This is a genomic window from Paenochrobactrum gallinarii, from assembly GCF_014205685.1.
Lineage (GTDB): Bacteria > Pseudomonadota > Alphaproteobacteria > Rhizobiales > Rhizobiaceae > Paenochrobactrum > Paenochrobactrum gallinarii.
The window spans coordinates 1-57,530 of sequence record NZ_JACIIU010000008.1 but is presented as its reverse complement, the minus strand read 5'-3'; the positions used below and the strand labels follow the sequence as shown (position 1 = coordinate 57,530).

Genomic DNA, 57,530 nt, shown 5'->3' with positions numbered 1-57,530 from the left:
CTTTTGCGTTTGATGAATTTGGAAGACACACCGGACAGCGGCGATTATCAGCTGGCAATTGAAGGGGCAAGCGACAATCTATTTGCACTTTCCAGCTATGAGCGCCGGATGTTGCGTGCGCAGCGTATCGGTATTGTATATCAAAATCCTCATCTCGGGCTTTTGATGCATAATTCGTCTTCCGGTAATGTGGCCGAGCGCTTGCTGATCGCTGGTGAACGCCGTTTTGCGACACTGCGTGAGAAAGCCAAAACCGCATTGGAAGCTTCGGAATTTCCGATCGTGCGTATGGATGCACCGCCGATTGAATTGTCGGGCGGTATGCAGCAGCGTGTGCAGCTTGCCAAGGCCATCGCGCTGGAGCCAACTTTGCTACTGTTAGATGAGCCGACGACCGGCCTTGATGTTTCAGTACAGGCTTTGGTGCTTGATACGCTCAAACGTCTGCAACGGGAGCGTAATATCACGATGGTGATTGTCAGCCATGATCTGGGTGTCATCCGCACTATGGCCGACCGTGTGGTGGTCATGCGCCGTGGCCGTGTGGTTGAGCAGGGTTTGGCCGATCAGATTTTCCAAGATCCGCAGCATTCTTATACGCAAGCGCTTGTGCATGCGAAACTGTGAGGAAACAGACATGCCCAATAAGCCAGTTTTAGAAATTGAAAATTTCTGTAAGCATTTTGATATGCACCATTTGGGACAGCGCCTTGGTGCCTTTCAAAATATCAGTTTTAAATTACATGCGGGGCAATTTTTGCTGCTGCGGGGGCATAATGGTGCTGGTAAATCCACTTTGCTACGCACGATTTACCGCAGCTATCGCCCGACCGGTGGCCATGCCTGGCTGAACATGGAAGACGGGCGCATTGATATGGCGCGTGCGGCTGATGTTGATATTTTGCAGCTGCGTCGCAAAGAAATCGGCTTTGTTACTCAGTTTTTGCTGGCGCGTCCGCGTGTGCCTGCCGAGGAAATTGTCGCCGAACCATTGCGTCTGGCCGGCTTTTCATCGGCAGAGTCTTTGGATGAAGCCAGAAAGCTGTTGGCTGAATTTGGTGTAAAACCTGAACTATGGGCGGCCTATCCTTCTACATTTTCCGGTGGTGAACAGCAAAAGGTCAATCTGGCACGCGCCCTTATCATGCCGCAGCGTTTGTTGATGCTGGATGAGCCGACCGCTTCGCTGGATGCAGGTGCGCGCAGTGCATTGGTGCGACGCCTAGCGGATTTGAAAACGAAAGGTGTCGCTATGATCGGGGTTTTCCATCACCCTGATGATGTTGCTGAATTGATTGATGGTGAAATTGACCTGTCGCAAAAGGAAATGGCCAATGTGGCTTAGTAATCTGCAAATTGTTCTTCCTGATCAAGTCCTTACAAATGGTGCCGTGAAAGTGGAAAACGGCGTCATCAGTGAAATCAGTGATAGTGTGAATGAAAGTGCCTGCCTTGACGGGCAGGGCAATATTTTGATGCCGGGCTTTATCGATATGCACGGCGATATGATTGAGCGTGAAGTGGAGCCGCGCCCGAATGTGCGCATGCCGATAGAGCTGGGCTTACGTGATCTCGATCGCAAGCTGGCCACATCAGGTATTACTACAGCTTATGCAGCTTTGTCTTTCAGCCCGAGTTCTACTTACGGCCATTTGCGTAGTTATGAACACACAAGTACGGTGATCCGCGCTTTGAAAGCTATGAAAAATGATCTGTTGGTGGATCATAAAGTGCATACACGTATGGAAATTACCTTTCCGGCGGCTCTGGCGGTTATTGAAGCTTTGGTGAAAGAAAATAATGTGGATCTGGTCTCATTGATGGATCATACACCAGGCCAAGGGCAATATCGCGATATTGAGCGCATGATTAAAGGTATGCAGCAGGATAAAGGCATTTCTTATGAAGAAGCGGCCGAAACAATTGCCCATCGCATCAAAGACCGTACACTGCCTGCCAGCGAAATGACCGCCACATTGGATGCCATTTCGAAGCTTTGTAAAGAGCATCAGGTGGCGCTTGCCAGCCATGATGATGATACGGTGGAAAAAGTTGAGCTTATGTACGCCCTTGGTGCCGATATCAGCGAATTTCCGGTAACATTGGCAGCTGCCCGCAAAGCGCGTGAAAAAGGCTTGGCCAATGCGATGGGCGCGCCTAATGCCTTACGCGGGGAAAGCTATTCGGGCAATTTATCTGCGCGCGAAGCGCATCGTGAAGGTCTTTTGGATATTTTGGCAGCCGATTATCACCCGTCCGCTATGGCGCCTGCGGTTTTGGAACTTGCAAAAGCTGATAAAAACGGGCTTGCAGGGGCTGCAAAACTAAGCTCAACCAATGCTGCAAAGGCAATGGGGCTTCATGATCGCGGCACTATTGACGCCGGTAAACTGGCCGATTTTGTCATTGTTAACACGCAAGGTCTGGGGCGTCCGGTCATGACAATTCGTCAGGGTCGGGTGATCTATTCCGACGGCAGTTTGCGTCATTGATGGTGCAAAAAGAAATGTCATTGAAAATTCATCCGAATGACTCTCTCTTGTCGTAAGCGTCTGCGATAGTATTCTCATGGAAACACAGACACTCTCACTCAATCAGCTTTCCCGTATTTATGGCCAGACCCGTGCCGTTGATCAGGTTAGCCTTGATATCCCGCAGGGCCAGTTTGTTAGTATAATTGGCCCCTCGGGAGCGGGAAAATCAACCCTTTTGCGGTTGATTAACCGTCTGGCAGAACCAAGCCACGGCGAAATTCGCCTTGGGAATACCAATATCACTCAATTGCGCAATAGCGATCTGCGCTATTGGCGACGTGATTGTGCAATGATTTTCCAGCAGTTTAATCTGGTGGAGCGCTTGGATGTCTTGACCAATGTTTTGGTCGGTCGCCTTGCGGATCACGGCTTTTTATCGTCGATGACGATGCGTTTTTCTGATGAAGAACGCGCCGAGGCGATCAGGGCGCTGGATCGTTTGGGGCTGGTGCCGCGAGCCCTTCAACTGGCCGGAACCCTGTCTGGTGGCCAGCAGCAGCGTGTGGCGATTGCCCGCGCGCTTGTGCAAAGAGCAAAAATTTTGCTGGCAGACGAGCCAATCGCCAGTCTTGATCCGGGCAATGCGACCCGCGTGATGGATGCGCTGCGCCGCATCAACCGTGAAGATGGTATGACTGTTCTGGTTAATTTGCATACATTGGATACGGCACGCCATTATTCTGACCGTATCATAGCAATGCGTATGGGGCAGGTCATTTTTGACGGAAAGCCGCAAGATCTGACCTCAGATGTTGTCCGTGATCTCTATGGCGAGAGCGGGCTGAATGAAATCAATGAAGCTGTTACTTCAACTGCCGCACACGCCAGTGTCCCGGCCTGATTTTTAGGAAATTCAACAATGCGTATTCTTTTGACCGCTGCACTGCTTGCAGCGACCAGCCTTCCTGTGTCTGCACAAAACTGGAAAGATGATTACCGCATCGTGCGGATTGGCATCACATCGTCTGAAAATGAAGCCGATCGCATGAAGCGTTATGAGCCGTGGAAAGCTTATATGGAGAAAACACTCGGCGTTGAGGTCGAGCTTTTCACCGCTGGCAGCTATGATGGTATCATTCAGGCTTTGGCCGCAGATCAGATTGAAGTCGCTTCTGTTGGTTCGTCTGCTTATGCAGCCGCTTACACCGAAACCAATGGCGGTGTGGTGCCGTTGCTGGCATCTCAGGAAATGAGCGGTGCAACCGGTTATTATTCGGTCATCATAACGCGCTGCGACGGCCCTTATAAAAAGATTGAAGACCTGAAAGGCAAGGCCGTTGCTTTTGCAGATCCGGACAGCACATCCGGTTACGCCGTGCCATTTTACAACTTGGTACAGCAGGGTTTTAATCCGAATGAATATTTCGGCAGTGTGACCTTCTCCGGTAGCCATGAAGCTGGCGTACAAGGTGTTGTCGCGGGTTCTTTTGACGCCGCCGCCACTTATATCTCCGATATTGACGGCAAAGATGGTGTGCCTGTTCGCATGGTTAACAAAGGCATGATCAAAGACGGTGAGGTTTGCAAAATCTGGACGTCACCTGAAATCACCAATGGCCCGATTACTGTTCGTGCCAATCTGCCACAGGATTTGGTTGCAGCCATTAAAGATGCTTACATGAAAGCACCGGAAGCTGATCCGGTTGCATTCCAGTCTATTTCTGGCGGCGATACGTCGAACAAAAAGGCTATGTCGAAGTCAATCACGAGCGCTATCAATGGATCATTGAAATGCGTGATTGGTTGAAGAAACAGCGCCGCAGCTAATATCAAAATCACTTAGGCCCGTCTTTGTTGTCTGCAAAACAGCAAGGGCGGGCTCAGTCTAATCACAGGAGTGGGCAGATATGAGCGCATATGCAGGTACTATCGGAGTTGCAGGCTTGGGTGCACCAGCCAATAATGCACCGACCCAAGCAGAACATATTGCAGAATTTACCCGCAAATATACGCAGCATCGCCGCCGCAGCCGGATGATTTTCTGGGGCTCGACATTGTTTTTCGGGCTTTTGATTATTCTGACTGCCAATTATGCCAATTTCTTTCATGTCACACAGGTGACCCAGACAGACGGCACCAGAGCCGAACGCTGGATTTTGCTGGCAGGCCTGCCGCGCCTTGGCGATTATATCTGGAAAACCATTCCTGAATTAAGTTTATCAACACTCTGGGCTGATTTGCAGCATTGGTTCTGGCGCGGGCATATTTGGGCAAAACTATTGCTCGAAACCGTGATGATCGCTTTTATGGCAACGATTTTGGGCGTTGCAGGTGGTTTTTTATTATCCTTCACTGCATCGCGAAATCTTGCTCCTAGCCGCTGGATTATGTGGCTGACACGCCGTTATCTTGAAATTGCGCGCACAGTGCCGGAACTGGTTTTTGCGTTGATTTTTGTTTTCTGTTTTGGTGTCGGGCCTTTGGCCGGTGTGTTGGCCATTGCGCTGCACAGCACAGGCTCATTGGGCAAGTTATACGCCGAAGCCAATGAAAACATTGATATGCGTCCGGTTGAAGGTATCAAGGCTTCCGGTGGCAGCTGGTTTGACCAGATGCGCTATGGTGTTGTGCCGCAGGTGCTGCCAAACACGCTGAGCTACACATTGCTGCGCTTTGAGATCAATGTTCGCTCTTCTTCAGTGATCGGTTTTGTCGGCGCCGGCGGTTTGGGTCAAGAACTGCGTACAGCCGTAAGCCTGCAGGAATATACCGATCTTTCAGCACTATTTATCATCATTTTCCTGACAGTATTCGTCATCGATTGGGCATCTGAAAAGCTCCGCCATCATATTATCGGACTGGAGAAACACGCATGACCATGTTGACGCCAAATCTTTCAGATAATGAACTGAAGGAGAAAATGCCGGAGCTGTTCGTCAAACCGTTTTCCGTCCGTTTAAAACGAGCAGTGATTTTTGGTGTTGTTTCGGCGCTTTTTGCCTGGTGCTTGTGGGAGTTCAACATCACGCCGCAACGCATTTGGAGCGGGCTTGGCAAATTAGGCAGCGTGTTATCTTTCATGCTGCCGCCTTATACCGGCTTTGATGCCCGCGAAATTGCCGAGATCAGCAAAGGCTTGCAGGAAACCTTGGCAATTGCTGTGTTAGGCACGACGCTAGGCGCGATTTTTGCACTCCCGCTTTCGTTTCTGGGTGCCAAAAATCTAAATCGTTTTATCTTGTTTCGCTTTGGTGTCAGACGCGGTTTTGACATTATCCGCGCCTTTGAAACGCTTATTCTGGCATTGATTTTCATCCGTGCTTTTGGCCTGGGGCCTTTAGCGGGTGTGCTGGCAATTGCAGTGGGTGAAATTGGTGTGCTGGCCAAACTTTATGCCGAAGCAATTGAAAATATTTCTAAAAAGCCGGTGGAAGGTGTGGTGGCTTCCGGCGGTTCCCGCCAGCAGGCGGTGCGCTTTGGCGTGATGCCGCAGGTGATGCCGGTATTGCTGTCGATCACGCTTTACAATTTTGAATCGAATGTCCGCTCAGGTACAATTTTAGGTATTGTCGGTGCTGGTGGTATCGGCTTTATCCTGTCGGATCGTATTTCTGCTTATCGCTGGGATGAGGTGTGGTCGATCATTATTCTCATCATCGTGATGGTCTATATTATCGACGCAATTTCGAATTTCCTGCGTATGCGCCTGATTGGTGCGCCTGCAAAATCATAAAGAAAACGTGACATTTGAATACATATGCCGCCGATATTATTATCGGCGGCATATGTGCTTTTACGCATAAATAAGGGCAATATTCAGCTCTTTCACTGTGCGCTTTGATTCTGCGAAATTTTGGTTCTTTGCAATTTTTTTTACCCTTAATCGTGCTTTTTTAAGAAAATCATTTACGGCATGAGGCAAAATTAGGCGGGTTTGCCCCAATTTTTTGCTCCGCATAAGCTAGGTTGAATAGACGTTGCACTGAATTGGCATGAGCTTGCCAAGGCAGCATTTCCCCGGCTGTTCCTACGCTTTGAGGAATTATAAAATTATTCTGTTGGCTTGTAAAAACGGTTGACAGTCGTAATCGACGATGACAGGTTATTTAAAAAATGAATAAACAGTGTTGCATTATCCATAAAACAACTAATACCATACAGCGGGAAGCAGTGTTGGGGATTGGTTCGCAAATGGGAACGACAGCACTGTCAGGGGAATGAAATGAACAAATCTGCTTTGGAGACCGTAAGCCTGTGGCTTGCGGGCGATGTTGAAGATACTCCGCCATTTGATGCTTTAAGGGCGCGTCAGGATGTGTTTACTATGACACGTCAGGCGCAGGCTGCTGTGTTGGCGCCTGCTGATGGTGGTTCATGGCCGCATGATTTTCGTGCAGCTCTTGCAACACGTATCGCAACTGCAAACAACAATCCTTATCTGGCCAATATTTACGGCAAAGCTGCTGCCGGATCACCTTATGCCGCACTTGCGGCTGTGGATTATGTGCCGTCCGATCTGGTTCAGCAAAAGGTTGTCACTTTTATGGATAAAGTGGCCAATAACGCCAAAGCCATTGCAGCCGAAGATATTTCGGCGTTGCAGCAGGCTGGTGTGGCCGATGCCGATATTGTTCGTTTGTGTGAATTGAATGCTTTCCTTGCCTATCAGATCCGAGTGGCTGCAGGTCTTGCATCATTGATCGAAGGGGAGCAGGCGTAATGAGCGAAGTTATTCATAAATTCACCAAGACCGTGCCAGAATGGCGCCCGCGCGTAAAGCCGGTTGTGCTTGCTGAGGCATCGCCCGAACAGCTGGATGCGTTGAAAGTAACGCCGTCTAACACCAAAGTGTCAGATTATGTGCTGGTTTTGGCGCATGATCCGGAAAGCCTCAATGTTCGCTCGCCGCTTTTCAATGCAGTGATGTATGGCAAAGGCGGGTTGGGTCGTGCAGAACGTGAATTGGGCGCACTTGGTGCTTCAGTTGTCAATCAGTGCATTTATTGTGCTGCCGTTCATGCACAGCGCCATGCGCAGCTGAGCCGCGATGAAAGCGTGACCGATAAGCTTTTCCTTGAAGGCGAAAAAGCACAGCTCGATCCGAAAAATCAGGCGATTTTTGACTTTGCGCTGAAGCTTTCGCAGTTTCCGCCAAAGACAGATGGCGCAGACGCGAAGCGCTTGGCAGAAGTTGGCCTGAACAAAGAAGAAGCCGTTGATCTGGTGCTTTCCACAGCCATGTTTGGCTGGGCAAACCGCTTGATGCATGTGCTGGGCGATCCGGTCAAATAAACATCTGACTTTGTTTTATCCGAGCATTTTCGCTGCCCCTAAACCGGCAGACAGGGAGAGATTATGCGCAATTTAAAGGCTTTGGAAGCCTATCTGGAAGTGGCAACTCTGGGCAGCGTAACGGCTGCTGCCAAAAGATTGCAACTTTCGCAGCCTTCCGTCAGCCGTATTATTCAGGATCTGGAGCGTGACCTCGGGCAAAAGCTGTTTGTCCGGGTGGGGCAGCGTCTGGCTCTGACCCAGCAGGGTATGTTGCTGCGCGATGATGTCGAGCGCGCTTTGGCAGGGGTTGCCGAAGTGTGGGAGCGGGCGCAGGAGGTTGCCAATTTAAAGTCGCGTCCGGTGCGCATTTCTTGCATATCGGCTTTGGCTTTTGGTTTGGTACCTCATGCCTGGGCGTCCCTGAATCAAAAAACAGGCATGGATGGTGCAAAACGCATTACTATTCAAACCGATACACCTGAACGGGTGCGAAGTTCTGTTTTATCTCATGATGCTGATATTGGCGCTACATCTTTGCCATTACAACATCGTGACCAGACCACCCATTGGTTTGGTTGCGCGCCTTGTCTTTTGGCGGTGCGCTCGGATGATCCGTTGGCGAAAGAAACAGGCGGCATACCGCTATCGGTGATTAAAAGCCGTACCTTGGTGGAAATGTCGAATGTGCGCGGGCTTCCGGCTCGTATCCGCCAGACTTTGAAAAGTAACAAGATTGAAACGGGCGGGTTGATCCGCACTAATTCAACCATGAACGCATTGGCGCTGATCCGCGCCGGTGCCGGCGGCCCTTCAGGAACCGTGGGCATTGTTGAGCCGGTAACTTCAGCCGGAACGCCTTTGGACGGTATTACTTTGCTGCCGCTGGAACTTGATATTCCATATTGCTTTGGTGTCATCAGCCATAATGGCGTGCAGCTTGGCGAAACAGCATTGGAACTGGTTTCCGCTCTTGAAGATGCCGCCCATAAACTCGTACCGGGTTTTAAAATCCATTCGCCCGAAGAACATCAATCATTGATTGCCCAGCTTGCATTGCTGGAGGACTGATTATGAAAAATTTTCCATCATCTCTTGAAGATTTGAACCAGCTGGTTGCCCGCGATCTGGAATATCTGACTATTCCTGCCAATGAGTGGGTGCCGGTCAAACAGGCACAGGGCCAGACACTGCTGGATGTGGCGGTGATCGGCGGCGGCATGGCAGGTTTGTCTGCGGCGGCATCGCTCAAGCATCTGGGTATCCGTACGGTTATTTTTGATGCGCGTCCAAAAGGTTTTGAAGGCCCGTGGGCAACAACAGCGCGCATGGAAACTCTGCGTTCGCCTAAAAGCCTGACAGGTCCGGCCCTTGGTATTCCGTCTTTGACCTTCCGCGCATGGTTTACCGCACAGTTTGGCGAGGAAAAATGGGAAGAGCTGGATAAAATTCCGCGCCTGCAATGGATGGATTATCTGCGCTGGTTCCGTGATGTGCTTAATGTGGAAGTACGCAATGGCCATCGTATCACGCTGATTAAACCGCAAGCAGATTACACTGTTTTGGAAATGGAAACAGCGGAAGGCAGCCGCACCATACGCGCGCGCCATGTGGTGCTTGCCACCGGACGTGATGGTTTGGGCGGCCCTTATGTGCCGGAAATCATCAGCAGTTTGCCGCGCCATTTCTGGGCACATTCTTCGGATGAGTATGATTATAACAGCCTGAAGGGCAAGAATATTGCCGTGATCGGTGCTGGTGCATCGGCGATGGATAGTGCCGGTACAGCACTGGAAGCAGGCGCTGCACGCGTTGATCTGCTCATTCGCCGTAAGGATATTCCGCGTATCAACCGTGGCAAAGGCATGGGCAATCCGGGCGCTGTCTATGGTATGCAAAATCTTGATGGCCGCACAAAACTTGCCATTTACAGCTATGTCGGTGCCGAACAAGTGCCGCCTCCGCGCGCCAGTGTGCTGCGTGTCAGCCGTCATAAAAACGCTTTTTTCCAACTCGGCGCGTCGCTTGAGAAAATTACCGTCGAAGGGGACAAGATTGAAATTACCACGCCGCAAGGTCGTCGTCAGTTTGATTTTGTTATCGCCTCAACCGGTTTTCAGATTGATTGGCGCCAAAAAGCCTTTCTGGCGGAAATCGCCTGCAAAGCCCGCACATGGGAAGAGCGCTTGGCACCACTGAGCGGCAATGAAGACCGCTCTTTGACGGAAGCGCCGGACCTGGGCCCTGCATTTGAATTTCTGCCAAAAGCGGGTGTGGAAGCGGAAGGTTTGTCCCGCATTCATTGCTTCTGTTATCCGGCGATGATGTCGCATGGCGGTGTGTCGGGTGATATTCCGTCAATCAGCGAAGGCGCGCAGCGCTTATCGCAAGGCATTGCTGCCACGCTTTATCAAGAAGATATCGAGCAGCATTTTGCTAATGCCAAGAGCTATGATGAGCCGGAAGTCTTCGGTGATGAATGGACGGCAGCTGATAATTACAACCAGAGCGATCTTGAGGAACTGGCATGAATTTTACTGTCTGGCTCATCAAACGATTAGCTCAGGCCGCTGTTGTGCTGCTGATTATGTCGGTGATCGTATTCTTAGGGCTGCATATGATCGGTAATCCGGCAGATATTCTGCTGTCGCCGGATGCAACCCAAGCCGACCGTGCAGAGCTGATTGAACGTCTCGGTCTCGACCTGCCGGTCTGGCAGCAATATTGGCTGTTTTTGAAAAGCGCTTTGCAGGGCGATCTGGGCAATAGCTTTGTCTATAATACACCTGCGGTGACACTGATTTTGCAACGTCTGCCAGCTACGCTGGAACTGGCGGTGCTGGCGATGATTTTTGCTGTCTTCATCGGTATTCCGCTTGGTCTTTTTGCCGGATTAAAGCCTGATAATCCCTTTGCCAAGCTGATCACAACCGGCAGCATTCTGGGCTTTTCGCTGCCGACTTTCTGGGTTGGTTTGCTGTTAATTATGACATTCAGTGTCTCGCTCGGGCTGCTACCTGCCAGTGGGCGCGGCACAACTGTGCGGCTTTTCGGGGTGGAATGGTCATTCCTTACCCTTGATGGTCTTCGCCATATGCTGTTGCCCGCGATCAATCTGGCAATGTTTAAAGTGTCACTGGTCATCCGCCTCACCAATGCCGGTGTTCGCGAGGTGAAATCGCTTGATTATGTGCGTTTTGCCCGTGCCAAAGGTTTGTCGCCTTTGCGTGTCGTGCGCCGTCATATCTTGCGCAATGTGATGATCCCGCTGGTGACCGTCCTTGGTATTGAGTTTGGTTCAACCGTTGCCTTTGCCGTGGTGACGGAGAATATTTTCTCGTGGCCGGGTGCCGGTAAACTCATTCTTGATAGTATCAATGCGCTCGATCGCCCTGTGGTTGTTGCCTATCTGATGGTAGTGGTGACACTGTTTGTGACGATTAATCTTGTCGTTGATATTCTTTATCGCGTCCTTGATCCGCGCGTCAGAACGGAGGCTGCGGCATGACCCTGGCTCTCACAAAACCCCCACGCTCGCCGGTTGCGGAAAATATCCGGATGTTCCTGCGCTCGCCTTTGGCTGTCTTTGGCCTTGTGCTTTGTGTGTTGATTGCATTTGCTGCAATTTTTGCACCTTTCATCGCGCCGCAAGACCCTTATGACATGATGGCCATTGACGTGATGGATGCGCGTCTTGCCCCCGGCGAAACCAATATGAACGATGGTTACACCTATCTGCTTGGCACTGACGGGCAGGGACGTGATCTGTTTTCGGCCATCCTTTATGGTTTGCGCACCAGTCTGGTGGTGGGCATTGGTTCGGCAACCATTGCCGGTGTGATCGGCATTGTGCTGGGTCTGGTAGCGGCCTATGTCGGCGGTAAAACCGACGCTTTGCTGATGCGATTTGTAGATCTCGTGATGTCGCTGCCATCTATTCTTGTGGCGCTTTTGATGCTGGCCGCTTTTGGTCGCGGTGTCGGTAATGTGGTGATCACATTGGTGCTGCTGGAATGGGCTTATTACGCTCGTACAGCGCGTGGTCAGGCCATGGTTGAAAGCCAGCGTGACTATGTGGAATCTGCCCGTGGTCTTGGTCTTTCACCGCTTCGCATTTTGCTGGGTCACATTTTGCCGAACTGCATGCCGCCATTACTGGTCATAGGTACATTGCAAATCGCGCGCGCCATCACGCTGGAAGCAACACTAAGCTTTCTGGGGCTTGGTGTGCCGGTGACAGAGCCGTCACTTGGTTTGCTCGTTTCCAATGGTTTTCAATATATGTTGTCGGGTGATTACTGGATCAGTTTTTTCCCTGGTCTGGCATTGCTGATTTCTATTGTGGCGATCAATCTCGTGGCCGACCGCCTGCGTGATGTGTTTAATCCGAGGGCTTTATCATGAGTGATTTATTGCTGGATGTGCGCAATCTGTGCACGCGATTTTACACACAAGCAGGCGTTTTGCATGCGGTGGAAGATGTTTCTTTCAGTTTGCGCGCTGGCCAAACAATGGGATTGGTGGGTGAATCGGGCTCAGGTAAATCCGTCACCGGTTTCTCGGTGCTGGGTCTGATTGATCGTCCGGGTCGTATTGTTTCTGGTGAAGTCCGCTTCAAAGGCGAGGACATCACCAAATATAGCGCGAAACAGCTTCGGCATTTGCAGGGCAACCGCATCGCGATGGTCTTTCAGGATCCGATGATGACGCTTAATCCGGTGCTGCGTATCTCTGAACAGATGATCGAAGCCTTGCAAGCACATGAGAAAATTTCTTATGCCGATGCCCGCCAGCGGGCACGCGATGTGCTGGGTGCAACCGGTGTTCCAAGCCCTGAAAGCCGTCTGGATGCTTATCCGCATCAGTTGTCAGGCGGTATGCGTCAGCGTGTGGCACTGGCTATCGCCATGCTTAACAAGCCTGATCTGATCATTGCCGATGAGCCGACTACCGCGCTTGATGTGTCTATCCAGTCGCAAATTCTGGCGGAAGTGCAGGGGCTTGTTAAAGCTACCAATATGGCACTGATCTGGATCACTCATGATCTGTCAGTGGTGGCTGGCATCGCCGATACTTTGTCGGTGATGTATGCCGGACGGATTGTCGAAACCGGTAATGTCGGTGATGTGTTAGATGCGCCGCGTCATCCTTATACAACAGGTCTGATCGGCAGTTTGCCTGGTAATGCAGAGCCGGGTACGCGGTTGCAGCAAATTCCGGGAATAGCGCCAAACATGTTTAATCCGCCAAAGGGCTGCGCATTTGCGGCGCGCTGCGGTTATGCCACTGAGGCCTGTCAGGAGCAGCCGGAATTTACCGGCTCTGATCACCATCGCTATCGTTGTTTTCATCCGGTTGCGATGACGGATACTATGCAGGAGCTGCGGCCATGACGAATAAAATACATGATATTCCGGCAGAGCAGCGGGCAATTGTTCTGCAAATGCAAAATATCGAAAAGCGCTTTGGCGGCGGCGGTTCAGCTTTAAGTGAAAAAATGGGTCTTTCACGCCCGCGCCCTGTCGTGCACGCGCTGGACGGGGTGAATGTCACTATTCGTGCCGGTGAGTTTGTCGGGCTGGTGGGTGAATCCGGTTCCGGTAAATCCACACTTGGCCGCATCGCTGCCGGTTTGATGAGCCCGAGCAGCGGTGAGGTAAAGGTCTATGGCAAAGGACCATCACGCGACAACAAAACCCATCTTGATGTGCAGATGATTTTTCAGGATCCGCAGGCAAGCCTCAATCCGCGCAAGCGCATTGATAAAGCCATCGGTGAAGCACCATTGGTGCATGGCCTGACAGATCGCGCCGGTTTTGACGATTATGTGAGCCGGCAATTGCAGCGCGTGGGTCTTGATCCGGCTATTCGCACCCGCTTTCCGCACCAGTTTTCCGGTGGTCAGCGTCAGCGTATCAGCATTGCGCGTGCGCTTTCGCTTAATCCGCGTTTTCTGGTCTGTGATGAATCCATTGCGGCACTGGATGTGTCGATTCAGGCGCAAATTCTCAATCTTTTTATGGATTTGCGCGAAGAGCTGGATTTGACCTATCTGTTTATCAGTCATGATTTGCGTGCGGTGCGCCATGTGTGCGACCGTGTGCTGATTATGTATTTAGGTCGTGTGGTGGAAGACGCTCCGGCAAAGGAATTCTTTGCGCGTCCGAACCATCCTTACACGAAAATGCTGCTCTCGGAAGTGCCTGATCTTGCGCAGCGCAGTAAATCTTATTCGGCGATTAAGGGTGAAATTCCAAGCCCGATCAATCCGCCGAAAGGCTGCCATTTCCATCCGCGCTGTCCGCTTGCCTTTGACCGGTGCCGCGTTGAACGACCGGCATTGAAAAAAGTGGGCGAGAAACACATCAGCGCCTGCCATCTCAACGATATCCCCCAATCACAAAATCCTATGGCTCAACAGGAGTTAAACGCATGAAAAATCTCTTCAGTGCCCTCGCAATGACAACCTTTCTATTTTCTGCCAATGCGATGGCGGAAGATCTGCGCATCGGTTTTGCCGATCCGGTTTCTTCGATTGATCCGCAATTGAATAACCATGCGGGTGATCACTCTGTTGCTAAGCATTTTTGGAATGGGTTAACTGGAAAAGATCCTATTAAGATGGAGCCTGGTGTTGCCAAGTCATGGCGCAATATCGATCCGCTGACATGGGAATTCACATTGCATGAAAATGCTGTCTGGTCGGATGGCAAGCCGATTGTCGCTGAGGACGTGGCGTTTTCCTATGAGCGCGCCCTTGATGTTCCGGGCAGTGTTGCCACCGTTAAAGGCTTTATCCGTACCGTTGATAAAGTGGAAATCATTGATGACCATCATCTGATCATCAAAACTACTGTGCCTGATCCTTTGCTGCCTGTGTCATTGTATAATCTCTATATTGTCAGCAAGCATGTCGGTGAAAAATCAACCACCGAAGACTATAATAGCGGCAAGGCGATGGTCAGTAACGGGCCTTACAATTATGCAGGTTATACCCCTGGCGACCGTGTTTTGATGAAGCGCAATGATGCCTATTGGGGCGATAAGCCTGAATGGGAAAATGTCACTTATCGCTATATCAATAATGGTCCTGCCCGTACGGCTGCTCTTCTGGCCAAAGACGTGGATGTGATCGACAAAGTTTCGGTTGCAGACATTGCCAAGCTGGAAAAATCCGAAGGCGTTAAGGTCTATGCTTATCCGGGTTTGCGCGCACTTATCATGCAGCCGAGCTTTAATCCTGAACCATCCAAATATATTACTGACAAAGCTGGTAATCCTTTGAAGGAAAATCCGCTTTTGAACCAGAAAGTGCGTGAAGCACTGAATCTGGCGATTAATCGTGAAGGCATTGTCAGCCGCATCATGCAAAATGGTGCAACTTCTGCCAATCAGTGGATGCCTGAAGGCACCTTCGGCTATGATCCGGACACGAAAGATATTCCGTTTGATGCAGCAAAAGCCAAAGAGCTTTTGGCTGAGGCCGGATATCCGGATGGTTTTAAAATGACCATCCACGTTCCAAGTGATCGTTACCCGCAAGGCCCTGAAACCGCACAGGCTCTGGCACAGTTCTGGTCACGTGTTGGTGTGGAAACACAAGTGGAAGTGGTACCATTCTCGGTTTATTCCGGCAATGCGAATAAGGGCGAATATGCCATGACCATGATTGGCTGGGGCAATGGTACCGGTGAAGGCACCTATGCCATGACCTCAATTCTGGCGACACCAAACAAAGAAAAAGGCTTGGGCGCTTCCAACTGGGGCAATTATAGCAGTGCTGAATTTGACAAGGCGCTGGCGGATGTAACGTCTGAGTTTGACAATGCCAAGCGTGAAGAAATCATTCGCGATGCCGTTAAGATCGTTGCGAAAGATGTCGGCATCATTCCGCTGTTCCATTATAAAAATATCTGGGCTGCGCGTGATGATCTGAAAGTTGTGCCTTGGAACAGTGACCGCACCGTTGCGATGCAGGTCAGCAAAATCAAAGCCGACTAAGGACAAACATAATGTTAAAAATATCAGTTGAACCAGAGGTTGCGCTGATTGATGTGGAGCGCCGGATTACTATTTCCGGCGCAACGCCTCATAGCAAAATCACGGTTCAGAGCCTGACCAATCGTGCAGGCTTTGAGTGGACGAGTGAAGCTGTATTTGAAGCGGACGCGCAAGGTGTCGTTGACCTCACCCGTGACGCACCTCTTTCAGGTGATTATCAGGGCGTGTCCGCAATGGGGCTGATCTGGGCGCAGCATCATGGCCGTGAAGGCATGCTGCCGCAGTTTAATAAAGATTTGTCGCAGCCGCTTGAAACAGTGCTGACTGTTCGTGAGGGTGAGAAAAATGCGGACGCACACCTCATCCAGACATTGATGGCAGATGGTGTCACGCGTGAAGAGGTGCGGGTTAACGGTCTTGTCGGTACGCTTTACCGTGCAGCCGGTGATCAGCCTGCACCTGCTGTGATGATCATGAACGGTTCGGGTGGCGGCATCAATGAGCCACGCGCGGCTCTTTATGCGTCTCGCGGCTACCATGCTTTGGCACTTGGCTATTTTGGCGCAGAAGGCCTGCCGAAATATATCTCCAACACTCCATTGGAATATTTCGAAAAAGGTCTTGATTGGCTGCGTGAAACAGTCAAGCCGAAGGATGATTTTGTTGCCATTAGCGGCCAGTCGCGCGGCGGTGAACTTGTCTTGCTGCTGGGCTCCACGTTCCCTGAAAAAGTCTCGGCAGTGATTGGCTATGTTCCAAGTGCTTTTGTGCATGGCGGACAGGCAGCAGCTGATCCGCAATTTGGGCGCGATGGCCCATGCTGGCTCTATCAGGGCAAACCGCTGACCCATATCTGGGATAATAACCGCTTTGCCAGTTGGAAACCTTATGATGACGGCGAGCAGCCGCGCCGCAATAGTCTTGCCATGCACACTGCATTGGCCGATCCTGAGGCTATGCGTATTGCGCGTATTCCGGTTGAGAAAATTGCTGGTCCGGTGATGCTGATTTCCGGTGGTGATGATGGTGCATGGCCGTCAGATTATTATTCGCTGCTGGTGCAGTCGAGTTTGCTGGCGGCTAAACATGCCTTTCCGGTGGAGTGGTATAATCTGCCGGAAGCAGGTCATTCGATCCTGTTTCCATATGTGCCGGCCACACAGATTGTCCATGCTCATCCGGTCAACGGCAATCTGACGACAATGGGCGGCGATGCCAAGCATAATGCGCAAGCTAATGAAGCTTCATGGCAGGCGGTGTTAAAGTTCTTGCAACAGGCAACCGCTGATAAAAATTAAAATGATTGAGACATGCATGTCTCTATGCAGGGTTGTTTTTAAACCCCGAATGAGGTCAGATCGGAACGGTTCGGATGATAATAATCCGAACCGTTTTTTTACTATTTCCAGACATTGAGTTGCATGGAAATAATTGGAGAATTGCTATGTCCGGCGCGATCAATTTAGCCGCAGCCCGCGTTAAGGGTTTGCAAGACGATGTCACGATTAATGTGGATCAATGGGGCGTTGCGCATATCAATGCGCAAAATCTGCATGATCTGTTTTTTGCGCAAGGCTGGAATGCGGCGCGTGATCGTCTTTGGCAAATTGATCTGGCACGTAAACGCGGCCTTGGATTGTTGGCGCGTGATTTTGGTCCCGGCTATCTGGAGCAGGATAAAGCCGCAAGATTGTTTCTTTATCGCGGGGACATGCAGCCTGAATGGCAGGCTTATGGCGAAGATTCTGAAGAAATTTGCACAAGTTTTGCGCAAGGGATCAATGCTTATGTCGATGGTTGTCTGAGCGGTGAAAACGAATTGCCGCCGGAATTTACGCTGCTTGGCACCAAGCCCGATCATTGGGCGGCAGAAGATGTGGTGCGCGTGCGCAGCCACTCGCTGGTAATGAATGCAACCTCGGAACTAACCCGTGCAAAAGTGATGGCGGCAGCGGGCACAGAACTTGGTGCGAAACTCGATTTATTGCGTAAACAACTGGTGCTTGGCAACGTGCCACAACCGGTTGAGGGCTTGGATCCGGCCGTTGTGACCGACAGGGTTTTGCGTGATTTCCGTCTGGCGGTTAGTCCGGTTAATTTCTCAAAAGAGCGCCTTGCGGCAACGTTGGATGAGGCACGTTTTTGGACGGCTGTGACACCGGCGGGTGAAATTGATCGTGCGCCTTTTGAGGAAGGCTCCAACAATTGGGCAATTTCGGCAGATAAAACAGCAACTGGTCGCCCGATTTTGGCGCTTGATCCGCATCGTACCCATGTTTTACCATCCATCCGCTATGTGGTTCATTTGACGATGCCGGGGCTTGATGTGATAGGTGCCGGTGAACCAATGGTGCCGGGCATTTCCATGGGGCATAATGGTACTGCTGCTTTTGGCCTGACAATTTTTGGTGCTGATCAGGAAGACATTTATGTCTATGACACCAAAGAGGGTGAGAGCGATCAATATGTCTATGGCGATAGTTTTGAAACTGTAACAACAATTGCAGACACTATTCCGGTTAAAGGTCACCCTGATCAGACGGTGGAATATAAATTCACCCGTCACGGCCCTGTGCTTTATGAAGATAAAGCCAATAATCGCATCTTTGCATTGCGCACAGTGTGGATGGATGCAGGCATGGCGCCTTATATGGCCAGCCTTTCGGTTATGCGTGCTAAAACCTATGCCCATTATGTCAAAGCACTGAAAGGCTGGGGCTGCCCGTCGGTCAATCACATCTATGCTGATACGGCCAATACGATTGCATGGAAACCATCAGGCGCCACGCCAATTCGTGATAATTGGGATGGTCTTTTGCCGGTTTTGGGCAATGGTCAATATGAATGGAACGGCTATTTGGCGCCGGAAGCAGGGCCAGTCGCGGTTAATCCGTCATGCGGTTTTGTAGCAACTGCCAATGCTTTGAATATTCCGGCAGAATGGACGGCCAGTAATCCGGCTATCGGTTATGAATGGGCAGATAGCAGCCGTCAGGATACATTATATCGCGAATTGGGTCGTGATGAGCCAATCACACTGGCTGATTGCGTGGATTTGCAGGTTTCGACTTTCTCGCCAATCGCTGCCCGTGCGCTGAAACGTCTTCATGCCTTCTTCAAAGCGGATGATGCCCATGAAGCATGGCAGATTTTGCGTGATTTTGACGGCAATCTGGTTGCCAGTTCGCCTGCTTCCGCCTTATTTGAAGTTTGGTTCAGTAAGCATTTAGGCAAACTGGTTGCCAAGCGCGAAGGTGCAACGCTTGAAGTCATGGCTTTGCTGATGCCGTTTGACTCTCAAAATGTCGTTGGCTGGCTGGAAAAGACCGATGTAACTGCTGAATTGACCGCTGATATTCGCGAAAGCCTGAGTAATGCGATGGCTGAGTGCCGCAGTTTCATGGGTGATGATGCGAGCCAGTGGAGCTGGGGCACTATCCATAAGCTTGAATTGCGCCATCCGCTTCAGTCATTGACAGACAGTAATTGGTCGATGGATTCCGTACCTGTGGGCGGCAGCAGTTCGGCGCTCAATTTAGCCAATTATCGCTTGAGTGATTTTTCGGTGACATCAGGCCCATCTGTCCGCATGGTCATTGATGTGGGCACTTGGGACAACAGCTTGTTTGTCAATAATCCGGGACAGTCGGGTGTGCCGCACTCAGAGCATTATGGCGACTTGTTGAAAAACTGGCATCAGGCCAAACATGTGCCACTGGTTTATTCCCGCGAAGCGGTTGAGAAAGCAACGACGATGCAGATTAGGCTGACAGCGCAATAAAACAGATTGCTGGTCTGGGGCAGGCACAACTAGCGTTGTAATTGCCCCAGATCGCGTAAATATTGCGCTTCAATCTCGCTTAAAATGGCATATTCTTTGGCCATAAAATCCAAAAGTTTACGAACAGATGGCAAGAGACCGCGCCGTGAAGGAAAGACCGCATGGACAATACCCGCACGCGGTGTCCATTGTGGCAGAATATCAATAAGCCTGCCCGCCTTGAGGTCATCATGCACCATGATTGTCGGTAACTGGCACACGCCGACACCGGCAAGGGCGGCATGTTTGAGCGTCACCATATCTTCCGTAACCAGACGTGGCGAATAAGGGATTTTGATGCTGGCGCCATCGGGGCCGTCAAGGCACCATGTATGTTCGCCCTGCGTTGGTCCCCATGCAAAACTTGGCATAACGGAGAGGTCAGCAGGCACCATCGGACGTGCCATGCAATGCGCCAAAAGATCGGGGCTGGCCACAAGCCTTTGGGTGCTGCTGCCAAGATTGCTGATGATGAGATCGCTGTCTTCCAGCGGTTGAAACCGCACACGAAACACCAGATCATACCCCTCGCGGATCACGTCAACACGCCGGTTGGTGTTATCGAGAATGATGTTCACTTTCGGATATTGCGTCATAAAACGCGCCGTAATTTCGCCGACCTGTAAATAGAGCAGTGAAGGCGGGCAGTTGATTTTAATCGTGCCCTGCGGCTCTGAATGGACACGGTGAATAACATCGCGTGCCGCATCAGCCTCAATCACCATGGCTTTACAGTGATGATAAAATTCCTGCCCGATATCGGTGACGATGAATTGTCGTGTGGAACGCTGGATCAGGCGAACACCGAGGCTTTCTTCCAACAGACCAATACGACGGCTTAACCGTGAACGCGGCAGGCCGAGTTTGCGGGCAGCTGCCGAGAAGCCGTTTTGTTCGACCACATCCACAAATAAACGAAAATCATTGAGGTCTTGCATTTTCAGGCCCTGATCCGGTGATTGTCCTATTTTTAGGATAGTGATGCATGATTTCGCTGACTATTCAATTTTTTGTCGCAGGAATATATCCGTTGCAACAGATGGACAAGCAGTTTGGCTTGCAGGAGAAATGATGTGAGAAAAGTTATTGGAATTTACAACAGTCCGGCACAGCACTGGGTTGGTAATGGTTTTCCGGTACGCACCATGATGTCTTATGGCACAATGGGTGAGCATATCAGCCCTTTTCTGCATTTGGATCATGCCGGGCCAATGGAATTTACGCCGACCTCAGAAACGCGCGGCGTTGATGCTCATCCGCATCGCGGCTTTGAAACCGTAACGATTGTTTATGACGGTGAAGTGGAGCATCGGGACTCGACCGGTGCGGGTGGTGTTATCGGTGCCGGTGACGTGCAGTGGATGACAGCTGCGGCTGGTATCATGCATGAGGAGTTTCACTCACCTGCTTTTGCCAGTCGTGGCGGGTTGTTCAATATGGTGCAGCTTTGGGTGAATTTGCCTGCAAAAGATAAAAATGCCGACCCTGCATATCAAACCCTTTTGAAGGCCGATATTCCGTCAGTTGAATTGCCGCAAAAGGCCGGTCACTTACGGGTGATTGCCGGAGACTATAAGGGCCATAAAGGGCCGGCACAGACATTCTCACCGATCGATCTTTGGGATGTGAGCCTCACGCAAGGCAAATATACCACTTTGGATTTGCCGGTTGGCCATACGGCTGGTTTGGTCATTTTAAAGGGCGAGGTAACCATTAACGGTAATACGCAAGCGCACGCCGGCCAGTTCGTGCTGCTGGATCAGACTGGTTTTGATTTCAACATGGAAGCTATCAGTGATGCTTCGGTATTGGTGCTAAGCGGTGAACCTTTAAACGAACCGGTTGCCATGCGCGGGCCTTTTGTCATGAACACGGCGGTCGAGTTGCAGCAGGCTTTTGCTGATTTCAGAGCGGGCAAGTTCGGCACTATTCCGGCTTAAGCTTTTCAACCCATTTCAATTTCTAACCCCCGATGAGTCCAGCTTTCTGCCGCTGTCGTTTCATCCTTCAAATGTGCAGATTAAACAGAGGTGTAACAATGTCAAAGACCTATAACCGTATCGACAAAGATAATGCTGCTATGCTGCTGGTGGATCATCAGTCCGGCCTGTTGTCGCTGGTGCGTGATATCGACCCTGACAAGTTCCGCAATAATGTGTTTGCAGTTGCCGATATTGCCCAATATTTCAACTTGCCAACCGTGCTGACTACCAGTTTTGAAGATGGCCCGAATGGCCCGTTGCTGCCGGAATTACATGAAAAACTGCCTGATGCAGCCTTTATCCCGCGCCCTGGCCAGATCAATGCCTGGGACAATGAAGATTTCGTCAAAGCGGTCAAAGCAACCGGCAAAAAACAATTGATTATTGCAGGTGTGGTGACGGAAGTTTGTGTGGCATTTCCGGTGCTTTCAGCGCTTGAAGAAGGCTATGAGGTTTTTGTAGTCACGGATGCCTCCGGCACATTTAATGAAATGACCCGCCATGCGGCATGGAGCCGTATGGAACAGGCCGGTGCACAGCTGATGTCATGGTTTGGTCTTGCATGTGAGTTGCACCGTGACTGGCGCAATGATGTGGAAGGTCTGGGCGCTTTGTTTGCCAATCATATTCCTGATTATAAAAACCTGATGGACAGCTATGCCCGCGCTCAGGCAAATGCCAAAGCTTAATCAGCCATAGGGTAAATCTTGTTCTGAGTGATAAATTACGGGCTGTTTCGACAGCCCGTAACCGCCTTTGAACCACAGACTGAATGTTATGAATGGATGTGTGTTATGCCACCAAAGATAGCCGCTGCTGTTGCCACCATTTTATGGGGCTTTACCTATATCATTACCGTTACCATGCTGCCGCAAAATCCGATGTTTATTGCGGCGGTTCGTGCTGCAGGGGCTGCGATTCCGCTTTTGGTGCTCGCGCGCGAATTTCTGCCGCGTGAATGGTGGTTTAAAATCATTGTGCTCGGCACTTTAAACTGCGGTCTGTTTTTTGGTTTGTTGTTCATTGCGGCCATCAGATTGCCCGGTGGCGTGGCGGCAACATTTCAGGCGCTGGGGCCTTTGTTTATGGTGTTGCTTGCATGGCCGATGCTGGGTTTCAAACCATCAAGATTGAAGGTTGCTGCTGTGGCTTTGGGTGCCATTGGTGTGGCGATGATTGTACTCAAAGGTGATGCTTCGATTGATCTTTGGGGCGTTGCAGCAGCGCTTGGTTCGGCTCTTTCCGTCGCAATCGGCGGTTTGCTGGTCAATAAATGGGGACGGCCAAAATCGTTGCTGGCTTTTACCGGCTGGCAATTACTGGTTGCTGCGGTTGAGCTTTCGCTTGTCGCCATCTGGCTTGGTGATATTCCCTCAAGTCTGGATATGACCAATATTGCCGGACTGGCGATTGTCGCCTTAATGTTGACAGCCGTTACCTTTGTCTTGTGGTTCAAAGCCATTCAGGGCGCTGGCGCTGCGGCTATTGCACCATTGTTTTTGCTCACCCCGCTGACGGCTTTTGTGCTTGATGCCATCTTCCGTGGTGTTGTGCCTTCATGGATGCAGGCAGCAGGTGTGTCCATCGTAATCATCAGCCTTCTTTACAGTCAGTTTATTGACCGTAAAGCACTGGCTCCTCGCTGAAATTCACACGGCTTTGTTGACAATCTGTCTTCAATATCAACCCGTTAAATCGCAACCACAAACACTATATAAAGCTTAACAAAAGGCGCTTGCCGCCATTTCATATTTGACTGCGTTCACGCAGCAGAAATAGACAGGTGTTATTATGCAGTTTGGAATTTTTACTGTCGGTGATCTGACAACTGATCCAACCAACAATCATACACCAACCGAGCATCAGCGCCTCAAAGCCATGATGAAATATGCTTTGAAGGCCGAAGAGGTTGGTTTGGATGTGTTTGCCACCGGTGAACACCACAATCCGCCATTTGTGCCTTCATCGCCGACAACGATGCTGGGCTGGATTGCGGCTAAGACCAGCAAGATTCAGCTGACCACCGCGACAACCCTGATCACCACCAATGATCCGGTAAAGATTGCTGAAGATTTTTCTACGCTTCAGCATCTGGCCGATGGTCGTGTGGACTTGATGATGGGACGCGGCAATACGGGGCCGGTTTACCCGTGGTTTGGCAAGGATATCCGTCAGGGTATTCCGATGGCGATTGAAAATTATCATCTGCTGCGCCGTTTGTGGCGTGAAAAGGTGGTGGATTGGGAAGGCCAGTTCCGCACACCGCTTCGTGGTTTCACACTGGCACCGGCACCGCTTGATGATACGCCGCCATTTGTCTGGCACGGTTCTATTCGCAGCACCGAAATTGCCGAACAGGCTGCATTCTATGGAGATGGCTTTTTCGCCAATAATATCTTCTGGAACAAAGAACATACCGAGGAGATGATTAATCTTTATCGCTCGCGTTTTGAGCATTACGGCCATGGCAGTGCCGATCAGGCGATTGTCGGTCTTGGTGGTCATGTGTTCATGCAGAAAAACAGTCAGGACGCGGTTGCGAAATTCCGTCCTTACTTTGATAAAGCGCCGGTTTATGGCCATGGTCCTTCGCTGGAAGAGTTCACGGAAATGACCCCGCTGACCGTTGGTTCACCGGAACAGGTCATTGAGCGCACATTGAGCTTTGCGGATTATGCCGGTCATTATCAGCGTCAGCTCTTCCTTGTTGATCATGCTGGTCTGCCGGAAGAAATGGTGCTGGAGCAAATCGAACTTTTGGGCACGGAAGTTGTTCCGGTTTTGCGTAAAGAGTTTGAGGCGCGCCGTCCGGCACATATTCCAAGTGACCCGCCAAGCCATGCCAGCTTGAAGGCACAAGGCGAAGACGGAAAACACCGCAAGGTTATTCCGCTTGAAACAGGCAAAGAGACAAAGTGATGTCTTTGTCTTTTTAAAAGGCGCAATCAATTATCGTGACGGGGGGCAAGCTTCCCGTCACCTGATTTCAGGAGGCCAGAATGGCACGACAGATTATTGTTATCAGTGCAGGCTTGTCACAACCATCATCTACACGCTTGCTTGCAGATCAGATTGCTGAGGCCGTGCGTGCGCAGGTTGGTGCGCGGGGTGAAGAAGCGCAAATTGAGGTGATTGAGCTGCGCGAGCTTGCCATTGAACTGGCAACAACCATGATAACCGGTGGCATCCCGACTCCGCGTTTGTCCGAGGTGAAGAATAAAATCTCTGCCGCTGATGGATTGATCGCGGTTACGCCGGTTTTCTCTGCAAGCTATAGCGGCTTGTTCAAAATGCTTTTTGATGTGCTGGACACGGATGCCCTTAACGGCATGCCGGTGATTATTGCCGCCACTGCCGGAACAGCCAGACATTCGCTGGTGCTTGACCATGCATTGCGGCCGCTTTTTAGTTATTTGCGTGCCGTTATTATGCCGACAGGTGTGTTTGCTGCCACAGAAGATTTTGGCGGCGGTGCGGCGGGCACAGATTTGGCGCGCCGCATCCAGCGTGCGGCAAGCGAATTTACAGCGCAAGTGGTGGCAGAAAAAACCGGTGTCGGTGGTTTTGTGCCCAATCTTGCCGATCAGCGCACACGCAAATCCGGCGTGGCGCTTGATAATAAAATCACGCCTTTTGCGCAATTGCTGCAAGGACATACAGGCATCAAAGAAAAGATCTGAGATGACCCGATCTGACAGGCTGGCGGTGCATAATCAAGCCGCCAGCCTGATTTAGCGCAACAATAAGCGATCATTGCTAAATGATGTTTTTTCTGCTCCAAAGGAATATGAAAAAATGGAACGCTGGTGCGATCTTGACACTGGCGTGATTAATTTGAACGTGCTGGAATTGTTGTGACTTTTCGTTTTGTACATGCTGCCGATATTCATCTGGATTCACCGCTGCGCTCGCTTGCATTGCGCAATAGCGAATTGGCGGAACTGATCGGCAATGCCACACGTCAGGCGTTTGTGCGCATTATTGATTTATGTATCGCGCAAAATGTCGATGCTTTGCTTATTGCCGGTGATCTTTATGACGGTGACCAGACCTCAATGAAAACCGCGCGCTTTTTGCATGAGCAATTAAAGCGGCTTGATGATGCAAAAATCAGCACATTTATCATTCGCGGCAATCATGATGCTTTATCGCGTATTACCAAAGAATTGGTACTGCCTGATAGTGTTAAACTCTTTGGCGGACGGGCGGAAATGGTCGAAATTGACCATGCAGACACGCCTTTTCCGATTTGCATTCATGGTTTAAGCTTTGCGCAAGCCCATGCGCCGGATAGTCTGCTGCCTAAATATAAGCAGCCGCAGGCCGGTGCATTTAATATCGGTCTTTTACACACAAGTCTGGCCGGAAGCGAAGGTCATGATCTTTATGCGCCATGCAGTATCAAAGATTTGCAGGAAAGCGGTTTTCAATATTGGGCATTGGGGCATATTCACAAACGCAGCATTGTGGAAGGTGCTTGTGCCATCGTGATGCCGGGTATGCCGCAGGGGCGCGATATTAATGAGGCCGGCGCAAAATCGGTAAGCCTTGTCACCGTCAACCATGATCGTTCGGTTGAAATTGTTGAGCATGTCACCAGTATCGCGCAATTTGAACGCTTAACGATCAATGTCAGTGGTCTTGTTGAGTGGCCGGAGCTGGTGCAATTTATCGGATCGGCATTACAGCAAAATGCAGGCACGGTAACGGCTGAACATGGTGTTTTCCGTGTGCTTTTGACCGGACAAACGGCGCTTGCATGGCGTATTCGCCGCGATGCGGATTTGCTTCTGGAAGAGTTGCAGGCCAAGGCTATATCCATCGGGCAGACATGGATTGAAAAGCTTGAAATTGCCTGTGAACCACTGCTTGAAAATCTCAATTCCAAGAGTGATCCGCTGCATGATCTTTATCATCTGGTGCGTGAGGATGTTTTGTCGACGCCAGCTTTTCAGGCGGATGCGCAAAAGATTGCAGAAGAGTTGAAAGCGCAATTGCCACCGGAATGCCGCGATATATTCGGGCAGGATGAGGCAGAGTTTCAAGCCATCATTGATGGACTGGTAAAAGTGGGTGCTGAGAATGTTATCGCACGACTTCAATCTGATGAGAGTGAGGCTTAAAAAATGCGATTACAGCGATTTGACCTCACCCGTTATGGCAAATTTACTGATAAACAGATCGAATTTGGTGAAAAAACAGACAAAAAACCCGATTTTCACATCATTTATGGGCCAAATGAAGCCGGAAAATCGACGCTTTTTTCAGGTCTGTTGGATTTGATCTTCGGAATTGGTGCGCAAAGCTCTTATGATTTTATTCATCCTTATAACACGATGCAGCTTGGCGGGCTGGTTGAAGTTAATGGTGAAAAACAAGAATTTGTCCGCATCAAACGGCCAAATAATAGCCTGCTGGACGGGCAGGGGCGGCCATTGCCGGAAAGTGCTATTCGGGCAGATATCGGCGCGATGGAACGCGACAGCTATCGCACGATGTTTTCATTGAATGATGAAACGCTGGAACAGGGCGGCGAGAATATTCTTGCCAGCAAAGGCGACCTTGGCGAATTGCTGTTTTCGGCCAGTGCCGGCTTGGCGCAACTGAGCAATAGGCTGACGGATCTGCGCAGTGAAGCGGATTTGTTTTACAAGTTTCGTGGCCGTAACAGCCAGCTGCAAGCTCTGAAAACGCAATTGGCTGATCTAAAAGCTGAGCGGGAACAATTTGATGTTTTTGCTGCTGATTTTGCCCTGCTGGTTAAGAACCGCGATCAGGCGACGCAGCAATATGAAGAGATTAATGGTGAGCGTAATATCATGCGCTTGCGCATTGCCGCGCTTGAAAAGCAGCTCAATGCTTTGCCGCGCCTCGCCAGTTTGAAGCGCTTACGTGAACGACTGGCACCATTGCAATATTTGCCGCAGCCGCCATATGACTGGACGGCGGAGGTTAGGGAATTGCAAGCACAAGAGATTGAATTGCGGGTGCAATTGCAATCTTTGTCAGATGAAATGGAACGTCTGCGCCATCAGATTGATGCGATTGAAGTGGATGAAAATGCACTGCCATTGGCTGGCCGGATTGCAGAGCTGGAAGACTTGCGCGCCCGCTTTTTAACGGCTGCCAAAGACCTGCCCGAGCGCCATCTGGAAGCACGCGAAGTGCAGGGCGTTCTGCAAGGTATCTTGCGCCGGTTAGGGCGTGAAAATGAAAAAGACCCGCAAAACCTGGTTTTGTCTGCCCGCTTAACCGGTCAGTTTACTGGTTTGATTGAAGCGCGCTCTGGCCTTGATAGTGAATTAAAAGCGGCAGAAGCAGAATTATTACATGCCGAGCAGCAGGCAAAGCTTTTAAAGGCTCAAAACAAAGAGGCTTTGGGTGATGATCAGGCATTGCAACTGGATGGCGCATTGAGTCATGAGCTGGATGCTTTGACAGCACGTTTGCGGGTCTTAGACTTTCACACTCGCCAGCAGGGTCTGAGAGAAAACCTGACTGATTTACAAGGAGCATTTGAAGCGCGGCTCGGTGATTTGCGCCCCTATAATGAAGGTGCTGAGCGCTTGGCTGGTATGATCGTGCCGGATCAGAGCCATGTGCTGCACTGCAAGGCAGAGATTGCCGCTCAAAAAGATCAGGTCAAACATTGGGCGCATGAGGCGGCGCGCTTAACTAACCGTTTGGCGCAGTTGCAGAGCGAAAAAGATGCGCTCTCCTTAAGTCAGGGGATTGTCGATGAAAGCGCAGCTATTGCTATTCGCCGTGCGCGGGACGAGGCATGGATTGCGCATCGCAAACAATTAGATCAGGGGTCTGCGGATAGTTTTGAGCATGTGTTGCGACAAGACGATCAGGTGCAGGTAAGCCGTATTTCGCAACTGACTGCACTGACCAAGTTGCAGCAATTAACCCATGATCATAAGCTGACAGAAGATGAGCTGCAACGCACAGAAACGGCACTTGAAAATGCTGAAAAAACACTTGCCGTCTTGATGCAGCAGGTCAGCGGCTTTGTTGAGAAAATGTCGCCTTCATTGGTCAGTTTTCTGAATATTGATAATCTTGAAGAGTGGCTGGCGCGCCGCACTCAAGCCTTGGAATTGCGTGAGAAAATGCTGGGTGCGCAACGCAAAATAGATGCGGCGCTGGATGATGAGGCTCAAGCGATCAACTCTTTGCAAGAGCTGTTGGAACGCGGTGGTTTTGTTTTTAAAATTGGCGAAAAACCGTCCTTGCAAAGCCTGATTGCAACAAGTGCTGATTTGATGGAGCGCAAAGCTGAATGGCAAAAACTGCAAGCAGCTGTGGCCAAATCGGCTGAAGAGTTGCAGCGCCGTGAACATGTTTTCAATGCGGTTAAGCAAGATGATCATCAATGGCAACAACAATGGCAGGAACTTTGTGCAACTTGCTGGCTGGGGCAAAGTGGAGAACATGTTGATCTGAGCACCGTGCGCGAGATTTTGCCTTTGATGCGCGAGCTTGAAACTGCGCTGGAAAAACAAAATTCGCTGGCTGAACGCATCGACAAGATGGAGGAAGATCAGCAGCAATTCCGCCTTAAAGTGCAGGATTTAAGCTTACAAGCTGGTTTCGATCATGAGCGGCTGGAACCGCTTGATCTGGCACATCAGTTGCAACAGGCCAATAAGGCGGCAGTCAGTGCTGATGAGCGGCGCCGCAAACTGATGGAAACGCTGTCAGAAGCGGATGAGCGGCGGCTCAAAATCGTTGAAGCGCAGTCGGTTCTGACCGCTAAAAAGCATGAGAAAACCAAGTTCTTTGGCGTTGATACGCTGGATGAATTGCTCGCAAAACTAGCGCAAGTGCAAGAGCGTGCCGAGCTGCAACGATTTAGTGAAGAGGCGGAAGCTGAACTCATTTCAATGCTGGGTGCTGAAAGCACAAAAAATGCCGAAGAGCAGCTTGGCAATTTGGAACGTGAAGCAGTTGAGGCTGAGCTCACCGAATTGCGTGCCCGAAGTGAAGATATTGATGGTCGCTGTCAGGAGCTTTATCTGGCCAAAAATCAGGCCGAAGATAAAATTGCGGCTGTGGGTGGCGATAGCCGTATTGCGGAAATCGAAGAACGCCGGCGCACAACATTGCTGGAAATTGAAGACGGTGCGCGTAATTATCTGCAATTGCGCATCGGTATTGCTGCGGCTGAGGCGGGTTTGATTGCTTATCGCGACAAGCACCGCTCTTCTATGATGGAGCGGGCATCGGATGCTTTCAGAACGATAAGCCGTGGTGATTATTCCGGACTTGCGACGCAACCGGGCAAAGATGGAGAAATTCTTATCGCCAAAGCCTTGGATGGCAGTTCGCGTGAAGCGCAGGAATTATCCAAGGGCACACGTTTTCAGCTTTATCTCGCATTACGCGTTGCCGGTTATTATGAATTTGTGCGTGAACGTCCGGCGCTGCCATTTGTGGCAGATGATATTATGGAAAGCTTTGATGATTTCCGAGCTGAAGAAACATTGCGCCTTTTTGCCCAAATGGCGGAGGCAGGTCAGGTTATTTATCTGACCCACCATCGTCATTTGTGCGATATTGCCAAGGTCGTCTGCCCGTCTGTTACATTGCATAATTTGCAAGGGTAACGCGCCAAAAGCTGGCGGAAGGCAGAATTTTTTATTGTGTTGCAACCGTATGACCGGCGGCTTTCCAAGAAGGGAGTTAGTCTTGCAGATAGCTGGCGCGCAAGCCTTTGGCTCTTAAAGTTGCAACGGCATTTGGTGAAAAAAACTAGTTTTTTATCTCACCGGAAATCATGAGTGCAAGTTTAGCATATGCCGTAAGGCAAATTCAAACATAACAATATTACGCAGTCCGAGCCGATGATTGGCGAAAAGGCAATCGGCTGGTTTGTTCATTATGCTACCGGCGTGCTTTTTACCAGGTAAGTCCTCGGTTCTGTTGGCATAGAGCAGAAAATGCGGCGGCAGCAAGGGAAGGATACTTTATTCTCAAGTGCAAAAAAAGCAAATCAGTAATAAAAGTCCGACTGTAAGCACGTCCCATGCATGAAAATCAGGCCATGGGGCTTCACTGCTATTGATCAGCACAATGGAAGCAGTTGCTAATAAGGCACCGCCAATGCCTTGGAGAAAGCAAATGGAAGCAAGTACCTGATAGTTGGGAGCAAGGACTGCGGCCAGCGATGCCAAGTCAAACAGAACAAGCCCGATTGCGAACATTTTTCTTTTAGGAAAACGATCGGCAAGCTTATGATAAAACGTTTTCATGCATACGGCATGGGCCGCACCATTCTGCTCAAAAGCGAATTTCTTGTACGCCATTGTCTGCCAGAATATCGTTTTTAAAACCATCAACGGTCAGTGTTTGAATTGACATTTTCAAAGCTCCATTTACCAGAATTTTTTGATCGTAGGGGTGGACGGGTGACCAAAAAACACACGTAAAAAGCGCGGGAGCAAGCATTGGTTGCTCTCATGAAGGTGGCCGTCGTCCCGTGTGGAGCGCTGCTGGTGCGCATGTAAATTTTGCTGTACCTATTGTTTTTATTGTGCCGAGTATGACGGTTTGCTGTTGCCAGTCAGCCTTAGATGCAGGGTGTTCGTGGCGGTTTGTCCGCTAATATACCCTCGATGATCACGGTCAAAGCATGAGGTAGTAAACACGACCGCAGTTTATTATCGGTCGTTTATTGGCTGGCAATGATACATGTTTGTGGTGCATGGCTGTCGTGCGAGATTGGTGAAATCAGCAGGTCAAGACGTCTGTGACTATGTGCGAAGAGATATGTCCCGTTGGTCAGAATATAATTGAAGTGGGCGTTTTCCGTGATGTTGGAGGTGGCCTCTCTAAGTTGGTCAAGCAGAGCTTACGGATTTTCGAAGAAGCCATTGCTCGCAATGAGCGGCTTGATTGCATCAAGCAGTAGGAAAAATGAGTCTTACGAAGCTATAATTTCCATGGAATTGACGCCCAGCATCATCGTCATGGCACACCTTCAATATACTATTTAATAATTGGTTGATTGCTATGATTGGAAAATTTATCAAGGTTGAGCTAAACAGAAAAATCATCTGAAATGAATATGAAGGTGTTTAGAGCTTAACTTGGGCGCTTATTTCAGCCATTCAAAAAAGCGTCTTTCACCTTCTGGCGTAAAGCTGATCACGCGTGAAGATGGCAAACGCCGCGCCCATGCTAATGCAATCATTTGATCTAAAACGGCTTTTCCAATGCGGCCTGCCAGATGATGGCGACGCTGGCTCCAATCAAGGCAAACCCGGCAAAGTGGACGGTTGCTTAACGGCAAAGTATTTTGACTAATGCCGATCTGTGCGAGCATGTCCCAGCCTTTTGCTGAAACGCTCAGATCATCATGAAGCCAGTTATGTTCCAACATATGATCATAGAGCTTTACGCCCATTTCACCGGCTAAATGATCATAGCAAATCCGGGCTTTGCGTAAGTTTAAATCTTTCGGGCCGGTGCGGATAGTTTTGGCTGGTTGAAACATTACGCTGTCGTGGCTGAAAACCATCAGAGCTTCAAGCAAGGAAGCAACATGTTCACCGGCAAGTTTGAAATAACGGTGCCGACCTTGTGTTTCGACACTCACCACATAGCCATCAACAAGTTTTGCTAAATGGCTGCTGGCGGTTTGCTTGGTGATACCGCCAAGATTGGCGAGTTCAGTTGCGGTTAAAGCACGGCCATCCATGAGCCCCAGCAGCATGGCGCTGCGGGCAGGGTCAGCCACTAAAGCGGCAATACGGGCAATGTTGGGACCTTCACTCATAGTTCGACGCTAATCGAACCATTAAGAACCGTCAATTGGCTATGATGCGTCAGAATTAAGAAAGGGATGGCCATGATCGCCGTTATTTTTGAAGCGGAAACGACACCGGATACACAAGGCGAATATCTGGATTTGGCGGCGCAGTTGCGCCCGCTTTTGAATGATATTGAGGGCTTTATTTCGATTGAACGGTTTCAGAGCCTGACCGTGCCAAACAAAGTTTTGTCGTTGTCATTCTGGCGCGATGAAGATGCTGTTCAGCGCTGGCGCAACCTGACGATGCACCGCAATGTGCAGGCAGCTGGGCGTGATCATGTTTTCAGCAATTACCGTTTAAGAGTTGCGAGCGTTTTGCGTGATTATGGCATGAGTGAACGCCAGCAAGCCCCTGATGACAGCCGTAAAATACATGAGAGAGTTGAAAATAATGTTTGATATTGAGTTTGATTTAAGCGGTGAAAAGGACGGGCTGGCACAGCTTGGGGAAGTGATGGGGCAAGCCGCTATTCCATTTGAAGGTGGCGGTGTTTTCTCAAATGGTGATCGGGTGATTGCACATTTTTTATTTAAAAACGGTGAGGCAGCTTGGGCTGCGGCTGAAGCTGCTAATATCCGAGTGGTTGCGATGCAGCGTCCGCTTATTCGCAAACTCAAACAAGGGACACCTGGTCAGTTGGGTGCAATTGCGCGCGCTTTAAGTGATGCTGATGTGCGAATTTTAACGCAATATTCTGACCATTATAATCAGCTGATCCTTATTTGTGTTGATTTTGAAAAAGCCGATACTGCCACGTGTGAATGGGCGGTTGAATAATAAAAAAGAAGCCTGCCATTGATGAAATGGCAGGCTTTGCTTAGTTTTTTTACAGCACCATGCGGTGTGAAATATTTTTAACCGTCATATAATGGTGCAGCCCTTCGGCGCCGCCTTCACGGCCATAGCCGCTTTCTTTAACGCCGCCAAAAGGTGTTTCGGCAACGGATGCTTCCAATGTATTGATCGAGACATTTCCGGCCTCAATGCGTTCTGCAAGCATATGCGCATTGTGTGCGGAGTGGGTGAAGCCGTAAGCCGCAAGGCCAAAAGGCAGCGCATTGGCGCGTTCGATCGCTTCTTCCACTGAATCCACCGGATTGATTAATGCAAGCGGGCCGAATGGCTCGACCTCTAAGGCACGGGCACCATCGGGAAGTTCTGCTGCAACGGTCAGCGGATAGAAATAGCCTTTGCCCGTTGGCTTGGTGCCGCCTGCAAGTATCTGCGAACCGCGGTCACGGGCATCTTCAACCAATGTTTCAATGGCTTCGACACGGCGGTGGTTGGCGACTGGCCCCATGTCGGTATTTGCATCAAAACCATCACCGATACGGACAGCTTTTGCCCGTTCGACAAAGGCATCCAAAAAGGAACGGTAGATGTTTTTATGGACAAAGAAGCGGGTTGGCGAGGTGCAAACCTGACCGCTATTGCGTGCTTTTCTGGAAACGGAAAGCTCGGCCGCTCTTATCGGATCAACATCATCGCAAACGATCACCGGTGCGTGTCCGCCCAGTTCCATCAAAACAGGTGTGACGCTGCGTGAGGCAATTTCGGTCAAATGTTTGCCGACGGCGGTTGAACCGGTGAAGGCAACGAGGCGGACTTGTTCTTGCGGGATCAGGTAGGATGAAATATCTGCCGGAACACCAAAAACTAGATTGAGAACGCCTGCTGGCAGGCCAGCATCATGAAATGCGCGGGCAATGTGAAGTGCTCCTGCAGGGGTTTCCTCTGCTGCTTTCAAAATGATGGAACAACCCGAAGCAATGGCACCGGCGATTTTACGGGCTGGCTGGCTCATCGGGAAATTCCACGGTGAGAAGGCGGCCACTGTACCCACTGGTTGATGAATAACGATATAGCGGATATCCGGCTCGCTCGGGATAACGCGCCCATAGCTGCGCACGGCTTCACCGGCATCCCATTCAAAAAATTCGCAACCGCGTTGCACTTCGAGGCGTGCCTGTGCAATCGGCTTGCCATGTTCCATGGTGATGGAGCGGGCGATTTCTTCTGAGCGTTCTTTTATCAAAGCCACAGCGCGCAAAATAACTTCGGCACGTTTTGCTGGCGCCGTGCGTGACCAGATGCGAAAGCCCCTTGCTGCTGCATCCAGCGCGTCATCAAGATCAGCACGGCTTGCAACTGGTAAAGCGCCGATGACAGTTTCGTCAGCCGGATTAAGTACGGGAATGGTTTCTTTTGAAGAACGCCACTGACCTGCAATATAAAGCTGAAGTTTTGGGTAACTCGTCATTCTGGAACCTTGCTTTTCTGGCGCAGCCAGCATTGATAATTGGGAAAAATTTTGTTTATGAGCGCAACATTGCATTGCCTTGTTTATTCATCCAGAATGAATTATCGTATTAATTAATAAGTAATTTATATAAATGGGAAGATAGATGCGCATTGCACTCAAGCAGATTGAGGCCTTTCTGGCTGTCGCCGAGCATAAAAGTTTTTCTGCGGCGGCACGTCATATGGGTGTTGCGCAACCAGCTCTTTCAATCATGATCCGCGAGATGGAAAGTGAGCTCGGTGTGCGGATGTTTGACCGCACCACGCGCCGTGTTGAGCTTACCCAAGCGGGTGAGGAATTTCGTGCATCCTCTTCCAAAGTGATGGAAGATCTCGGCCATGCTATTCAAAATACCCGTGATCTCGCTGCCCGAAAACGCGGGCGTATTCGTATTGCAGCCTCCCCTTTATTGTCTTCAGCCATTGTGCCTTTTGCGATTGCGGCTTTTCATAAAGACTATCCGGGTATCAATATTGAAGTGCTGGATGCACCCAATCAGGATATCCGTGAAGAGGTGGTTGCCAATAATGCTGATTGCGGGTTGGGCACCTTCTCAGCGCATGAGGAAGGCATAGAACGCACCGTTTTGATGCGGGATAATTTAGGTTTGTTTATGCCGGCCGACCATCCTTTGGCTGGCAATGCTTTTGTGCGTTGGGATGACCTGCCGCAGTGGCCGTTAATTGCGATGTCACGCAATAGCGGTATCCGGCGCTTGATGGAATTGGGCGCCGAACAAGCGTCTCAAATACTGCACCCGAAGTTTGAGGCGTCTATGGTGACCACTGCCTTGGCATTTGTTGCGGCAGGTTTAGGCGTGGCAGTTTTGCCAACTTATGCAATGTCGCGCGCTGATCAATATAATCTGGTATCGCGCCCCTTGGTTGACCCGACAGTGTCGCGTGATTTATGCCTGATCCGTGCCACCGGAAAATCCTTATCTCCGGCCGTGAGCAGTTTTATCACGGTGCTGCGCAATCATTTACAAGGCATGTTGCTGAGTAATGATCATCGAAATAAAATTCAAGATTTATAACTTTATCTTATTAATTGATAGGAATTTTCATTCTTGCAATATAATTGCTTAAGGGATGAAATCACCATCATAGAGGCTTTGCGTCGCGGTGATGCCAACTCATGAGCAGCAGGGCGCGATGGCTGGTTGTTTCTTCAGCCGGTGAGGAGCCGTTTTGCCTGATGTAGGCTGTAAATTAGTGCGCCTTTAATATGCGGCATGGGTAAAGCGGAGCAGGAGGCCAAGCGCAGATGCGCACAATTCGGGGAGTTGAGCTATGGGAAAATTGAGCGCCTTCAATTTGCAAAAATGGATTGATGAGCATCAGCATTTGCTGAAGCCGCCAGTTGGCAATCAGCAGATCTGGAAAGATGCCGATCTGATGGTAACCATTGTCGGTGGTCCGAACCGCCGCACCGATTACCACGATGATCCGGTGGAGGAGTTTTTCTACCAGCTGAAAGGCGACATGCTGCTAAAACTGCATGATACGTCCAGCGGCGAGTTTTATGATGTGCCCATCCGTGAAGGCGATATTTTCCTTCTGCCGCCACATATCCGCCATTCACCGCAGCGCCCGCAGGAAGGTTCCATCGGTCTGGTGATCGAACCTGCCCGCCCTGAAGGTTTGCTCGATGCAGTGGAGTGGTATTGCTTTGAATGTTCCACACGCGTTCATCGTGCCGAGGTTGATCTTGAATCCATTGTCGATGATCTGCCGCCTATTTATGCTGAATTTTATGCAGATGAAAAACTGCGTACTTGCCCGAAATGCGGCACTATCCATCCGGGCAAGTTTCCGCCTGAAGGCTGGGTAAAGCTCTAATGAAGATTAAACGGCACTGGCTTTAATAACCGGTGCCGTTTTATTTGTATTAAGAAAACAATTTTCCAACGCGCATTATGCCTTTTAGCAGCCTCGCGATTGCTTGGGATTTTGAGCGTTATTTTTATCTGTTTTAATCATACCAGCATTGTTTCGACGGTCTCTGCGCGTAATCTGCACGGTTTTTGGTTCTCAGCAGGCATCGTTAGCGCTTCCGCGCTTCATTTTTTGAAGGTATTGAACCATGAGGTTGTTCTTTCGCCTCTCGCTTGTTTCTTATGCTTTGTATTTGGTGTGAATGCGGCGCTTGCCAATGAAGAGCAAGACGAACCCCACACTGCTAAAACCGTCACGACAGTTACCGTTGAACGGCTCAAGACGGATTTAACTTTGCCGTTTAATGGCTTGTTTGTGCCGCGCGAAGAAGTGGCTGTTGGCACATCATTAAGCGATGAGCGTATTGTAAATGTTGTTGCAGAAGTTGGTGGTCATGTTGCAAAACGATAGGTGCTCGATCGCTTGAATACTGCAAAGCTTGACCATAATTTACGTGAAAATGAAGGCCGTGTGGTGCGAGCGTGGGCCGCGGTTGTGCAGCAACAGGCAAGCTTCAGACAGACTGAAGCCAATTTTGCCCGGGCACAGTGCTTAATAGGGTCACGCACAATCAGCACACAAGACTTGGATAAACGTCGATCCGCACTGGATGTGGCGCGTCAGGGCATGACAGTTGCAGTGGCAGAATTTATTTAAGCAGAAGCGCAATTGGCGGAAGTAAAATCAGAGCGCGCTAAAGCGGGGTTGCTTTTTCGACTTTCATGATAATTTTGCCTGCAAATAAAAAGTTCAGGCAAAATCTTTAGCCAATAGATGTGGCTTGAGCAATTTTTCATAAGGAATTGTTGTGCGAAAATCAAATTCGCCTTAAAAGTAATATGCTCAATAATAGTGGAATGTGGATAAACTGACTATTGTATATTGACGATAATTGATGGCTTTTTACTGGAAAATTTTGAACAGAATGGTTGTTATCCGTGAAAAAATCCTTATCAGTGCTTGCCTGCTGGGGCAGCCGGTACGCTATAATGGCAAAGCCAAAACATTGCATCATGCTTTGCTTGACCAATGGCAGACAGAAGGGCGTGTTGTTTCGGTTTGTCCGGAGTTGAAAGGCGGGTTTAGTGTGCCGCGATTACCGGCCGAAATTGGTGCCGCACAAACAGGTGAAGCGGTGCTAGCAGGTGATGCGAAAGTTGTTGCGTTGGACGGTGAAGATGTGACGGCTCTTTTTATCAAAGGGGCGCAAATAGCGCTTGATGTCGCAAAAGCCAATCATTGCCGCTTTGCATTACTGATTGATGGTAGCCCGTCTTGCGGCAGCGCTTTTATTTATGATGGTAGTTTCGGCAATCAAAAACATGTCGGCAATGGTGTGACGGCCGCACTATTGCGCCAAAACGGCATTGAAGTTTTTGCTGATCACCAGATCGAATTATTACAGAAGCGATTGCTGAGTTAAAAATATGATAAAACTTTGAATAAACGGGGTTTGTCGCGGCGAGTGCAGCCGCGACAAGTGTTTTATTCAAATCATGTGACGGCGTTTTTCGAGGCAAAGCGCGGCTCTTTCCAGCGCTCGGTGCTCAGTACATCGCGTAGCACTTCAACCGCATTCCAGACATCTTCAAAGCTGATATAAAGTGGGGTGAAACCGAAACGCAACACATCCGGCGCACGGAAATCACCAACAACACCATCGGCAATCAGCGCTTGCATGACTTCATAAGCATGCGGATGGGTGAAGCCCACTTGCGAGCCACGTTCTTCATGCTTGCGCGGGGTAATGAGTTGCAGGCCAAAATTTTTGCAACGCTCTTCAACCAAATTGATGAAAAGATCGGTCAGCGCGAGGCTTTTGCTGCGCAAATCTGCCATGTTGACGCCTTGCCATGCTTCCAATGCACCATTTAGGGATTGCATGGAAAGAATTGGCTGCGTCCCACAGAGAAAGCGGGCAATGGCTGGCGCTGCTTCATATTGCTGCTCAAAAGCAAAGGGACGCGCATGTCCCCACCAGCCGGAAAGCGGCTGGCGTGCTTGTGCCTGATGGCGTTGTGCAACATAGATGAAAGCAGGTGCGCCGGGGCCGCCATTAATATATTTATAGGTGCAGCCAACAGCAAAATCGGCATTGCAATCATCAAGCTGCACATCCAGTGCACCGGCGCTGTGGCATAAGTCCCAGACGACCAGTGCGCCTGCAGCCTGAATGCGGGCAGTCATTGCTTTCATGTCATGCAAATAGCCGCTGCGATAATTGACATGGTTTAACAAAACCACGCCGACATCGGGAGAAAGCAGCTCTTCGATTGTATCGCCGTCAACACCTTGCAATTTCAGGCTCAGTTGTGGCTGGCTGGCGACAAAACCTTCCGCAATATAAAGATCGGTCGGGAAGCTTGCGCCCTCCGCGACAATCACTTTACGATCCGGGCGCAGGCTTGCTGCAGCGCTTAAAGCCTTGAAAATATTAATCGATGTGCTGTCGCAAACTGCGATTTGTCCTTTATCTGCACCGACAAGAGCGCCTACCTGATCGCCAAGCTTCAAAGGCAGTTCAAACCAACCGGCACTGTTCCAGCTGCGGATGAGGTCTTGTCCCCATTCAGCATGTGCCGCATGTTCCAGTGCGGCAAGGGCTGATTTCGGTGCAGGTCCCAAGGAGTTACCATCCAGATAAATCATATTCTCAGGAATAGTAAAGCGCTCGCGAAATTGGCGTAAACCATCATTGGCATCCCAATCCCGTACTGCTTTCAGTGTTACATCTTGCGACATAAGCTGTCTCCTGTTTTCAAATTAGCGCAAGCCGAGGCGGCGTATATAGATGACGGTAATAAAGCTCAAAGCACTGCCGAAAGCCAGATAAATTGCCGGTGCCAGATTGGAACCGGTGGCATTGATCATCCATGCAATGATGAATGGTGCAAATCCGCCAAAAATAGTTACGGCAAAGCTGTAGCTCATTGAAAGACCCGCGCCGCGGGAACGGGTAGGAAAAAGCTCAGACATCAGGGCTGCGAGCGGACCCGAATAGCCGGTAAGTGCCAAAGCCAGAGCGCCAAGCAAAATATGGAAAGCCAAAACTGACACATGGCTGTCGAGATAGGCAAAGCCGGGAATAATACCAACGGCAATGATCAGCGAAGCGGCAAGCATTGTTGGCGTGCGGCCGATACGGTCGGAAAGAGCACCAAAAATTGGTGTCATAAGCAGTTGGATACAACCCATCAGCAATGTGCCGGTGAACCCGTAAACGGGTTCAAGGTGCAATTGGCGCACGGCATAAGAAGGCAGGAACAGCAGCGTGTAAGAGGTTACGGTCAGCAAGATAACCAGACCGAAAGAAAGCAGAAGTTTTTGACGCTCGGCCACAACAGTCTGGCCTAGGCTGCTGGTGTCGCCTTGTTTGGCAACAGCGGCAAATTCTTCAGATTCATGCATCTGGCGACGGATATAAATCGCAACAGGGCCAATTAGCAGGCCAAAGAAAAACGGCAATCTCCAGCCCCAGCTTTCCAATTGTTCCGGTGTCAGGCCGCTGTTTAAATAAACACCGAAAGCCGATGCAAGCAAAGTGACAAGACCCTGCGAGGCAAACTGCCAGCTGGCATAGAAGCCGCGTTTTTTAGGGTTGAGTTCAGCCAGAAATGCTGTTGCCGAACCAAATTCACCACCGGCAGAAAAACCTTGCGCAAGGCGAGCCAGCACCACCATGATGGAGCCCAAAACACCGGCTTGTGTAAAGGTTGGTGCCACTGCAATGGCAAATGTGCCGAGCATCATCATCCAGATGGAAAGTGACAGCGCTTTTTTGCGCCCCACACGGTCGGCATAAGCCCCAAGCACCACAGCGCCCAGCGGGCGCATGACAAAAGCCACGCCAAAGGTGGCAAAGGTGAGCATCAGTGAATAAAATTCATTGACGGCCGGAAAAAACAGTTTGGCAATGGTGGCTGCCAAAAAGCCGTAAACGGCAAGATCAAACCATTCGAGCGCATTACCGATCGAGATGGCGAAAATCATTTTTGCATTATTTTTACGCGGCGCCGGTTGTCCGGCACTTGCGCCATCTTGTTGTGTCACGGCCATAATTCAAGTCCCCCTTGTAGCAGGATTTTAAGCCTCATCCGTTCTTCGCGGCTTTCAGCTGTTTTCTTTTGTCATCTGTAATGCGAGCCGGGCGATTTGCGCATAAAGCGCCACACCGGCTGGTAAAATCTGATTGTTGAAATCATAATACGGATGATGAAGGCCGTAATCCCCACCTTGACCGAGCCAGAAATAACACCCTGGCACTTCCTGCAACATGAAGGAAAAATCCTCACTGGTCATGGCAGGACGCAGGCCATTTTCAGCGCTTGCTACTGCTAGCCCCAAGTCATTTGCAGCTTTGACAACCAATTCGGCCGACGCCATATCGCTGATGGTGGGTGGGTAATATTCCTGAATATTGACCTTGGCGTCAGCACCCCAGCTTTGCGCGATGCCTTTAATCAGTGCAGGCATTTCCGTTTCGATGATTTTTGCGGCAACCGCATCAAAAAGACGAATAGTGCCGTCAAAGCGCACTTCATCAGGAATAACATTATTGGCTTCGCCGCCGGTAATGCGGGTGATCGAAAGCACTGCGGGATTAAATGGCGGCAAGCGGCGCGCCATGAATGATTGCATCTGATTGAGAATTTGCACGGCAATGTTGAGCTGGTCAGTGCAGGCATAAGGGGTTGCGCCATGCCCGCCGGTGCCGGTGACAGAGACTTCCACCGTGTAGCCACCAGCCATAATAGGGCCGTTTAAAACGCCCACTGTGCCTGCCGGTAGTTCCGGCCAGTTATGCAAAGAGAAAACCCGTTGCATCGGAAAACGGGTAAGCATCCGGTCTTCAATCATGCGTTTGGCACCAGCGCCACCTTCTTCTGCGGGCTGGAAAATAAAACGGACAGTGCCGTCGAAATCGCGATTCTCGCTCAAATAAGCTGCAAGGCCGAGCAGAATAGTCATGTGGCCATCATGGCCGCAAGCATGTTTGACGCCCTGATTGCGCGAGCGATGGGCAAAATCATTTGGCTCGGTAATGGGAAGTGCATCAAGCTCGGTGCGGAAGCCAACAATGGCGCTGTCTTCACCGGATTTTGTTGCAGTACCGCGCAGCGTGGCCACAATGCCGGTGTTGCCGATGCCGCTTTCAAACGGAATATCGAGTGCCTTTAAGGCATCTATGACAAAAGCCGCAGTTTCTGTTTCTTTATAGGCAAGTTCGGGATATTGGTGCAGATAATGGCGGATCGCTTCCAGCGATTGATTGCGGATGTTAAGGCGCTTAAATGGCGCGAGATGATCTGAACTCTGCATAAAATACCTCTCTCAAAATTACTTAACGCGGTTAAGTAATTTCTACAAGAGCGGGATTTCATTTTTACTCAGTGTAACTTCCGACGTGACGCAGCAGACGGAAAAGCTCTTTTTTCTCTGTCTCAGACAGACCATTCATAAGTTTACGGTCTTTTTCATTGGAGAGATCTTTCATCCGCTCGGCTTGTTCAAGGCCGCTTGGTGTGATTTGATATTGTGTGATGCGCTTATCATAATCCGGACGACTTTGGGTGACGTAGCCTTTTTGTCGTAAGGCATTGACCAATCGTTGTGTTGCGGGCATTTCCACGCCAACAGCTGTGGTTATCTCCTGCAAAGAGCGGTTTGGGTTATAGGCTATAATCATCAATGTGGTGATTTCGGCACGGGTAAAGCCATTGGCTGCCAAAACAGGCAAAACCTGCCGGTCAGATGCGCGGGCAGCAATACGCAGTAAATAACCAAGAATTTCAGGCAGTTCGCCTAAATCCATTTCGGGGGCAGGTTTTATTGGCCGTGTCATTCAATCTGCTCTTACTGTTTGCTTGCATCTTTATGCAGCCTATCGGGTACTGATGATACTGGCAATGATAACCAGTGCAATGCCAGTTAATTGAACTACTGTGAGTGTTTGGCCTAAATAATAAAGCCGATACTAGCACCAAGCGCTGGCTCAAGGCTCAATAAAATGCCGAAAGATGACGTTTTCATCCGGCGCAGAGCGAAAAATTCATTCGCGACAGCCATGCCGAGCAGGGCACCGTAACCTTAACTTGCACACATATACAGTTTGGAATTTGTGTTTTTGTTATGCAGATTTCAGGCATGTGATTTCACGTCACATATTGATGGTGTCTTTACGCAGATCGCAGTGATCAGGTGAGGTGAGATGGTTGCGTGGGAAGTAGTGAAGATTGTTGATCGGGTCATGGATCGAGCAGAAACGATGTAAATGTTGTACTGATTTGAACCGGTTCATGACCCGCTTTCGCCTGCATATCGGCTGATGGGAGTTCTCGGCCCGATTGTTCAAGCCCTCATGCTGACGGTGATTACGTGCTGTCAGGCCAATCTCCCGATTAGCAGCACCATATGAACCAAGCTTATCGGTCACCATCACTCGCGGTGATGCGCCCTCGCTTGACAATAATTTGCGAATGTAACACTTGGCGGCCTTGATATCACAACGTTTTTGCACAAGGACTTCGAGCACAAAGCCATCTTGATCAACGGCGCAACAGAATATGTCGCTCGACCTTGATGGTGATAACAACCTCATCCAAGTGCCACTGATCACCAAGGCGCGGTGTGCTGCGACGGATTTTATTAGCATAGGTCTTTCGACACTAAGGCACTGGCTTTCCCGCAACCGTGACGCGGGTATGAATGTTCCTGGCCACCGCGAGTCCCAAGAAGATATGGCGGCAGAGCTTAAGCGACTTCGCCGTGAAATGAGATTTTGCGCCAAGAGTGAGATATTTGGAACAAGGCGACAGCTTTTTTTCGTCAGGGAGGCAAGTCGGTGAAGTTTCACTTTATCGATCAGGCGTGCGTTAAGAATTCCCCGTATCTCACCTTTGTTATCTCATGGGTGTTAGCCAAAGCGGCTATTTTGCGTGGCGGCGAACGCCCTGAGCCAGCCCTCTGGGTATACTCCATCATTGGTGCTGCAACGGTTGCAGGTTTTGCACTATATGGCAGCGCTGCCGGTAATGATGGTAAGGTTTATTTTCTGGTATCGCGGCCTTGTGCTTGGTGGCATTGCCCGTGTCGGACAATTGCAGCTTTTGCAACCATTTTTCGGCTTTCTTCAGGCAGGTATTTTTCTCCATGAGCCGATTGCATGGACGATGGTTGGCTCTGCTGTCAGCGTGGTTTTATGCGTGGCAGGTGCAAAACGCTTTGCCTGAATGACAATAATTTAATTTTTCAAAGATAGACAAAAACATGGTGAAGCCCTATCTCTTCACCATGTTTCGTTTTTTACTGATCCTCTTTTCGGTACTTTCATTGAGCGCCATGTCGGTGATGACACAGGCGCATGAAAGCCGAATGGTGACTATGAGTGAGAGTGACCATTCTGCCCAAATGGCTAAAACGGAACATATGTCTTCATCAATGACTTATTGCGTTGAAGACAATATTTGCAAGAATGATAGCTCTGTTTGCGATCTGATTTGTTTCGGAACAGGTGGCTTTTTGGTAAATTTGCATGCGGAATTACCTGTTTTCCACGTAGAAAAACAATATTTGCCGCGTTTGGAAGCGGCACTTATTGCCAGTCAGCCACCGCTGCACGAGCGCCCGCCCATATCATTTTCCCTTTGAAAAACGACCGGTATTTACCGGTTATCTATCAATGAGATTATGATAACGGAGCGTGAGGCTCCGAGGGTGAATTTTATGAAAAACCTATCCCGACGCGGCTTTTTAGCCGGTGGCGCTGCTATGCTTGCAGCCACACAATTGCCTTTCAGTGCTTTTGCGCAAAATAATAATGTTTTGAAACTTTCTGCCAGCAGCCGCACACTTGATATTAATGGTCGTGCTGCCACCGTTTATGGGCTGCAAGGGCCATCCGGCCAAGGGCTTATTCTTGAACCGGAGCAACATTTCCGTGTCGATTTGACCAATCATCTTGATGTGGAAACGCTTATTCACTGGCATGGTCAAATTCCGCCTAATGAGCAGGATGGTGTGCCGGACATGCCAATGCCGATGCTTAAACCAGGGGAAATGCGTAGCTATGATTTTGCCCCGCAACCTGGCACGCACTGGATGCACAGCCATGTGCCGATGCAGGAAATGCAGCTCTTAGCTGCTCCGCTGATTGTTCGCCGCAAAGAAGATGTGACAGCAGACCGGCAGGAGGTTGTGATGTTCCTGCATGATTTGTCCTTCAAAACGCCGCAGGAAGTGATGGCGGAAATTCATACTGGCCATGGCGGGGGCGGTGGTCATGGCTCTATGGCGTCGATGCAAGGTATGAACCATGGCAGTGCCGGTATGGGAAATATGGGGCATATGATGGGCATGAATATGGAGATGGATCTCAATGATTATGATTGGGACGCCTATCTGGCCAATGATCGTACATTGCATGACCCTGAAATTGTGCAGGTTGAAAAACGCGGGCACGTGCGTCTGCGCATTATCAATGCGTCTTCAGCCACGACATTTTGGATTGATACAGGTTTGGTAACGGCACGCCTTGTCGCCACTGACGGGCATGACATTCAGCCTGTTGCAGGTAAACGCTTTGGCCTTTCCATGGGGCAACGCCTTGATATTGAATTGGATTTACCTGCTGAAACCGGTGCATGGCCGATTTTGGCACTGCGTGAAGGGGCGCGTGAGCAAACCGGTATTATTTTGGCCAGTGCCGGAGCAGAAATTGCAAAAATTGCAACGGATGCTTCTGAGGATGCACCTGCCTTCGATATTGATCTTTCACAGGAGATACAATTATCAGCCATCAATGGTGTCGGGCAAAGACAAGCGCAGACAACGCATATGGTTATGCTCGGCGGCTCGATGGATCCTTATGTCTGGACAATCGATAATGCTGTTTGGGGCAAGCATAAGCCGCTTCATGCAAAACATGGCGAACGGGTTGAGTTGATGTTCCACAATATGTCGATGATGGGGCATCCGATGCATCTGCATGGACATACATTCCAAGTAGTTGGCATCAATGCGCGCCGTCTTAATGGTGCCCGACGCGACACGGTTTATGTGCCGCCCATGTCGATGGTGACAGTTGCGCTGGATGCGGGGGAAGCAGCTAGCTGGATGCTGCACTGCCATCACATGCCACATCTGGAAACCGGCATGATGACCGAATTTATTGTTGATGCTTAAGGTGTGATTATTTCAAGGCCGGAACTCTCTCCGGCCTTGAAGCTTTCGTTTTAAACCTGCTCGAATTGCCAGCCTTGATTGGTTGCAATTAATCGGTTTGTCAGGCCGATATTATCCATGAACCTGTCATCATGAGACACGACAACAAGAGCGCCTTGATAGCTTCTCAGCATCGCTTCCAAGGCATTGAGCGATGGTAAATCAAGATGGTTGCTTGGCTCATCCAGCATCAGTAATTGAGCCGGAGGATCAGCATAAAGCACGCAAGCGAGAGCGGCTTTCAAGCCTTCTCCACCACTGAGCGTTCCGCTGGCAACGGTGATCTTCGACAGATCCAGTCCTAATTGCGCCAAACGCATACGCAGATCACCTTCCGGCATAACAGGATTTGCCAAACGTATCTGCTCAAGCACCGTTTGCTCGGGATCGAGATTGGATAATTGCTGATCGAGATAAACGCCTTCAGTAAACATTTTGCATGTTCCGCTTAAAGGCTGTAGCTGGCCGCTTAATATTTTAAGCAAAGTGGATTTACCATAGCCATTTGGCCCAACTAGTCCTAAACGTTGCTGGCCGGTTAAGCTTATACTGACAAAGCGTGTTGCACCACTGACAAACGGAAGTTCCACATTGTCCAATTCGGCAATGCGCTTGTGCGAAATATTACTGACGGGCAATTGGTGCAAAGCAATTTCGGTATTCTCTTCCAATTGTTGCTCTGCTTCAAAGACGCGTTGTGACAGCAATTCACGTGCTGCACTTTGTTGCTGTTGGAGTTTTCCAGCTGATCCCTCACTGCGATTTTTTTGACGGCCAAGCAAAATTTTTGCCTGATTGGCTTGTTTGGCTGTGCGGTTGCCGCTCGCTTGTCGCTTTTCCAGCTTTTCACGTTGGTCACGTAAATTTTGTTCTTCACGACGACGTTCGGCTTTTAAATGATCCAGTTGTTTGATTGCGCCTTCGCGTTCCTGTTGTTTGCTTTGTTCATAGAAAGAATAATTGCCGCCATAGCTGCGCAAGCCCAGTGATGAAAGTTCAACTATACGTTCCATCGCATCCAGCAATTGCCGGTCGTGACTGATAACCAAAAGTCCGCGTGGCCAGCGTTTTAACTGCTCAATCAATGCGATGCGATTTGGCCGGTCAAGGTGGTTGGTGGGTTCATCAAGGATGAGAAAATCAGTGTTGGACAATAAAGCGCCGATCAATGTCACACGCATGGCTTCACCACCGCTTAAACGGTTGGCTGGTGTCATTGCATCAAGATGGCCAAGACCGTTGCGCTCCAGTTCGGTTTGCAATTGCTGCTCAATGTCCCAGCGATCACCCAAGGCATCAAAATCAGCAATTTCTGTGCTGCCAGCTTCGATACGTTTGAGCGCATCCAGAGTGGATTGCATACCCGCCAGTCCGGCAAGTGTTGCATTATCTGGCTGAGCGATTTGCTGCGCCAGATAATGTACCGCACCAGAACGCTGACAATGGCCGGTTGTTGGCTGTAACGCGCCGCTTAAAATTCGGGCAAGCACAGTTTTTCCGGCACCATTGCGCCCGACCATACCTGTCGGCCGGTGGTCAAACTGCTCGTTGAGATCATGAAAAAGCGTTGTGCCATCAGGCAACACATAAGAAACGCCTTCAAGCGTCAGATAATGATGTGTCATCTGGTATCCTAAGAGGTAATTTTGAAAATGAAATCAGCTCAGGCAAAAACCTTCCGCATGGCAGAAAGAGTGTAACCGGTGCTGAATTTTGTGATGTTTCAGGAGAGCTCCCTGAAAGAAACACGTCTAGTGTTCAGTAATTTCCATTTTTCAAAATCCTCATAGCGCAATCATGACGAGGGTCTGACGGTTTGGGCGTGGATTATACGCTTTAGGTGAAAGCAGATCATGGAGAAAGCGTGAAATCAGAGAATTAAACCGCAGACATGAAGAAAATCACGAATTATCAGGCCGCATAGGCGGTTGATTTTAACTCATGATATCTACGGTTTTTACAGCATTAATCTATCCGATTTTGTTTCGCTTGAACACATCTTTAAACGATGCTTCGTCTAATATAGGTGATCTTATTAAGAAAATACAGAGGTAAAATATACGGCTCAAGCTGAGCCATATATTTTACTATGTGTAAATAAGCTAATCAGCGCGCATTGAAGAAACTCGTCAGGCGATCCATCGCTTCGTCAAGGCGTTCGATGCTTTCAGAGCCAAAGCAGATGCGTAAGTGGCTTTCACCTTGTGGCCCATAGAAACTGCCGGCCTCAACCACCACTTTGGTTTCTTCCAGAATTTTATCGGCGGCTTCTTGCGCTGACATGCCTGTCGCAGAAATATCCGGAAAAGCATAGATTGTGCCTTCCGGCAATTCGCAGGTAATGCCGGGCATCTGGTTCAGACGGCGTACCACAAGGTTGCGCTTTTCTTTATCGTCATCAACCATGTCTTGTAAAATATTGGCAGGGCCAGTGATGGCGGCGAGTGCGCCATGTTGAATAAATGTATTGACGTGCGTGACTTCCGAAGCGGTAACTTTTACCAATGCCGAAATGAGTGATTTGTCAGCAAAGAGATAGCCTAACCGCCATCCATCCATTGCATAAGCTTTCGTGAAAGCAAAAAGTGAAATTGTGCGTTCACGCATACCGGGCAAGGCCGCAATGCTGATATGTTCAGCACCGTCAAAAACGATTTCTTCGTAAACTTCATCAGATACAACAGTTAAATCATATTGAATGGCAAGATCGGCAATGATCTGCAACTCTTCGCGTGAATAGACGCGTCCTGTCGGGTTGACCGGATTGACGATGACGATCATGCGGGTTGCTTTGGTGATTTTCGCTTCAATCGGCGCGCGTTCGATGCGAAAGCCTTGTTCTTTATTCAATTCAGCAAAGACGGGTTTCGCACCGGCCATTTCAATTTTACCGAGATGCTGCGGATAAAAAGGTTCCAGCAAAATGGCTTCGTCACCTTCATCAAGCAATGTCATAAAGGAAGAAAAGGAAGCCTGCGTCAAACCATTGGTGACAATGATCTCTGATGGATCGGCATCTATCTTGTTATAATGACGTAGTTTTTCTGCAAGAGCTTGGCGCAGCTCAGGAATACCTTGCAGGTCGCTATAATGGACATGTCCGTCACGCAAAGCCTGAATTGTTGCCTGTTTGATATGATCAGGCGTGTCATGAAAGGGGCGACCTAATTCCAGATGAATTAAATCGGCACCTTTCGCGGCTAAAGCTGCGGCTTTAGCGTACATGCCGTAATTTTTCTTGGATGTCTGGGTGATACGACGTGCTAAGCGGGCCATAATAAATCCTGTTTATCGTTACGGCAGTCAAAAGTTGAGAGGATGCCGTTTGTTTGTTATGAGGCAGGCGCTTTTGCGCCTGCCATGTCTGTTTGACTTATTCTTTGTCGACGGTTGCCAGCAGATCGGAGACGCGCTGATTATCCCATTTGTCGAGGGTGGAGAGCTTGCCGTCTTTGACACCCCAAATCAGATAAGGGCCGGTTACATCGCCGTTGGCATCAAAGCTGATTGGTCCGGTTGCGCCATAATAGCGGATTGGCTTGCCTTGTTTGATCAGGTCTTTGGCCTTGGCAAAGCCGGCCGCACCCGGATAGACGGCCTCACCTTCGCCACCGGTTACAACGCGCACGGCATCACGGATGGCGGTGCCATCAGCTTTGCCACTTTGCTCCATGGCTAAAAGCGCAACAGCAGCAGCGTCATATATGGTGTGGAGACCGGGGCCATTTGGCTCGGAACCGTATTTTTCTTTCCATGAGGCATTAAATGCTTCAACGGATTCACCTTCAATCTGCGCATTATCAATGCCGGCAGCATTTTGCAGATATTGCGCCCCAACAGCGTTGACAAACTCATCGGCGCGCAGCGCATTGCTCAACAGCAGATTTTGTGTGCCGCCATAAGAAATCCACTCGCGGGCAGCGGTTGCGCCATCTGCCGGAAATGCGATAAGGAAGAGTGCGTCCGGTTCACCGGCAAGGGCAGAATTGACCTCTGCACGGTAAGATGCCTGCTCCTGATTATAAGGTGTCACGCCGGAAACCTTGCCGCCCATTTTTTCAAAAGCAAGTTTGAATTGTTTGCTTAAAGAAACGCCATAATCTGAATTGACGTGAATAATGGCAACATTTTTATAACCACGCTCTTTGGCAATACTGGCCATGACGATTGCTTGCGGACGGTCTGTTGGCAGAGTACGGAACCAATAACCATTGGTGCCGCCTTCTTTGGCAAGTTCTGTGAAAATAGGCGCACTGGCGCAGCAGGAAATTTGAGTGACCTTGCTCGGCACCGTGACGGATGTAAGAATTGGCAGCGATACACCGGACTGAATGGCACCTAAAATAACGGGTACTTTTTCAATTTCAACGAGGGTTTTGGCTGCATCAACGCCGACGTTTGGCGAGCCCTGATCATCGCGCAGGATGAATTTTACTTTACAGTCATTGACCCCGCCAGCTTCGTTGAAGTGGTCGATGGCTAGTTGTGCGGCATCGCCGATCGATTTCCCGATTGCGGCCATCGAACCGGTAATGGACAAAACCGAGCCTACGGAAATTTCGCAAGATTTGTTTGCTTGTGCTTGGGCAGACATATTGCCCAAGCACAAAGCGGTAGACAATAGACCGATTGTTACGGCTGTTTTGATGATTGTTTTTTTCATTGCTCTTCCCCTTTATGAGCTTGTTTGAAGCTTCATTATTGTTGTGGTTGGTATTAGTTTTTAGATTTGAGCCAGTCCTTTAGTTTTGCTTGTGCCAGTACAAAAGATGGCGCGGCTTTTGCCAGCGGACGCAGCCTTACAGGCTTTGCGGCCATCAACGGCACCGGTAATTGATCGGTCGGACAAGTGCCAAGAATTGCATCGGCTAATGTTTCACCGAGCATGGTTGTCATGGCGACACCACGGCCGTTACAACTGGTGGCGCCGAAAAATCCATTTCCGAATTGATAAATATGTGGCAGGTAGTCGGTGGTGATTGCAGCCGTGCCGCGCCAGATAAATTCAACTTCCGGCACTTCGCTCAATTGTAATTCATGGCTTAAACGACTGACGATTGCATGGCTCATGCGCTTTTCTGCATGAAAAGGCAGTAGTGCCATGCCGCCGGAAATCAATCGGTTATCCTGATCAAGCCGGTAGGTAAAAATATTGGTGCGACTGTCGGATACCGGTTCACGCATGGGTGAAAAACGCTGCACGATATTTTGTGGCAGTGGTTTGGTTGCCATTTGATAAACATGTAGCGGGATGATTGTACGCCCGACTTGATGGGCGGCACCCTTCTCGAAAGCATTGGTGCACATCAATACTGATTGAGCCGTGACTGAGCTATTCGGAGTATCGATCAGCCACTTGTCCTGATGTTTCTCAACTGAGAGAACTGAGCTTTTTTCATAAATTTGTGCACCAAAACTTTGTGCGCGTTTGGCCAAAACATGCACATAGGCGAGCGGGTTGATCATTCCGCCGGAATTGTCACGCAGTGCGCCGTGATAAAGCTGAATGCCGGTACGCTCAATTGTCTGTTCGGCATTGAGCCATTCAACCGGCTGCCCCAGAGATTGCCATCGGGTGACACGTTGCTTAAGCGCTTGTGCCATTTCCGCTGAATGGGCAGGTTGCAGCCAGCCATTTTGCTCAGCCTCACGGGTGAGGCCGCCAAGGCGTGCCAGTTCAAATACACGATCCGCCCCGCGCCCGACCATTTGCAACAGCGCTTTGCCGCGTTTGTCACCGAGTTTGTCTATGACGTAATCCGGTGATGCCTTGGAAAAATTGGGCACCACAAAGCCGGCATTGCGCCCGCTTGCACCAAAGCCGATTGTGTGTGCTTCCAAGACGATCACTGAGCGTCCGGCTTCGCTTAATTTTCCGGCAGCTGCAAGACCGGTAAACCCGCCGCCGATAATGACCACATCCGTTTGGATGAGATCGTTTAATACCGGGTATTGTGTTTGTTGCGGCGTTGTTGCGTGCCAGAGCGTGGGAGGATTAATCATTGCTGCGCTCACTTAATATGTTTGGAAACAGCATCCACTTCGCCGATCAGGCCGCGTGGACGAAACAGCAAAGTGAGGATGATCAGCAGGCCGATCAGGATAGTTTGGATCGCGCCGCCCTGTGATTGATATTGCACAGGCAAGAATGAGCTGATGGCAATGCCGCTCATACTCCAAAGACCCCAGACACCAACGGCACCAACAATTGCGCCTAAATTATTGCCACTGCCACCGACAATGAGCATCGCCCAGATTTGGAAGGTCAGGATCGGTAGGAAATCCAGCGGACTGACAAAACCGATAAAGCCGACATATAGGCCACCGGCAAAGCCGATTAATGTGCAGCCAAGCACAAAAACTTGCAGGCGAATGTTGGTTGGGTTTTTACCAAGAGAAGCAGCTGCACGTTCATCTTCACGCACACCTTTGAGCAAACGTCCCCATGGAGATTGCAGCGCGGCCTGCAAACCGAGATAGATGATAAGCGTGATGCAAGCGACAAGCCCGAGATAGAAAAGATTGTAATTATTGGGCGTATCGAAATAGTTGAAGAATGGGCGTGGCAGGCCAACCAGCCCTTGTGCGCCACCGGTCAGACTATCAAAATTGAGGGCAACAAGCTGAATACTGATGGCAATGCCGAAAGTGGCAATGGCTAAATATTCCTCGCGCAACCTTAATGTTGCAAGGCCGACGATCAGCGCAGCAATGGCAGCCAATGCGGCACCGCCTAAAACACCAATCGGGAAAGGCAGGCCAAAACCACCAATCAGATAAGAACGGTCAGGGCCGATGAGAATGGCGGTTCCATAGGCACCGATAGCAAAAAAGCCGACAACGCCCGCATTGAAAAGCCCGGTATAGCCCCATTGCAGATTAAGCCCCATCACGACGATGGAATAGGTCAGCGCCATAATGAGAAAGAAAACCAGATAAGCCGCAAAACCACTCATTTTGCACCTCCGATGGTGCCGCCGAACAGGCCGGACGGGCGAATATAAAGAACAGCGATCAGGATCAGAAACGGCACTGCCATTTTGTAACTGGCCGGAATGATGAAAACGGACAAGGATTCAGCAAGACCGACGATCAATCCACCAATGACGGCACCAAAAACATTGCCGACACCGCCAAGAATGGCCGCAGCAAATAAAGGCAGAATGAGGTGGAAGCCGATCTCTGGGCGCAGTTGCACAGTGAGCCCATAAAGCACACCGGCAATGGCTGCTAAAGATGCTCCGATAACCCATGTCCAGCGCACGATGTTTTTCGTGTTCAGGCCGTTAATGCGTGCCAGTTCCGGATTTTCTGCCAATGCGCGCATGGACAGGCCAAGGCGTGTTTTTTGCAGAAAAAAATGCAGTGCGATGACGACAACAATTGTCAGCGCCAATGTAAATAACTGGTCAGGCATAATGCGCATACCCGGAGCAACCGGAATGGCAATTTGCAGACTTGAGGAGAAATATTGCGCACTGCCGCCAAAGAGCAGCAGAATAATCATCCGCACCAGCAAAGAAACACCAAATGAACTGAAGACGAGGGTCATTTGGGATGCGGATTTACGCAGTGGCCGATAGACCAGATGATCAATTAATAAGGCAAGCGCGGACGTGGCAATGGCTGCGAAAACCATTGCAAGCAGCAAGGGAATGCCAAAGGAAAAGGGAGCAACAGGCCCTGCAAAAACGCCTGTTAGCGCGAGAAATCCGAGCGCCATATAAGCGCCCCATGTGATCAATTCCGCATGAGCAAAATTGGCAAAGCGTAAAATGCCCATTGTCAATGTCAGGCCGATCGCACCGAGTGCAATGATCGAGCCTGTTAGAATACCATCTACAAGTGCTTGCAACATCAGCTTTTTCTCCCACCCTTACCCAGATAAATCGCGGTGACCTCCTCATTGGCTGCAAGATCTGCGGATTTTCCGTCGATACGGTTTTTGCCATCAGCCAGCACATAGGTTCGATCACCGATGGCAAGGGCTGCTTTGACATTTTGCTCAACCATTAAAATTGTGACGCCGGAGGCGACCAGCTTTTGCAGGCGCGTAAAAACATCATTGACCATCAAGGGAGAAAGACCGGCACTCGGCTCATCCAGAATGAGTAAATCCGGTGAAGTAAGTAGGGCTCGTGCCACAGCAAGCATCTGGCGCTGGCCACCGGATAAGACGCCGGCTTTACTGTTCTTATGTTTCATCAGATCAGGAAAATCTGCATAAGCCTTTGCAATTTGGTGTGCAGCTTCGGCTTTCGGCAAGTCTGATGCGCCAAGCCGCAAATTTTCATCAATGGTCAGCGAGGTGAAAACATTGGCTGTTTGCGGAACATAAGCAATGGCTGCTGAAGCCATATTGTGGGTTTCAATATTGGTGATGTTTTTGCCATTCACCAAAACTTCGCCTGATGTGATATTGACCACACCGGCAATGGCTTTAATGAAAGTGGATTTTCCGGCACCATTCGGGCCGATAATGGTAACGAACTCGCCTTTGTTAACATAGGCAGAGGCGCCTTGCACAATTGGCAAGTCAGGGTGATAACCGGCAAAGATATTGTTTACTTGCAAGACGGGTGTGTGCACAGATTGATTGCTCATAGCGGCGCACCTCCCAGATAGGCTTCGATAACAGCCGGATTTGCAATCACATCATCCGGTGCGCCTTCCGTGATGACGCGACCTGCGGCCATCACCACTACTTTGTCACACAGCGACATGATGAAATCGATATTATGTTCGATGATAAGAAAGGTGATGCCGCGTTTATTCAGCTCGACAATTTTTTCGACAATGACATCCAAAAGTGCCGGATTAACACCTGCGCCTGGTTCATCAAGCAGAATGGTTTTTGGATCAGCCATCAAGGCGCGGGCTAACTCCACCAGTTTTTGCTGGCCGCCGGAAATGGAACCTGCCAATTGTTTTTCAACTTTGGACAGGCCACAAAATTCCACAATCGCGCGGGCTTTTTCCAGATTGGCCTTTTCTTGTGCCGCCACTTTTGCAGGGCGTAACCAACTGTTCCAAAATTTTTCACCTTGCTGACTTGCAGGCACGAACATTGCATTTTCAAGCACTGTCATGCGTGCAAAAGGGCGCGGGATTTGAAACGTGCGTACCAATCCTTGATGAAAAACCTCATAAGTGGGTTTGGAATCAATGCGCGTATCATCCAAATGAATTTCACCGCTATCGACTGATAAATCGCCTGCGACAGCATTGAATAAGGTGGTTTTCCCCGCGCCATTGGGGCCGATCAGCCCTGTGATTTTCCCTGCATCGGCAGTGAAATTTACACCGTCCAACGCTTTGATGCCGCTGAAAGCGCGGGCAACATTTTTAATTTTTAACTCTCCCGCACTTGTCGCTCTCCCCGACCTGTGCGGCTCCGTGTCAACGGCCATTGTTTGTTTCCCCGTGTGCTTATTGACTAACAAAGCTAATCATGATCATTTGATCAAATCAAGATGCTGAAGGATTAAAAAATATGAGTGCAGAACGTTGGACCATTAATTCCGGCTCAAAATTCGAAGAAATGGCCGGTTATTCACGCGCAGTTATCGATGGTCGCTGGGTGTTTGTTTCAGGTACTGCCGGTTATAATTTTGAAGATGGCAGCATCTCGGATGATCCGGCGGAGCAGACACGTCAAAGCCTGCGCACCATTGCGAATGCGCTGGTGCAGGCCGGTTCATCACTTGCCGATATTGTTAGGGTGCGGGTTTTTATTAAAAAGCGTGAAGACGTGATGGCAGTGTCTAAGGTCCTGGGCGAGACTTTTTCTGATCCGCGTCCGACAAATACCACCATTATTTGCGGTTTCGCGACGGAAGAAATGCTGGTCGAGCTGGAAGTAACCGCTTTAAAGCGAGCTTAAAAAAAGCAAAATACCAGTTTCAGAATAGTAAAATAGCCGCATGCTTATGGGAGCATACGGCCATATTTGGGTTGCGTGTTTATTCAGGGCACAATGTGCGCAACACCTCTTGCGTTGCTTCAATATCGGCAATCATGGCAGCTTTGGCGCGTGCCGCATCTCTGTCACGCAAGGCTTGCAAGATTGTTTGATGGTGGCCGGAAGGCTCGGCCACACCTGCTTTAATCAGTGGGGCGCTATGCGTTGATAAAACTCGCATATAAGGCCCGAAGCGCAGCCACAGGGTTTCAATCAACTGGATCAAAACTTCGGAACCGGAAGCCCGATAGATGGTAAAATGAAACTCCTGATTCTTACCGATCAAGGTGTAGACATCTTTTTCGCGGCCGATGGTTTGTTGCTCGCTCACAATATTTTGCAAAGTAGTAAGATCGTCTTGCGTTAAAAGCGGAACAGCTAATTCAGTCGCCATGGCTTCTAATGTCACACGCGCACGGCATAAATCATCAAGCCTTGCTTTGGTAACAACCGGCACGCGGGCTGATCCGCCGGACGAAATTTCTAAAGCGTTTTCAGCGGCTAAGCGGCGCAATGCTTCGCGCACCGGCATATTGCTGGTGCCGAAAGTTTCGGCCAGCGAAGCAATGGTCAGTGTCTGATCCGGATCGAATTGTGCATTCATCAATGCTTGTCTTAACTGCTGGTAGACGCTGTCCTGAATGGTCGTGCGGGACAAAACCGGTCCGAATTTCATTTTCACTAGGCGTTCCTTTTTATTTTTCTAACGCTTGGTCAGAGCCGAGACATCAGCAGTCACTGACGATGCAATACGAATATCACGGGTTAATCAAGCGTGACAACTTGGGAAGTTGCGAGTCACAGTTGACGCTTCTTATAATTAATGATCATATGATCACAAAATAAAAGAGGGAACAAATGTCCGGTTATTTTCTCTATCATTCGATAGGCACTTTTGCTGGTAAAGCGGAACTGATGAGCAAAGCTCTTTCAGAATTTGCAAGCATTTGGGCCGCGGAAAATGACGGGCAATGGCCGGCAGCTTTACAAAAACGCCAGCAATTTATTGATATGTGGTGCCAATTGATTGACGCTCCGGCGGGCTCACTGACAACGGCTGAAAATGTCACGACCGCTTTATATAGTCTGATCGGTAGTTTACCGCGCAAAACACTTGCAGGAAAACGCGTGTTGATTGCTGGTGATTGCTTCCCGAGCTTGCACTTCATGCTGGCTGGTATCTCTGAGCGCTTTGGTTTTACACTTGAAACTGTGCCGTTGCGCGCGGGTGAAACTTGGGTGCGTGATGATGATATGATCGCGCATTGGCAAGAAGATGTGGCGCTTGCCTTGCTGACATTTGTGACCTCAACATCATCCTATCGTACTGATTTACAGCGCTTAACTGAACACGGTCATCGAATGGGGACGATTGTCGGAGCAGATATTACGCAAGGGGTTGGTGTTGCACCTTTCAGCATCGCGGATACGCAGATCGACTTTGTTGTCTCAACATCGCTAAAATGGCTTTGCGGCACATCGGGCGCTGGTATTTTGCAGGTGAAGCCTGAACTTTTGACAAATTGTGCGCCGGAACTACGTGGCTGGTTTAGTCAGGAAAATCCATTTTCATGGGATCTGGATCAGTTTTCCTATGCCGCGGATATACGTCGTTTTGATCATGGAACGCCAGCTATTTTAGCCTCTATTGCATATGTGGAACGGCCCTGATAGCAAGGTATTTCTGCGTTAGTGCCCCATGGGACGGTGCAGTCATATGTCCGGCCTATTAACGCGGCTTTA

The 57,530-nt window shown here is 49.8% G+C and carries 54 protein-coding genes and 3 pseudogenes (1 of these 57 running past the window's edge); 38 read left to right on the top strand and 19 right to left on the bottom strand.

Features of this window, described 5'->3' with window-relative positions:
• The 18 genes from FHS77_RS09605 to FHS77_RS09520 all read left to right on the top strand — a co-directional run.
• Positions 1-627: the 3' portion of an ATP-binding cassette domain-containing protein gene (locus FHS77_RS09605; protein WP_184222758.1), read on the top strand. The gene continues 204 nt to the left of window position 1, outside the view; the window shows 627 of its 831 coding nt (coding positions 205-831); the start codon falls outside the window, past its left edge; it ends in the stop codon at positions 625-627.
• 10 nt (positions 628-637) lie between these two features.
• The gene (locus FHS77_RS09600) at positions 638-1,345 is read left to right on the top strand and encodes a phosphonate C-P lyase system protein PhnL (protein ID WP_184222756.1); all 708 of its coding nucleotides are present in this window, start codon (positions 638-640) and stop codon (positions 1,343-1,345) included.
• Entirely contained in the window at positions 1,335-2,492 is a 1,158-nt protein-coding gene (locus FHS77_RS09595; RefSeq protein ID WP_184222754.1) for an alpha-D-ribose 1-methylphosphonate 5-triphosphate diphosphatase, read from the top strand. The genes FHS77_RS09600 and FHS77_RS09595 overlap by 11 nt, the downstream gene beginning before the upstream one ends.
• Positions 2,493-2,568: 76 nt before the next feature.
• On the top strand, positions 2,569-3,375 hold the full coding sequence (phnC, locus tag FHS77_RS09590) for a phosphonate ABC transporter ATP-binding protein (RefSeq protein WP_184222752.1): 807 nt from the start codon (positions 2,569-2,571) through the stop codon (positions 3,373-3,375).
• Positions 3,376-3,393: 18 nt separating this feature from the next.
• Complete coding sequence (phnD, locus tag FHS77_RS09585) at positions 3,394-4,281, top strand: phosphate/phosphite/phosphonate ABC transporter substrate-binding protein (protein ID WP_210307091.1); 888 nt, start codon at positions 3,394-3,396, stop codon at positions 4,279-4,281.
• Positions 4,282-4,381: 100 nt separating this feature from the next.
• The gene (gene phnE / locus FHS77_RS09580; protein WP_184222750.1) at positions 4,382-5,350 is read left to right on the top strand and encodes a phosphonate ABC transporter, permease protein PhnE; all 969 of its coding nucleotides are present in this window, start codon (positions 4,382-4,384) and stop codon (positions 5,348-5,350) included.
• Positions 5,347-6,207 carry a phosphonate ABC transporter, permease protein PhnE gene (gene phnE / locus FHS77_RS09575; protein WP_184222748.1) on the top strand — a complete coding sequence of 287 codons (861 nt, stop codon included), beginning with the start codon at positions 5,347-5,349 and terminating at the stop codon, positions 6,205-6,207. Before phnE (FHS77_RS09580) ends, phnE (FHS77_RS09575) begins: the two co-directional genes overlap by 4 nt.
• A 489-nt stretch (positions 6,208-6,696) precedes the next feature.
• A complete protein-coding gene (locus tag FHS77_RS09570; protein ID WP_184222746.1) occupies positions 6,697-7,194 on the top strand; it encodes a hypothetical protein in 498 nt (165 codons plus the stop codon).
• On the top strand, positions 7,194-7,766 hold the full coding sequence (locus FHS77_RS09565) for a peroxidase-related enzyme (RefSeq protein ID WP_184222744.1): 573 nt from the start codon (positions 7,194-7,196) through the stop codon (positions 7,764-7,766). Before FHS77_RS09570 ends, FHS77_RS09565 begins: the two co-directional genes overlap by 1 nt.
• Positions 7,767-7,829: 63 nt before the next feature.
• Positions 7,830-8,816, top strand: coding sequence for a LysR family transcriptional regulator (locus tag FHS77_RS09560; protein ID WP_184222742.1), 987 nt, complete (start codon positions 7,830-7,832; stop codon positions 8,814-8,816).
• Between the two features lie 2 nt (positions 8,817-8,818).
• Positions 8,819-10,276: an NAD(P)-binding domain-containing protein gene (locus FHS77_RS09555; protein WP_184222740.1), complete on the top strand. Its 1,458-nt coding sequence runs from the start codon at positions 8,819-8,821 to the stop codon at positions 10,274-10,276.
• Complete coding sequence (locus FHS77_RS09550) at positions 10,273-11,253, top strand: ABC transporter permease (protein ID WP_184222738.1); 981 nt, start codon at positions 10,273-10,275, stop codon at positions 11,251-11,253. The genes FHS77_RS09555 and FHS77_RS09550 overlap by 4 nt, the downstream gene beginning before the upstream one ends.
• Complete coding sequence (locus tag FHS77_RS09545) at positions 11,250-12,149, top strand: ABC transporter permease (RefSeq protein WP_184222736.1); 900 nt, start codon at positions 11,250-11,252, stop codon at positions 12,147-12,149. Before FHS77_RS09550 ends, FHS77_RS09545 begins: the two co-directional genes overlap by 4 nt.
• The gene (locus FHS77_RS09540; RefSeq protein WP_184222733.1) at positions 12,146-13,138 is read left to right on the top strand and encodes an ABC transporter ATP-binding protein; all 993 of its coding nucleotides are present in this window, start codon (positions 12,146-12,148) and stop codon (positions 13,136-13,138) included. The genes FHS77_RS09545 and FHS77_RS09540 overlap by 4 nt, the downstream gene beginning before the upstream one ends.
• A complete protein-coding gene (locus tag FHS77_RS09535; RefSeq protein ID WP_184222731.1) occupies positions 13,135-14,181 on the top strand; it encodes an ABC transporter ATP-binding protein in 1,047 nt (348 codons plus the stop codon). The genes FHS77_RS09540 and FHS77_RS09535 overlap by 4 nt, the downstream gene beginning before the upstream one ends.
• Positions 14,178-15,746 carry an ABC transporter substrate-binding protein gene (locus FHS77_RS09530; protein WP_184222729.1) on the top strand — a complete coding sequence of 523 codons (1,569 nt, stop codon included), beginning with the start codon at positions 14,178-14,180 and terminating at the stop codon, positions 15,744-15,746. Before FHS77_RS09535 ends, FHS77_RS09530 begins: the two co-directional genes overlap by 4 nt.
• Before the next feature lie 11 nt (positions 15,747-15,757).
• Entirely contained in the window at positions 15,758-17,044 is a 1,287-nt protein-coding gene (locus FHS77_RS09525) for an acyl-CoA thioesterase/bile acid-CoA:amino acid N-acyltransferase family protein (protein WP_184222727.1), read from the top strand.
• 146 nt (positions 17,045-17,190) lie between these two features.
• Complete coding sequence (locus FHS77_RS09520) at positions 17,191-19,527, top strand: penicillin acylase family protein (protein WP_184222725.1); 2,337 nt, start codon at positions 17,191-17,193, stop codon at positions 19,525-19,527.
• A gap of 29 nt (positions 19,528-19,556) precedes the next feature.
• Here the strand turns inward: FHS77_RS09520 and FHS77_RS09515 are convergent, their stop codons facing one another.
• The gene (locus tag FHS77_RS09515) at positions 19,557-20,504 is read right to left on the bottom strand and encodes a LysR family transcriptional regulator (protein WP_184222723.1); all 948 of its coding nucleotides are present in this window, start codon (positions 20,502-20,504) and stop codon (positions 19,557-19,559) included.
• Between the two features lie 135 nt (positions 20,505-20,639).
• On the opposite strand from FHS77_RS09515, the gene FHS77_RS09510 reads away from it, so the two are divergent.
• The 8 genes and pseudogenes from FHS77_RS09510 to FHS77_RS16490 all read left to right on the top strand — a co-directional run.
• A complete protein-coding gene (locus FHS77_RS09510; protein ID WP_184222721.1) occupies positions 20,640-21,506 on the top strand; it encodes a pirin family protein in 867 nt (288 codons plus the stop codon).
• Between the two features lie 98 nt (positions 21,507-21,604).
• Positions 21,605-22,237, top strand: coding sequence for an isochorismate family cysteine hydrolase YcaC (gene ycaC / locus FHS77_RS09505; RefSeq protein WP_184222719.1), 633 nt, complete (start codon positions 21,605-21,607; stop codon positions 22,235-22,237).
• Positions 22,238-22,342: 105 nt separating this feature from the next.
• The gene (locus FHS77_RS09500) at positions 22,343-23,194 is read left to right on the top strand and encodes a DMT family transporter (RefSeq protein WP_184222717.1); all 852 of its coding nucleotides are present in this window, start codon (positions 22,343-22,345) and stop codon (positions 23,192-23,194) included.
• Between the two features lie 145 nt (positions 23,195-23,339).
• Positions 23,340-24,467 carry an LLM class flavin-dependent oxidoreductase gene (locus FHS77_RS09495; protein ID WP_184222715.1) on the top strand — a complete coding sequence of 376 codons (1,128 nt, stop codon included), beginning with the start codon at positions 23,340-23,342 and terminating at the stop codon, positions 24,465-24,467.
• An 80-nt stretch (positions 24,468-24,547) separates the two neighbouring features.
• Positions 24,548-25,228 (top strand): FMN reductase, encoded by a 681-nt coding sequence (locus FHS77_RS09490; protein ID WP_184222713.1) that lies wholly within the window; start codon positions 24,548-24,550, stop codon positions 25,226-25,228.
• 174 nt (positions 25,229-25,402) lie between these two features.
• On the top strand, positions 25,403-26,671 hold the full coding sequence (locus FHS77_RS09485; RefSeq protein WP_184222711.1) for a metallophosphoesterase: 1,269 nt from the start codon (positions 25,403-25,405) through the stop codon (positions 26,669-26,671).
• A gap of 3 nt (positions 26,672-26,674) precedes the next feature.
• Positions 26,675-30,160, top strand: a complete 3,486-nt coding sequence (locus FHS77_RS09480) for an AAA family ATPase (RefSeq protein ID WP_184222709.1) — start codon at positions 26,675-26,677, stop codon at positions 30,158-30,160.
• A 210-nt stretch (positions 30,161-30,370) separates the two neighbouring features.
• Positions 30,371-30,463, top strand: a pseudogene (locus FHS77_RS16490) (DUF2938 family protein); the annotation flags it as partial.
• 63 nt (positions 30,464-30,526) lie between these two features.
• On the opposite strand, the gene FHS77_RS09470 reads toward FHS77_RS16490, so the two are convergent.
• The 3 genes from FHS77_RS09470 to FHS77_RS09460 form a co-directional block, all read right to left on the bottom strand.
• Positions 30,527-30,889 carry an MFS transporter gene (locus FHS77_RS09470; RefSeq protein WP_184222707.1) on the bottom strand — a complete coding sequence of 121 codons (363 nt, stop codon included), beginning with the start codon at positions 30,887-30,889 and terminating at the stop codon, positions 30,527-30,529.
• 335 nt (positions 30,890-31,224) lie between these two features.
• The gene (locus tag FHS77_RS16485) at positions 31,225-31,401 is read right to left on the bottom strand and encodes a class II glutamine amidotransferase (RefSeq protein ID WP_184222862.1); all 177 of its coding nucleotides are present in this window, start codon (positions 31,399-31,401) and stop codon (positions 31,225-31,227) included.
• A gap of 249 nt (positions 31,402-31,650) precedes the next feature.
• The gene (locus tag FHS77_RS09460; protein ID WP_184222705.1) at positions 31,651-32,331 is read right to left on the bottom strand and encodes an ArsR/SmtB family transcription factor; all 681 of its coding nucleotides are present in this window, start codon (positions 32,329-32,331) and stop codon (positions 31,651-31,653) included.
• Positions 32,332-32,403: 72 nt separating this feature from the next.
• Here FHS77_RS09460 and FHS77_RS09455 point away from each other — a divergent pair, with 72 nt between their 5' ends.
• Positions 32,404-32,766 carry an antibiotic biosynthesis monooxygenase family protein gene (locus tag FHS77_RS09455; protein ID WP_184222703.1) on the top strand — a complete coding sequence of 121 codons (363 nt, stop codon included), beginning with the start codon at positions 32,404-32,406 and terminating at the stop codon, positions 32,764-32,766.
• Positions 32,759-33,145, top strand: a complete 387-nt coding sequence (locus FHS77_RS09450) for an amino acid-binding ACT domain-containing protein (protein ID WP_184222701.1) — start codon at positions 32,759-32,761, stop codon at positions 33,143-33,145. The genes FHS77_RS09455 and FHS77_RS09450 overlap by 8 nt, the downstream gene beginning before the upstream one ends.
• A gap of 49 nt (positions 33,146-33,194) precedes the next feature.
• On the opposite strand, the gene FHS77_RS09445 is transcribed toward FHS77_RS09450, so the two are convergent.
• Positions 33,195-34,628, bottom strand: a complete 1,434-nt coding sequence (locus FHS77_RS09445; RefSeq protein ID WP_184222699.1) for an NAD-dependent succinate-semialdehyde dehydrogenase — start codon at positions 34,626-34,628, stop codon at positions 33,195-33,197.
• 145 nt (positions 34,629-34,773) lie between these two features.
• Between FHS77_RS09445 and FHS77_RS09440 the strand changes: the two genes are divergently transcribed.
• From FHS77_RS09440 to FHS77_RS09420, 5 genes are all read left to right on the top strand, one after another.
• Positions 34,774-35,706 (top strand): LysR family transcriptional regulator, encoded by a 933-nt coding sequence (locus FHS77_RS09440; RefSeq protein WP_184222697.1) that lies wholly within the window; start codon positions 34,774-34,776, stop codon positions 35,704-35,706.
• A 256-nt stretch (positions 35,707-35,962) separates the two neighbouring features.
• Entirely contained in the window at positions 35,963-36,511 is a 549-nt protein-coding gene (locus tag FHS77_RS09435; RefSeq protein WP_184222694.1) for a 3-hydroxyanthranilate 3,4-dioxygenase, read from the top strand.
• A 228-nt stretch (positions 36,512-36,739) separates the two neighbouring features.
• Positions 36,740-37,018, top strand: a complete 279-nt coding sequence (locus tag FHS77_RS09430; RefSeq protein WP_184222692.1) for a hypothetical protein — start codon at positions 36,740-36,742, stop codon at positions 37,016-37,018.
• A gap of 12 nt (positions 37,019-37,030) precedes the next feature.
• Positions 37,031-37,264: an HlyD family secretion protein gene (locus tag FHS77_RS09425; protein WP_184222690.1), complete on the top strand. Its 234-nt coding sequence runs from the start codon at positions 37,031-37,033 to the stop codon at positions 37,262-37,264.
• Between the two features lie 277 nt (positions 37,265-37,541).
• Entirely contained in the window at positions 37,542-38,030 is a 489-nt protein-coding gene (locus tag FHS77_RS09420) for a 2-thiouracil desulfurase family protein (RefSeq protein ID WP_343060993.1), read from the top strand.
• Positions 38,031-38,101: 71 nt separating this feature from the next.
• On the opposite strand, the gene kynU is transcribed toward FHS77_RS09420, so the two are convergent.
• From kynU to FHS77_RS09395, 5 genes and pseudogenes are all read right to left on the bottom strand, one after another.
• Positions 38,102-39,349, bottom strand: a complete 1,248-nt coding sequence (gene kynU / locus FHS77_RS09415) for a kynureninase (protein WP_184222686.1) — start codon at positions 39,347-39,349, stop codon at positions 38,102-38,104.
• A 21-nt stretch (positions 39,350-39,370) separates the two neighbouring features.
• Complete coding sequence (locus tag FHS77_RS09410; RefSeq protein WP_184222684.1) at positions 39,371-40,663, bottom strand: MFS transporter; 1,293 nt, start codon at positions 40,661-40,663, stop codon at positions 39,371-39,373.
• Between the two features lie 54 nt (positions 40,664-40,717).
• Complete coding sequence (locus tag FHS77_RS09405; RefSeq protein WP_184222682.1) at positions 40,718-41,926, bottom strand: amidohydrolase; 1,209 nt, start codon at positions 41,924-41,926, stop codon at positions 40,718-40,720.
• A gap of 64 nt (positions 41,927-41,990) precedes the next feature.
• Positions 41,991-42,449, bottom strand: a complete 459-nt coding sequence (locus FHS77_RS09400; RefSeq protein WP_184222680.1) for a MarR family winged helix-turn-helix transcriptional regulator — start codon at positions 42,447-42,449, stop codon at positions 41,991-41,993.
• 315 nt (positions 42,450-42,764) lie between these two features.
• Positions 42,765-43,266, bottom strand: a pseudogene (locus FHS77_RS09395) (IS6 family transposase); the annotation flags it as partial.
• Between the two features lie 266 nt (positions 43,267-43,532).
• On the opposite strand from FHS77_RS09395, the pseudogene FHS77_RS09390 reads away from it, so the two are divergent.
• The 3 genes and pseudogenes from FHS77_RS09390 to FHS77_RS09380 all read left to right on the top strand — a co-directional run.
• Positions 43,533-43,836: pseudogene (locus FHS77_RS09390) on the top strand (hypothetical protein); the annotation flags it as partial.
• Positions 43,837-43,873: 37 nt separating this feature from the next.
• Positions 43,874-44,254: a hypothetical protein gene (locus FHS77_RS09385; RefSeq protein ID WP_184222676.1), complete on the top strand. Its 381-nt coding sequence runs from the start codon at positions 43,874-43,876 to the stop codon at positions 44,252-44,254.
• Between the two features lie 75 nt (positions 44,255-44,329).
• The gene (locus FHS77_RS09380) at positions 44,330-45,787 is read left to right on the top strand and encodes a multicopper oxidase family protein (RefSeq protein WP_184222674.1); all 1,458 of its coding nucleotides are present in this window, start codon (positions 44,330-44,332) and stop codon (positions 45,785-45,787) included.
• A 50-nt stretch (positions 45,788-45,837) separates the two neighbouring features.
• Here the strand turns inward: FHS77_RS09380 and FHS77_RS09375 are convergent, their stop codons facing one another.
• From FHS77_RS09375 to FHS77_RS09340, 8 genes are all read right to left on the bottom strand, one after another.
• The gene (locus FHS77_RS09375; RefSeq protein ID WP_184222671.1) at positions 45,838-47,451 is read right to left on the bottom strand and encodes an ABC-F family ATP-binding cassette domain-containing protein; all 1,614 of its coding nucleotides are present in this window, start codon (positions 47,449-47,451) and stop codon (positions 45,838-45,840) included.
• 481 nt (positions 47,452-47,932) lie between these two features.
• Positions 47,933-49,102 carry a pyridoxal phosphate-dependent aminotransferase gene (locus FHS77_RS09370; RefSeq protein ID WP_184222669.1) on the bottom strand — a complete coding sequence of 390 codons (1,170 nt, stop codon included), beginning with the start codon at positions 49,100-49,102 and terminating at the stop codon, positions 47,933-47,935.
• A gap of 97 nt (positions 49,103-49,199) precedes the next feature.
• Positions 49,200-50,489, bottom strand: coding sequence for an ABC transporter substrate-binding protein (locus FHS77_RS09365; protein ID WP_246431283.1), 1,290 nt, complete (start codon positions 50,487-50,489; stop codon positions 49,200-49,202).
• A gap of 53 nt (positions 50,490-50,542) precedes the next feature.
• Positions 50,543-51,829, bottom strand: a complete 1,287-nt coding sequence (locus FHS77_RS09360; RefSeq protein WP_184222667.1) for an NAD(P)/FAD-dependent oxidoreductase — start codon at positions 51,827-51,829, stop codon at positions 50,543-50,545.
• Between the two features lie 8 nt (positions 51,830-51,837).
• Entirely contained in the window at positions 51,838-52,782 is a 945-nt protein-coding gene (locus FHS77_RS09355; RefSeq protein WP_184222665.1) for a branched-chain amino acid ABC transporter permease, read from the bottom strand.
• Entirely contained in the window at positions 52,779-53,684 is a 906-nt protein-coding gene (locus FHS77_RS09350; RefSeq protein WP_184222663.1) for a branched-chain amino acid ABC transporter permease, read from the bottom strand. The genes FHS77_RS09355 and FHS77_RS09350 overlap by 4 nt, the downstream gene beginning before the upstream one ends.
• A complete protein-coding gene (locus tag FHS77_RS09345; RefSeq protein WP_210307089.1) occupies positions 53,684-54,430 on the bottom strand; it encodes an ABC transporter ATP-binding protein in 747 nt (248 codons plus the stop codon). The genes FHS77_RS09350 and FHS77_RS09345 overlap by 1 nt, the downstream gene beginning before the upstream one ends.
• Positions 54,427-55,236: an ABC transporter ATP-binding protein gene (locus FHS77_RS09340; RefSeq protein WP_184222661.1), complete on the bottom strand. Its 810-nt coding sequence runs from the start codon at positions 55,234-55,236 to the stop codon at positions 54,427-54,429. The genes FHS77_RS09345 and FHS77_RS09340 overlap by 4 nt, the downstream gene beginning before the upstream one ends.
• Positions 55,237-55,319: 83 nt before the next feature.
• Here FHS77_RS09340 and FHS77_RS09335 point away from each other — a divergent pair, with 83 nt between their 5' ends.
• The gene (locus FHS77_RS09335; RefSeq protein ID WP_184222659.1) at positions 55,320-55,709 is read left to right on the top strand and encodes a RidA family protein; all 390 of its coding nucleotides are present in this window, start codon (positions 55,320-55,322) and stop codon (positions 55,707-55,709) included.
• Positions 55,710-55,788: 79 nt separating this feature from the next.
• Here the strand turns inward: FHS77_RS09335 and FHS77_RS09330 are convergent, their stop codons facing one another.
• Complete coding sequence (locus tag FHS77_RS09330; protein ID WP_210307088.1) at positions 55,789-56,463, bottom strand: GntR family transcriptional regulator; 675 nt, start codon at positions 56,461-56,463, stop codon at positions 55,789-55,791.
• 182 nt (positions 56,464-56,645) lie between these two features.
• Between FHS77_RS09330 and FHS77_RS09325 the strand changes: the two genes are divergently transcribed.
• Positions 56,646-57,458: an aminotransferase class V-fold PLP-dependent enzyme gene (locus FHS77_RS09325; RefSeq protein ID WP_184222657.1), complete on the top strand. Its 813-nt coding sequence runs from the start codon at positions 56,646-56,648 to the stop codon at positions 57,456-57,458.
• Positions 57,459-57,530: the final 72 nt, after the last annotated feature.

What these genes read in the sequence shown, in the direction of transcription:
- FHS77_RS09600 (WP_184222756.1), top strand. Translation starts at nt 638, where the DNA reads ATGCCCAATAAGCCAGTTTTAGAAATTGAAAATTTCTGTAAGCATTTT.
- FHS77_RS09595 (WP_184222754.1), top strand. Translation starts at nt 1,335, where the DNA reads ATGTGGCTTAGTAATCTGCAAATTGTTCTTCCTGATCAAGTCCTTACA.
- phnC (WP_184222752.1), top strand. Translation starts at nt 2,569, where the DNA reads ATGGAAACACAGACACTCTCACTCAATCAGCTTTCCCGTATTTATGGC.
- phnD (WP_210307091.1), top strand. Translation starts at nt 3,394, where the DNA reads ATGCGTATTCTTTTGACCGCTGCACTGCTTGCAGCGACCAGCCTTCCT.
- phnE (WP_184222750.1), top strand. Translation starts at nt 4,382, where the DNA reads ATGAGCGCATATGCAGGTACTATCGGAGTTGCAGGCTTGGGTGCACCA.
- phnE (WP_184222748.1), top strand. Translation starts at nt 5,347, where the DNA reads ATGACCATGTTGACGCCAAATCTTTCAGATAATGAACTGAAGGAGAAA.
- FHS77_RS09570 (WP_184222746.1), top strand. Translation starts at nt 6,697, where the DNA reads ATGAACAAATCTGCTTTGGAGACCGTAAGCCTGTGGCTTGCGGGCGAT.
- FHS77_RS09565 (WP_184222744.1), top strand. Translation starts at nt 7,194, where the DNA reads ATGAGCGAAGTTATTCATAAATTCACCAAGACCGTGCCAGAATGGCGC.
- FHS77_RS09560 (WP_184222742.1), top strand. Translation starts at nt 7,830, where the DNA reads ATGCGCAATTTAAAGGCTTTGGAAGCCTATCTGGAAGTGGCAACTCTG.
- FHS77_RS09555 (WP_184222740.1), top strand. Translation starts at nt 8,819, where the DNA reads ATGAAAAATTTTCCATCATCTCTTGAAGATTTGAACCAGCTGGTTGCC.
- FHS77_RS09550 (WP_184222738.1), top strand. Translation starts at nt 10,273, where the DNA reads ATGAATTTTACTGTCTGGCTCATCAAACGATTAGCTCAGGCCGCTGTT.
- FHS77_RS09545 (WP_184222736.1), top strand. Translation starts at nt 11,250, where the DNA reads ATGACCCTGGCTCTCACAAAACCCCCACGCTCGCCGGTTGCGGAAAAT.
- FHS77_RS09540 (WP_184222733.1), top strand. Translation starts at nt 12,146, where the DNA reads ATGAGTGATTTATTGCTGGATGTGCGCAATCTGTGCACGCGATTTTAC.
- FHS77_RS09535 (WP_184222731.1), top strand. Translation starts at nt 13,135, where the DNA reads ATGACGAATAAAATACATGATATTCCGGCAGAGCAGCGGGCAATTGTT.
- FHS77_RS09530 (WP_184222729.1), top strand. Translation starts at nt 14,178, where the DNA reads ATGAAAAATCTCTTCAGTGCCCTCGCAATGACAACCTTTCTATTTTCT.
- FHS77_RS09525 (WP_184222727.1), top strand. Translation starts at nt 15,758, where the DNA reads ATGTTAAAAATATCAGTTGAACCAGAGGTTGCGCTGATTGATGTGGAG.
- FHS77_RS09520 (WP_184222725.1), top strand. Translation starts at nt 17,191, where the DNA reads ATGTCCGGCGCGATCAATTTAGCCGCAGCCCGCGTTAAGGGTTTGCAA.
- FHS77_RS09515 (WP_184222723.1), bottom strand. Translation starts at nt 20,504, where the DNA reads ATGCAAGACCTCAATGATTTTCGTTTATTTGTGGATGTGGTCGAACAA.
- ycaC (WP_184222719.1), top strand. Translation starts at nt 21,605, where the DNA reads ATGTCAAAGACCTATAACCGTATCGACAAAGATAATGCTGCTATGCTG.
- FHS77_RS09500 (WP_184222717.1), top strand. Translation starts at nt 22,343, where the DNA reads ATGCCACCAAAGATAGCCGCTGCTGTTGCCACCATTTTATGGGGCTTT.
- FHS77_RS09495 (WP_184222715.1), top strand. Translation starts at nt 23,340, where the DNA reads ATGCAGTTTGGAATTTTTACTGTCGGTGATCTGACAACTGATCCAACC.
- FHS77_RS09490 (WP_184222713.1), top strand. Translation starts at nt 24,548, where the DNA reads ATGGCACGACAGATTATTGTTATCAGTGCAGGCTTGTCACAACCATCA.
- FHS77_RS09480 (WP_184222709.1), top strand. Translation starts at nt 26,675, where the DNA reads ATGCGATTACAGCGATTTGACCTCACCCGTTATGGCAAATTTACTGAT.
- FHS77_RS09470 (WP_184222707.1), bottom strand. Translation starts at nt 30,889, where the DNA reads ATGGTTTTAAAAACGATATTCTGGCAGACAATGGCGTACAAGAAATTC.
- FHS77_RS09460 (WP_184222705.1), bottom strand. Translation starts at nt 32,331, where the DNA reads ATGAGTGAAGGTCCCAACATTGCCCGTATTGCCGCTTTAGTGGCTGAC.
- FHS77_RS09455 (WP_184222703.1), top strand. Translation starts at nt 32,404, where the DNA reads ATGATCGCCGTTATTTTTGAAGCGGAAACGACACCGGATACACAAGGC.
- FHS77_RS09450 (WP_184222701.1), top strand. Translation starts at nt 32,759, where the DNA reads ATGTTTGATATTGAGTTTGATTTAAGCGGTGAAAAGGACGGGCTGGCA.
- FHS77_RS09445 (WP_184222699.1), bottom strand. Translation starts at nt 34,628, where the DNA reads ATGACGAGTTACCCAAAACTTCAGCTTTATATTGCAGGTCAGTGGCGT.
- FHS77_RS09440 (WP_184222697.1), top strand. Translation starts at nt 34,774, where the DNA reads ATGCGCATTGCACTCAAGCAGATTGAGGCCTTTCTGGCTGTCGCCGAG.
- FHS77_RS09435 (WP_184222694.1), top strand. Translation starts at nt 35,963, where the DNA reads ATGGGAAAATTGAGCGCCTTCAATTTGCAAAAATGGATTGATGAGCAT.
- kynU (WP_184222686.1), bottom strand. Translation starts at nt 39,349, where the DNA reads ATGTCGCAAGATGTAACACTGAAAGCAGTACGGGATTGGGATGCCAAT.
- FHS77_RS09410 (WP_184222684.1), bottom strand. Translation starts at nt 40,663, where the DNA reads ATGGCCGTGACACAACAAGATGGCGCAAGTGCCGGACAACCGGCGCCG.
- FHS77_RS09405 (WP_184222682.1), bottom strand. Translation starts at nt 41,926, where the DNA reads ATGCAGAGTTCAGATCATCTCGCGCCATTTAAGCGCCTTAACATCCGC.
- FHS77_RS09400 (WP_184222680.1), bottom strand. Translation starts at nt 42,449, where the DNA reads ATGACACGGCCAATAAAACCTGCCCCCGAAATGGATTTAGGCGAACTG.
- FHS77_RS09385 (WP_184222676.1), top strand. Translation starts at nt 43,874, where the DNA reads ATGGTGAAGCCCTATCTCTTCACCATGTTTCGTTTTTTACTGATCCTC.
- FHS77_RS09380 (WP_184222674.1), top strand. Translation starts at nt 44,330, where the DNA reads ATGAAAAACCTATCCCGACGCGGCTTTTTAGCCGGTGGCGCTGCTATG.
- FHS77_RS09375 (WP_184222671.1), bottom strand. Translation starts at nt 47,451, where the DNA reads ATGACACATCATTATCTGACGCTTGAAGGCGTTTCTTATGTGTTGCCT.
- FHS77_RS09370 (WP_184222669.1), bottom strand. Translation starts at nt 49,102, where the DNA reads ATGGCCCGCTTAGCACGTCGTATCACCCAGACATCCAAGAAAAATTAC.
- FHS77_RS09365 (WP_246431283.1), bottom strand. Translation starts at nt 50,489, where the DNA reads ATGAAAAAAACAATCATCAAAACAGCCGTAACAATCGGTCTATTGTCT.
- FHS77_RS09360 (WP_184222667.1), bottom strand. Translation starts at nt 51,829, where the DNA reads ATGATTAATCCTCCCACGCTCTGGCACGCAACAACGCCGCAACAAACA.
- FHS77_RS09355 (WP_184222665.1), bottom strand. Translation starts at nt 52,782, where the DNA reads ATGAGTGGTTTTGCGGCTTATCTGGTTTTCTTTCTCATTATGGCGCTG.
- FHS77_RS09350 (WP_184222663.1), bottom strand. Translation starts at nt 53,684, where the DNA reads ATGTTGCAAGCACTTGTAGATGGTATTCTAACAGGCTCGATCATTGCA.
- FHS77_RS09345 (WP_210307089.1), bottom strand. Translation starts at nt 54,430, where the DNA reads ATGAGCAATCAATCTGTGCACACACCCGTCTTGCAAGTAAACAATATC.
- FHS77_RS09340 (WP_184222661.1), bottom strand. Translation starts at nt 55,236, where the DNA reads ATGGCCGTTGACACGGAGCCGCACAGGTCGGGGAGAGCGACAAGTGCG.
- FHS77_RS09335 (WP_184222659.1), top strand. Translation starts at nt 55,320, where the DNA reads ATGAGTGCAGAACGTTGGACCATTAATTCCGGCTCAAAATTCGAAGAA.
- FHS77_RS09330 (WP_210307088.1), bottom strand. Translation starts at nt 56,463, where the DNA reads ATGAAATTCGGACCGGTTTTGTCCCGCACGACCATTCAGGACAGCGTC.
- FHS77_RS09325 (WP_184222657.1), top strand. Translation starts at nt 56,646, where the DNA reads ATGTCCGGTTATTTTCTCTATCATTCGATAGGCACTTTTGCTGGTAAA.